Source organism: Streptomyces sp. NPDC055962, assembly GCF_042270185.1.
Taxonomy (GTDB): Bacteria; Actinomycetota; Actinomycetes; order Streptomycetales; family Streptomycetaceae; genus Streptomyces.
In genome coordinates this window covers 1-56,502 of sequence record NZ_JBHJYN010000018.1, presented here as the reverse complement: position 1 = coordinate 56,502, position 56,502 = coordinate 1, and the positions used below count along the sequence as shown (strand labels likewise).

50 protein-coding genes, 1 pseudogene and 1 riboswitch are annotated in these 56,502 nt (G+C 72.1%); of the genes and pseudogenes, 19 read left to right on the top strand and 32 right to left on the bottom strand.

What is annotated here, in order from left to right:
• Complete coding sequence (locus ACFC51_RS33275) at positions 1–984, bottom strand: GDP-L-fucose synthase family protein (RefSeq protein ID WP_376367652.1); 984 nt, start codon at positions 982–984, stop codon at positions 1–3.
• A gap of 114 nt (positions 985–1,098) precedes the next feature.
• Between ACFC51_RS33275 and gmd the strand changes: the two genes are divergently transcribed.
• From gmd to ACFC51_RS33250, 5 genes are read left to right on the top strand one after another with little or no spacing between them, the layout of a single operon-like run.
• Positions 1,099–2,112: a GDP-mannose 4,6-dehydratase gene (gene gmd, locus ACFC51_RS33270; protein WP_376367650.1), complete on the top strand. Its 1,014-nt coding sequence runs from the start codon at positions 1,099–1,101 to the stop codon at positions 2,110–2,112.
• Complete coding sequence (locus ACFC51_RS33265; RefSeq protein WP_376532497.1) at positions 2,109–4,889, top strand: LamG-like jellyroll fold domain-containing protein; 2,781 nt, start codon at positions 2,109–2,111, stop codon at positions 4,887–4,889. Before gmd ends, ACFC51_RS33265 begins: the two co-directional genes overlap by 4 nt.
• Positions 4,886–7,141, top strand: a complete 2,256-nt coding sequence (locus ACFC51_RS33260; protein ID WP_376367646.1) for a LamG-like jellyroll fold domain-containing protein — start codon at positions 4,886–4,888, stop codon at positions 7,139–7,141. Before ACFC51_RS33265 ends, ACFC51_RS33260 begins: the two co-directional genes overlap by 4 nt.
• Positions 7,138–7,839, top strand: a complete 702-nt coding sequence (locus tag ACFC51_RS33255) for a hypothetical protein (protein ID WP_376367644.1) — start codon at positions 7,138–7,140, stop codon at positions 7,837–7,839. The genes ACFC51_RS33260 and ACFC51_RS33255 overlap by 4 nt, the downstream gene beginning before the upstream one ends.
• Positions 7,836–8,663 (top strand): glycosyltransferase family 2 protein, encoded by an 828-nt coding sequence (locus tag ACFC51_RS33250; RefSeq protein WP_376367642.1) that lies wholly within the window; start codon positions 7,836–7,838, stop codon positions 8,661–8,663. Before ACFC51_RS33255 ends, ACFC51_RS33250 begins: the two co-directional genes overlap by 4 nt.
• A gap of 12 nt (positions 8,664–8,675) precedes the next feature.
• Here ACFC51_RS33250 and ACFC51_RS33245 read toward each other — a convergent pair whose 3' ends face one another.
• Positions 8,676–9,839, bottom strand: coding sequence for a glycosyltransferase (locus ACFC51_RS33245; protein ID WP_376532495.1), 1,164 nt, complete (start codon positions 9,837–9,839; stop codon positions 8,676–8,678).
• A gap of 110 nt (positions 9,840–9,949) precedes the next feature.
• On the opposite strand from ACFC51_RS33245, the gene ACFC51_RS33240 reads away from it, so the two are divergent.
• On the top strand, positions 9,950–11,491 hold the full coding sequence (locus tag ACFC51_RS33240) for a hypothetical protein (protein ID WP_376532493.1): 1,542 nt from the start codon (positions 9,950–9,952) through the stop codon (positions 11,489–11,491).
• Here ACFC51_RS33240 and ACFC51_RS33235 read toward each other — a convergent pair.
• The 3 genes from ACFC51_RS33235 to ACFC51_RS33225 are packed head-to-tail and all read right to left on the bottom strand — an operon-like array spanning position 11,460 to position 15,693.
• Positions 11,460–12,704, bottom strand: coding sequence for a hypothetical protein (locus ACFC51_RS33235; protein WP_376367636.1), 1,245 nt, complete (start codon positions 12,702–12,704; stop codon positions 11,460–11,462). The two genes, ACFC51_RS33240 and ACFC51_RS33235, sit on opposite strands and share 32 nt — an antisense overlap.
• Positions 12,701–14,389, bottom strand: coding sequence for a lipopolysaccharide biosynthesis protein (locus ACFC51_RS33230; RefSeq protein WP_376367634.1), 1,689 nt, complete (start codon positions 14,387–14,389; stop codon positions 12,701–12,703). The genes ACFC51_RS33235 and ACFC51_RS33230 overlap by 4 nt, the downstream gene beginning before the upstream one ends.
• Positions 14,386–15,693 (bottom strand): glycosyltransferase, encoded by a 1,308-nt coding sequence (locus ACFC51_RS33225; RefSeq protein WP_376532491.1) that lies wholly within the window; start codon positions 15,691–15,693, stop codon positions 14,386–14,388. Before ACFC51_RS33225 ends, ACFC51_RS33230 begins: the two co-directional genes overlap by 4 nt.
• A 118-nt stretch (positions 15,694–15,811) precedes the next feature.
• On the opposite strand from ACFC51_RS33225, the gene ACFC51_RS33220 reads away from it, so the two are divergent.
• The gene (locus ACFC51_RS33220; protein WP_356842454.1) at positions 15,812–16,261 is read left to right on the top strand and encodes an adenylyltransferase/cytidyltransferase family protein; all 450 of its coding nucleotides are present in this window, start codon (positions 15,812–15,814) and stop codon (positions 16,259–16,261) included.
• Here the strand turns inward: ACFC51_RS33220 and ACFC51_RS33215 are convergent.
• The 7 genes from ACFC51_RS33215 to ACFC51_RS33185 all read right to left on the bottom strand — a co-directional run bounded on the left by ACFC51_RS33215 (position 16,230) and on the right by ACFC51_RS33185 (position 23,660).
• Positions 16,230–16,961 carry a CDP-alcohol phosphatidyltransferase family protein gene (locus ACFC51_RS33215; RefSeq protein ID WP_376532489.1) on the bottom strand — a complete coding sequence of 244 codons (732 nt, stop codon included), beginning with the start codon at positions 16,959–16,961 and terminating at the stop codon, positions 16,230–16,232. The two genes, ACFC51_RS33220 and ACFC51_RS33215, sit on opposite strands and share 32 nt — an antisense overlap.
• 104 nt (positions 16,962–17,065) lie before the next feature.
• Positions 17,066–17,467: a monovalent cation/H(+) antiporter subunit G gene (mnhG, locus tag ACFC51_RS33210; RefSeq protein WP_376367628.1), complete on the bottom strand. Its 402-nt coding sequence runs from the start codon at positions 17,465–17,467 to the stop codon at positions 17,066–17,068.
• On the bottom strand, positions 17,464–17,790 hold the full coding sequence (locus ACFC51_RS33205; protein WP_376367626.1) for a monovalent cation/H+ antiporter complex subunit F: 327 nt from the start codon (positions 17,788–17,790) through the stop codon (positions 17,464–17,466). The genes mnhG and ACFC51_RS33205 overlap by 4 nt, the downstream gene beginning before the upstream one ends.
• A complete protein-coding gene (locus tag ACFC51_RS33200) occupies positions 17,787–18,419 on the bottom strand; it encodes a Na+/H+ antiporter subunit E (protein WP_376367624.1) in 633 nt (210 codons plus the stop codon). Before ACFC51_RS33200 ends, ACFC51_RS33205 begins: the two co-directional genes overlap by 4 nt.
• Positions 18,416–20,074 carry a Na+/H+ antiporter subunit D gene (locus tag ACFC51_RS33195; RefSeq protein ID WP_376367622.1) on the bottom strand — a complete coding sequence of 553 codons (1,659 nt, stop codon included), beginning with the start codon at positions 20,072–20,074 and terminating at the stop codon, positions 18,416–18,418. Before ACFC51_RS33195 ends, ACFC51_RS33200 begins: the two co-directional genes overlap by 4 nt.
• Positions 20,071–20,760 carry a Na(+)/H(+) antiporter subunit C gene (locus tag ACFC51_RS33190; protein WP_376532487.1) on the bottom strand — a complete coding sequence of 230 codons (690 nt, stop codon included), beginning with the start codon at positions 20,758–20,760 and terminating at the stop codon, positions 20,071–20,073. The genes ACFC51_RS33195 and ACFC51_RS33190 overlap by 4 nt, the downstream gene beginning before the upstream one ends.
• Positions 20,757–23,660: a Na+/H+ antiporter subunit A gene (locus ACFC51_RS33185; protein ID WP_376532485.1), complete on the bottom strand. Its 2,904-nt coding sequence runs from the start codon at positions 23,658–23,660 to the stop codon at positions 20,757–20,759. Before ACFC51_RS33185 ends, ACFC51_RS33190 begins: the two co-directional genes overlap by 4 nt.
• 736 nt (positions 23,661–24,396) lie before the next feature.
• On the opposite strand from ACFC51_RS33185, the gene ACFC51_RS33180 reads away from it, so the two are divergent.
• The 8 genes from ACFC51_RS33180 to ACFC51_RS33145 all read left to right on the top strand — a co-directional run bounded on the left by ACFC51_RS33180 (position 24,397) and on the right by ACFC51_RS33145 (position 32,164).
• Positions 24,397–27,264, top strand: a complete 2,868-nt coding sequence (locus ACFC51_RS33180; RefSeq protein WP_376532483.1) for a nitrate- and nitrite sensing domain-containing protein — start codon at positions 24,397–24,399, stop codon at positions 27,262–27,264.
• A complete protein-coding gene (locus tag ACFC51_RS33175; protein ID WP_376367615.1) occupies positions 27,261–27,698 on the top strand; it encodes a roadblock/LC7 domain-containing protein in 438 nt (145 codons plus the stop codon). The genes ACFC51_RS33180 and ACFC51_RS33175 overlap by 4 nt, the downstream gene beginning before the upstream one ends.
• Positions 27,695–28,102 (top strand): DUF742 domain-containing protein, encoded by a 408-nt coding sequence (locus ACFC51_RS33170; RefSeq protein WP_376367613.1) that lies wholly within the window; start codon positions 27,695–27,697, stop codon positions 28,100–28,102. The genes ACFC51_RS33175 and ACFC51_RS33170 overlap by 4 nt, the downstream gene beginning before the upstream one ends.
• 6 nt (positions 28,103–28,108) lie before the next feature.
• The gene (locus tag ACFC51_RS33165; RefSeq protein ID WP_376367611.1) at positions 28,109–28,678 is read left to right on the top strand and encodes an ATP/GTP-binding protein; all 570 of its coding nucleotides are present in this window, start codon (positions 28,109–28,111) and stop codon (positions 28,676–28,678) included.
• A 52-nt stretch (positions 28,679–28,730) separates the two neighbouring features.
• A complete protein-coding gene (locus ACFC51_RS33160) occupies positions 28,731–29,864 on the top strand; it encodes an FAD-dependent monooxygenase (protein WP_376532481.1) in 1,134 nt (377 codons plus the stop codon).
• Between the two features lie 141 nt (positions 29,865–30,005).
• On the top strand, positions 30,006–30,833 hold the full coding sequence (locus tag ACFC51_RS33155; protein WP_376532479.1) for a PaaX family transcriptional regulator C-terminal domain-containing protein: 828 nt from the start codon (positions 30,006–30,008) through the stop codon (positions 30,831–30,833).
• Between the two features lie 54 nt (positions 30,834–30,887).
• Positions 30,888–31,709, top strand: coding sequence for a GNAT family N-acetyltransferase (locus tag ACFC51_RS33150; protein WP_376532477.1), 822 nt, complete (start codon positions 30,888–30,890; stop codon positions 31,707–31,709).
• On the top strand, positions 31,706–32,164 hold the full coding sequence (locus ACFC51_RS33145) for a hypothetical protein (protein WP_376367603.1): 459 nt from the start codon (positions 31,706–31,708) through the stop codon (positions 32,162–32,164). Before ACFC51_RS33150 ends, ACFC51_RS33145 begins: the two co-directional genes overlap by 4 nt.
• 149 nt (positions 32,165–32,313) lie before the next feature.
• On the opposite strand, the pseudogene ACFC51_RS33140 reads toward ACFC51_RS33145, so the two are convergent.
• Positions 32,314–32,492 (bottom strand): annotated as a pseudogene (locus ACFC51_RS33140) (enoyl-CoA hydratase); the annotation flags it as partial.
• A 288-nt stretch (positions 32,493–32,780) separates the two neighbouring features.
• On the opposite strand from ACFC51_RS33140, the gene ACFC51_RS33135 reads away from it, so the two are divergent.
• Complete coding sequence (locus ACFC51_RS33135) at positions 32,781–33,239, top strand: ATP-binding protein (RefSeq protein WP_376367601.1); 459 nt, start codon at positions 32,781–32,783, stop codon at positions 33,237–33,239.
• Here ACFC51_RS33135 and ACFC51_RS33130 read toward each other — a convergent pair.
• The 3 genes from ACFC51_RS33130 to ACFC51_RS33120 form a co-directional block, all read right to left on the bottom strand.
• Positions 33,187–34,665, bottom strand: coding sequence for an amino acid permease (locus tag ACFC51_RS33130; RefSeq protein ID WP_376367599.1), 1,479 nt, complete (start codon positions 34,663–34,665; stop codon positions 33,187–33,189). The genes ACFC51_RS33135 and ACFC51_RS33130 overlap by 53 nt on opposite strands.
• Before the next feature lie 176 nt (positions 34,666–34,841).
• Positions 34,842–35,858 carry an ornithine carbamoyltransferase gene (gene argF, locus ACFC51_RS33125; protein WP_376367597.1) on the bottom strand — a complete coding sequence of 339 codons (1,017 nt, stop codon included), beginning with the start codon at positions 35,856–35,858 and terminating at the stop codon, positions 34,842–34,844.
• A 100-nt stretch (positions 35,859–35,958) separates the two neighbouring features.
• Positions 35,959–37,191, bottom strand: coding sequence for an arginine deiminase (locus ACFC51_RS33120; RefSeq protein ID WP_376367595.1), 1,233 nt, complete (start codon positions 37,189–37,191; stop codon positions 35,959–35,961).
• 231 nt (positions 37,192–37,422) lie between these two features.
• Between ACFC51_RS33120 and ACFC51_RS33115 the strand changes: the two genes are divergently transcribed.
• The gene (locus tag ACFC51_RS33115) at positions 37,423–37,758 is read left to right on the top strand and encodes a nuclear transport factor 2 family protein (RefSeq protein ID WP_376367593.1); all 336 of its coding nucleotides are present in this window, start codon (positions 37,423–37,425) and stop codon (positions 37,756–37,758) included.
• A gap of 261 nt (positions 37,759–38,019) precedes the next feature.
• Here ACFC51_RS33115 and ACFC51_RS33110 read toward each other — a convergent pair whose 3' ends face one another.
• The 14 genes from ACFC51_RS33110 to ACFC51_RS33045 all read right to left on the bottom strand — a co-directional run bounded on the left by ACFC51_RS33110 (position 38,020) and on the right by ACFC51_RS33045 (position 52,307).
• Complete coding sequence (locus ACFC51_RS33110) at positions 38,020–40,593, bottom strand: polynucleotide kinase-phosphatase (protein ID WP_376367591.1); 2,574 nt, start codon at positions 40,591–40,593, stop codon at positions 38,020–38,022.
• Positions 40,590–42,092: a 3' terminal RNA ribose 2'-O-methyltransferase Hen1 gene (locus ACFC51_RS33105; RefSeq protein ID WP_376532475.1), complete on the bottom strand. Its 1,503-nt coding sequence runs from the start codon at positions 42,090–42,092 to the stop codon at positions 40,590–40,592. The genes ACFC51_RS33110 and ACFC51_RS33105 overlap by 4 nt, the downstream gene beginning before the upstream one ends.
• 43 nt (positions 42,093–42,135) lie before the next feature.
• The gene (gene mmuM / locus ACFC51_RS33100; RefSeq protein ID WP_376367588.1) at positions 42,136–43,071 is read right to left on the bottom strand and encodes a homocysteine S-methyltransferase; all 936 of its coding nucleotides are present in this window, start codon (positions 43,069–43,071) and stop codon (positions 42,136–42,138) included.
• A gap of 277 nt (positions 43,072–43,348) precedes the next feature.
• A complete protein-coding gene (locus ACFC51_RS33095; RefSeq protein ID WP_376532473.1) occupies positions 43,349–44,272 on the bottom strand; it encodes an LLM class F420-dependent oxidoreductase in 924 nt (307 codons plus the stop codon).
• A gap of 93 nt (positions 44,273–44,365) precedes the next feature.
• Positions 44,366–44,902, bottom strand: coding sequence for a DUF6099 family protein (locus tag ACFC51_RS33090; protein WP_376367585.1), 537 nt, complete (start codon positions 44,900–44,902; stop codon positions 44,366–44,368).
• A gap of 135 nt (positions 44,903–45,037) precedes the next feature.
• Entirely contained in the window at positions 45,038–45,397 is a 360-nt protein-coding gene (locus ACFC51_RS33085; protein WP_376532471.1) for a nucleotide pyrophosphohydrolase, read from the bottom strand.
• Positions 45,394–46,566 (bottom strand): AAA family ATPase, encoded by a 1,173-nt coding sequence (locus ACFC51_RS33080; RefSeq protein WP_376532469.1) that lies wholly within the window; start codon positions 46,564–46,566, stop codon positions 45,394–45,396. The genes ACFC51_RS33085 and ACFC51_RS33080 overlap by 4 nt, the downstream gene beginning before the upstream one ends.
• Before the next feature lie 55 nt (positions 46,567–46,621).
• A complete protein-coding gene (locus tag ACFC51_RS33075) occupies positions 46,622–47,029 on the bottom strand; it encodes a cell division protein SepF (protein WP_376367579.1) in 408 nt (135 codons plus the stop codon).
• A 75-nt stretch (positions 47,030–47,104) separates the two neighbouring features.
• Positions 47,105–48,412 (bottom strand): cytochrome P450, encoded by a 1,308-nt coding sequence (locus tag ACFC51_RS33070; RefSeq protein WP_376367577.1) that lies wholly within the window; start codon positions 48,410–48,412, stop codon positions 47,105–47,107.
• Complete coding sequence (locus tag ACFC51_RS33065; protein WP_376532467.1) at positions 48,409–49,023, bottom strand: ATP/GTP-binding protein; 615 nt, start codon at positions 49,021–49,023, stop codon at positions 48,409–48,411. Before ACFC51_RS33065 ends, ACFC51_RS33070 begins: the two co-directional genes overlap by 4 nt.
• Entirely contained in the window at positions 49,001–49,354 is a 354-nt protein-coding gene (locus tag ACFC51_RS33060; protein WP_376367574.1) for a DUF742 domain-containing protein, read from the bottom strand. Before ACFC51_RS33060 ends, ACFC51_RS33065 begins: the two co-directional genes overlap by 23 nt.
• Positions 49,351–49,773 carry a roadblock/LC7 domain-containing protein gene (locus tag ACFC51_RS33055; protein WP_376532465.1) on the bottom strand — a complete coding sequence of 141 codons (423 nt, stop codon included), beginning with the start codon at positions 49,771–49,773 and terminating at the stop codon, positions 49,351–49,353. The genes ACFC51_RS33060 and ACFC51_RS33055 overlap by 4 nt, the downstream gene beginning before the upstream one ends.
• Positions 49,770–51,248: an ATP-binding protein gene (locus tag ACFC51_RS33050; protein ID WP_376532463.1), complete on the bottom strand. Its 1,479-nt coding sequence runs from the start codon at positions 51,246–51,248 to the stop codon at positions 49,770–49,772. Before ACFC51_RS33050 ends, ACFC51_RS33055 begins: the two co-directional genes overlap by 4 nt.
• Before the next feature lie 66 nt (positions 51,249–51,314).
• The gene (locus tag ACFC51_RS33045; protein WP_376532461.1) at positions 51,315–52,307 is read right to left on the bottom strand and encodes an MBL fold metallo-hydrolase; all 993 of its coding nucleotides are present in this window, start codon (positions 52,305–52,307) and stop codon (positions 51,315–51,317) included.
• Between the two features lie 406 nt (positions 52,308–52,713).
• Here ACFC51_RS33045 and ACFC51_RS33040 point away from each other — a divergent pair, with 406 nt between their 5' ends.
• On the top strand, positions 52,714–53,607 hold the full coding sequence (locus ACFC51_RS33040; RefSeq protein ID WP_376532459.1) for an SIS domain-containing protein: 894 nt from the start codon (positions 52,714–52,716) through the stop codon (positions 53,605–53,607).
• A 100-nt stretch (positions 53,608–53,707) separates the two neighbouring features.
• On the opposite strand, the gene ACFC51_RS33035 is transcribed toward ACFC51_RS33040, so the two are convergent.
• Both ACFC51_RS33035 and ACFC51_RS33030 read right to left on the bottom strand, forming a co-directional pair.
• On the bottom strand, positions 53,708–54,271 hold the full coding sequence (locus ACFC51_RS33035; protein ID WP_376532457.1) for a hypothetical protein: 564 nt from the start codon (positions 54,269–54,271) through the stop codon (positions 53,708–53,710).
• Between the two features lie 210 nt (positions 54,272–54,481).
• Positions 54,482–55,336 carry a transglycosylase SLT domain-containing protein gene (locus ACFC51_RS33030; RefSeq protein WP_376532455.1) on the bottom strand — a complete coding sequence of 285 codons (855 nt, stop codon included), beginning with the start codon at positions 55,334–55,336 and terminating at the stop codon, positions 54,482–54,484.
• A 4-nt stretch (positions 55,337–55,340) separates the two neighbouring features.
• Positions 55,341–55,526: riboswitch (cyclic di-AMP (ydaO/yuaA leader) on the bottom strand.
• Positions 55,527–55,883: 357 nt separating this feature from the next.
• On the opposite strand from ACFC51_RS33030, the gene ACFC51_RS33025 reads away from it, so the two are divergent.
• Positions 55,884–56,114 (top strand): hypothetical protein, encoded by a 231-nt coding sequence (locus ACFC51_RS33025; protein ID WP_376532453.1) that lies wholly within the window; start codon positions 55,884–55,886, stop codon positions 56,112–56,114.
• The last annotated feature ends 388 nt before the right edge of the window (positions 56,115–56,502 follow it).

The following is a 56,502-nucleotide window of genomic DNA, read 5'->3' as shown; positions in this document are numbered from 1 at the left end:
TCAGTCCCGGGGGGACTGCCGGCCGAGCCACCAGGCGTACGTGCGGGCGATGCCGTCCCGCAGGGGGATCTGCGGCTTGAAGCCGAGGGAGGACAGCCGGGAGACGTCCAGGAGCTTGCGCGGGGTGCCGTCGGGCTTCGAGGTGTCCCAGACGATGCGTCCCTGATACCCCGTCACGTCCTGCACGGTTGCGGCCAGTTCGCGGATCGTGAGGTCCTCGCCGCAGCCGACGTTGACCGGTTCCTCGCCGTCGTAGGTCTCCAGCAGCCGCGCACAGGCGGAGGCGAGGTCGTCGACGTGGAGGAACTCGCGGCGGGGGCTCCCGGATCCCCAGAGGGTGACCTCGTCCGCGCCGTCCCGCTTCGCCTCGTGGAAGCGGCGGATCAGGGCGGGCAGCACGTGCGAGGTCTCCAGGTCGAAGTTGTCCCCGGGGCCGTAGAGATTGGTGGGCATGGCGCTGATGTACGAGGCGCCGTACTGCCGGCGGTAGGACTGGATCTGCACGATGCCGGCGATCTTGGCGAGCGCGTAGGCCTCGTTGGTCGGCTCGAGCGGGCCGGTGAGCAGGGCGTCCTCGGGGATGGGCTGGGGGGCGTGCTTGGGATAGATGCACGAGGAGCCGAGGAACAGCAGCCGCTGGATCCCGGCGGCGTGCGCGCCCGCGATCACGGCGAGCTGGATGCGGAGGTTGTCCTCCAGGAACTGCACCGGGCTGGTGCTGTTGGCCATGATCCCGCCCACCTTGGCGGCGGCCAGCACGACCGCGTCCGGGCGGGCGTCCCGAAGGAACGCCTCGGTCGGCGCGGCCTCGCGCAGATCGAGCTCGTCCCGGCCGCGGGTGATCACCTCGTGGCCGTCGGCGGTGAGGCGGCGCACCAGCGCCGAGCCGACGAGGCCGCGGTGGCCCGCGACGAATATGCGGGCGCCGGGGCGCAGCAGGGGGCGGACGGATTCCTGGGGTGGGCCGGGGAGATCAGTCGTCATGGCTCGGATTCTGCCAGCAGCCCGGCGCCCGGGTGACTCTTTGTCTCATTCCGCTCATATCAAGCTATTTCGGTGAACCAATCGCCCCACGGGCGACCACAGAAGGGGGGAGTCATGGCGAAAACCGCACTCATCACCGGCGTGACCGGACAGGACGGTTCGTACCTGTCGGAGCTGCTGCTCGAGAAGGGGTACACGGTCCACGGGCTGATACGCCGTTCGTCGAGCTTCAACACGGAGCGGATCGACCACATCTACCAGGGGCCCGAGGAAGCGAATCGTTCCTTCGTGCTCCATCACGCCGACCTCTCCGACGGCGTCGCACTGGTGAACCTCCTGCGTGACGTACAGCCCGACGAGGTCTACAACCTCGGCGCCCAGTCCCATGTCCGGGTCTCCTTCGACGCCCCGCTGTACACGGGTGACGTCACGGGGCTCGGCGCGGTGCGGCTGCTGGAGGCCGTCCGGGCCAGCGGGATCGACACGCGGGTCTACCAGGCGTCGTCGTCCGAGATGTTCGGCGCGAGCCCGCCCCCGCAGAACGAGAAGACCCCGTTCCACCCGCGCAGCCCGTACAGCGTGGCCAAGGTCTACGCGTACTGGGCAACGGTCAACTACCGCGAGGCGTACGGAATGTTCGCCACGAACGGGATCCTCTTCAACCACGAGTCCCCGCGCCGCGGTGAGACCTTCGTGACCCGCAAGATCACCCGCGGGGTGGCGAGGATCAAGGCCGGTCTGCAGGACCGGCTGCATCTGGGCAACCTCGACGCCGTACGCGACTGGGGGTACGCCCCCGAGTACGTGGAGGCCATGTGGCGGATGCTCCAGTGCGACACCCCCGACGACTACGTGGTGGCCACCGGCGAGGGGGTCAGTGTCCGCCAGTTCCTGGAGTACGCCTTCGAGCACGCAGGCCTCGACTGGGCGGAGCACGTCCGCTACGACCCGAAGTACGAGCGTCCCAGCGAGGTCGACGCGCTGATCGGTGACGCGTCCAAGGCGGAGGAACTCCTCGGCTGGAAGCCGGAGGTGAAGTCGCGCGAGCTGGCACGGATCATGGTGGACGCGGACATCCGGCTGCTGGGCGACCAGCTCGCGGGCTCCGCGGTCCGGGTGGACCGATGAGCGGGCCCGGACGTCTCAGACGTATCCGGGCCGGATCCCTCACATCGGTGCTGGCACTCGCCGCAGGGCTGCTCGGCACCGCGTCCGCCACCGCTCCCCCCGCCGCCGCGCTCACCCCTCCGGTCGGCTTCACCGCCGACGCGCTGTCCACGTACCAGACCAACGGCATCGTCTGGGCCCTGGCCGAGGCGGGCGGGGTGGTCTACGCGGGCGGCACCTTCTCCGGCATCAGACCGGCCGGCTCCCCGGCCGGGAGCAGCACGACCGCCGCCGTGAACTTCGCCGCGTTCGACGCGGCCACCGGTGCGCCCACCGGCTGCTCGCTCTCCTTCACCCGCGGCGGCGGCACGGCCACGGTCCGGGCGCTCGCCGTATCGCCCGACACGTCCACGCTCTACGCCGGGGGTTACTTCAACTCCGTCAACGGGACGGCCGTCGACGGCCTGGCCGCGATCGACACCGCGACCTGCCGTACGCGCACCGGCTTCACACCGCGGTTCGGGGCGACGGTGCGCGCGCTCGACGTCGCGGCGGACGGCACCGTCTACGCGGGCGGCGACTTCCGGACCGTCAACGGCACGCCCCGGAACTTCTTCGGCGCGGTCACCGCCTCCGGCGTGCTGACCGGCTGGAATCCGGACGCGGACGAGCCGGGACGCGCCCTGAGGGTGACGCCGGACGGGGAGAGCGTCCTGATCGGCGGCGACTTCTTCACCGTCGGCGGCGCCGCGTCGCACGCGCTCGCGGTGACGGGCGCCTCCACCGGCGCCGTCACCCGCGCCTACGGCGCCTCCTTCATCCCGTCGTCCGCCGTCGTCAAGGACATCGTCACCGACGCGGAGTCCGACGGCTGGTACGCGGCGGGCGAGGGCGCGGGCGGCGCCTCCTTCGACGGGCGGCTCGCCATGGAGCTCGACGGCTTCGGGCAGCGCTGGCGGGACACCTGCCAGGGCGCGACCCAGGCGGTCCGGGTGCACAAGGGCGTGCTGTACGCGGGCAGCCATGTGCACGACTGCTCGTCCATGGGCGGCTTCCCCAACCAGGTCCGCAAGCATCTGACCGCGCAGTCCGTCGACGACCCCGCTCTGCTGGGCTGGCTCCCGGACACCAACGACGGCATCGGCGAACCCGTCGGGCCGCGGGCGCTGACCGTGGCCTCGCGCAGCGGCCGGGACTTCCTCTGGGTCGGCGGCGAGTTCACCACCGTCAACGGGGTCGGCCAGCAGTCGCTGACACGGTTCGCGGACACCCCGGACACCGGGGCGCCCGCCGTGCCGGTGGTGAGCGCGTCGGCTCCGCGGGCCGGTGAGGTCAGGGTCAGCTGGCGCAGCAGTCTGGACCTGGACGACAGCCTGCTGACGTACCGGGTCTACCGGGACGGCGGCTCGACGCCGGTGTACACGACGACGGGCTCCTCGCTGTTCTTCAGCAGGCCGCAGCTGACGTTCACCGACCGGGACGTCGTGGCGGGCCGGACGTACAGCTACCGGGTCACGGCGAGCGACGGTACGAACACCAGCGGGCCGTCCACCGCGGCTCCGGTGACCGCCGCGTCCTCCGCCTCGCCCTACCAGGAGAAGGTGCTGGCGGACGGGGCCGATCTGTACTGGCGCTACGACGAGGCCTCCGGCGCCTTCGCGGCCGACGCCTCGGAGAGCGGCAACGGCGGGGTGTACATGAACACGCCGTCCTACCGGACTGCTCCGTCCGCGGTGGCGGGCTCCGCCGCGCTCTCGCTGAACGGCACCGACGAGTACGTCCACAGCGACCGGCTGCACCACTACACCTCGCCGTCGCCGTACTCGGTCGAGACCTGGTTCCGCACCACGTCGACGACCGGCGGCCGGATCATCGGCCACGGCAACAACATCGGCACCGCGCGGGGCCACACGAGCAGCATCAGCGACAAGCTCGTGTACCTGACGGACGACGGCCGGCTCGCCTTCGGGGTCCAGAGCGGCAGCACCCGGCCCACCATCACCTCGGCCGGCTCCTACAACGACGGGGGCTGGCACCACGCGGTGGCCACGCAGGGGCCGTCCGGCATGGTGCTGTACGTCGACGGGGAGGCGGTCGGCACGAACGCGGCGACCGGGAACCGCTCGTACAACGGGTACTGGCGGGTGGGCGGCGACGCCATGAACAACGCCTGGCCGAACCGCCCCACGAGCGACTACTTCGCCGGTCAGGTCGACGAGACCGCGGTCTACCCGTCGGCGCTGACCGCCGCGCAGGTGGCCGGGCACCACGCGCTGGCCGGCACCCCGCCGGGGCCGGGCGGCAGCACCGTCTCCGTCGCCCCTGACGAGGACGCGTACGTCAACGGCGTGGCGGCGAACACGAACTACAACGACTCCCAGCTCGCCTCGCGCGGCACCACGGCCTACCTCGGCTATCTGCGCTTCACCCTGCCGTCCGCCCCGGCCGGCCAGGTGCTCAGGAGCGCGCGGCTCACCTTCCGGACCTCGTCGGACTCGACGGCGGGTTCGGCCGAGAACCACAGCATCGTGCCGGTCACCGGCACGTGGACCGAATCGGCGGTCACCTACAGCACCCGGCCGACGCTCTCCACGTCCGTGCTGGGGACCATCAGCGGCGCGACCTCGGTCTCCACCGACTACTCGGTGGAACTGAACGCGTCCGCACTGGGCGGGGCCCTCGGCTCCGCCACCTCACTCGCCCTGACCAGCAGCGGGACGGACAGTCTCCGCATCTGGTCGAGCGAGGCAACGGCGGCCTACCGGCCGCAGCTCGTCCTCACCTTCGGAGATGAATGATGAACGGAAGCACGGGGCGGAGATCTGGGGGGAGCGGCCGTCTGCGGGCCGCCTCCGCCGCACTCTGCCTGTTCGCCGGCGCCCTGACCGCGACAGCGGCCGGGGCCTCCCCGGCGGCGGCACTGACACCTCCGGTGTCCCTCACGGCCGACGACCTCACCACCTGGCAGACCAACGGCATCGTCTGGTCGATGGCCGCGACGGACGGGGTCGTCTACGCCGGCGGCACCTTTTCGACCATCCGGCCGCCCGACGCGGCGGCGGGGACCTCGGAGCAGCCCGCGGTCAATTTCGCGGCGTTCGACGCGGCGACGGGCGCACCCACGGGGTGCAGCCTGTCGTTCACGCTCTCCTCCGGGACGGCGACCGTACGGGCGCTCGCACTCTCCCCCGACGGGGACACCCTGTACGCGGGCGGCCAGTTCGGCGCGGTGAACGGGGTCGGTGTCAGCAACATCGTGGCCGTCGACACCGCGACCTGCACACCGCGCCAGGACTTCAAGATCTCCGTGTCGGCGACGGTGCGGGCGCTGGACGCGACCGCGGACACCGTCTATCTGGGCGGTGACTTCACCAGTGTGGGCGGCCAGACGAGGAACAGCTTCGCCGCCGTCACCACGGGTGCGGACCTCCTGCCGTGGACAGCGAACGCCGACGAGGTGGCCCGGGCGGTCCAGGTGACCCCCGACGGGCAGCACGTGGCGCTCGGCGGTGACTTCTTCACCGTCAACGGCACCACCTCGCACGCCCTGGCCGTGGTGGACGCCACCACGGGCGCGCTCACGAAGAGCTACCCGGGCTTCATCCCGAACACCTCGACGGTGCAGGACCTCACGACGGACGCGACCGGGCTCTACACCGCCAACGAGGGGACCGGCGGCGGGGTGTTCGACGGCCGGATCGCCATCGACCTCGACGACTACCAGCAGCGCTGGCGGGACACCTGCCTGGGTGCCACGCAGACCGTCCTGGTCCACTCGGGCGTGCTGTACAGCGGAAGCCACGCCCACGACTGCGCCAGCATGGGCGGCTTCCCGGACCAGCCTCGCAGGCACCTGCTGGCCCAGTCCGTCGACGACCCGACGCTCCTGCCCTGGTTCCCGGACACGAACGACGGCATCGGCGAGCCCGTCGGACCCCGGGTGATGACGCAGACCGACAAGGGCGGACGCCACTACCTCTGGGTCGGCGGGGAGTTCACCACTGTCAACGGCGGTGGACAGCAGGGTCTGACCCGGTTCGCCGACGGCCCGGACACCGGGGCCCCGTGGGTTCCCAACGTCAGCCTCTCGACGGTCTCTCCGGGGAAGATCGACGTCAACTGGCAGACCAGCTTCGACACCGACGACGGCGAGCTGACCTACCGGATCTACAAGGACGGCGCGACCACGCCCGTCCACACCGTCACCGGCTACTCGCTGTTCTGGGACCGGCCCCAGCTGAAGTGGACGGACACCGACGTGGCGGTGGGCGAGACGCACTCGTACCGCATCACCGCGAGCGACGGCACCAACACCAGCGCCAAGTCCCCCGCGCAGTCCGCGACCGTGGCCGCGTCGGCTCAGCCCTATCCGGCGCGCGTGCTGGCCGACGGCGCCTCGCTGTACTGGCGCTACGACGAGGGCACCTCCACCTTCGCGGCGGACACGACGGGCGGGATGAACAACGGCTTCCTGCGCAACGGGCCCGCCTACCGGCAGACCCCGGCCGCGATCGCCGGTGCCTCGACGGCCATCGGGTTCGACGGCGCGAGCGAGTACGCCTACAGCAACAAGCTCCACAGCCAGCCCACCCGCTTCTCAGTGGAGACCTGGATCAAGACCACCACCACCCGCGGCGGCAAGATCATCGGGTTCGGCAATCTGACCATGCAGAACAGCACCCGCTACGACAAGCAGGTGTACATGGCCGACAACGGGCGCCTCGTCTTCGGCGTCTACAGCGGCGGGACCCGGACGGTCACCACGACGGGGGCCTACAACGACGGCAACTGGCACCATGTCGTCGCCACCCAGGGCACCAGCGGCATGGCGCTGTACGTCGACGGGCAGCTGCGCGCGTCGAACTTCCTCTACAGCTCCAACGAGAACTACCCGGGGTACTGGCGGGTCGGCGGCGACAACCTGGCCAGCTGGCCGAACCGGCCGACGAGCAACTTCTTCGCCGGTCAGATCGACGAGACCGCCGTGTACCCGACCGCGCTGAGCTCCTCCACGGTCAGCGCGCACTACGCCCTGAGGACGGCTGAATGAGATATCCGTTCCTGGCCGGTGCCGCCGTCGCCCTGGCGACGGCGGTGCTGGCCGGCTGCGGGTCGTCCGGCGGGTCCGGCGACGGAGGCAAGGAGACCACCGCGGGCGGCACGCCGTCCGCCGCGGTCTCCCCCACGCCCTCCGTGGCCGGCCCGGCGGCCGGTTCACGGACACCGCAGCCCGAGAAGTCCAGCGCCGCACCGAAGGCACCCGCCGGGGACCTCACCCCGGCCACGGGCTCCTTCACGAAGAAGCAGAAGGAGTACCTGACCGACCGCGTCCCCAAGGGCATGGACCCGGCCGCGGTGCTCCAGACGGGACAGGAGACCTGCGACAGGCTCCGCTACCTGGTCAAGGCGGACCGGGACATCGCCGTCGGCGCGATCGTGGCCGACGAGGTCACCGACGCGGAGCCGGCCGTGGCCCATCTCTGCCCCCAGCACCAGGACCTGGTCGACGAGGCCGCGCTCGGGTACGCCGACGGCACGTACGAGGGCGCGAAGATCCGGCCGGGCCGGTACAGGGCCGTCTCGCCCACGAAGGCCTGCAGCTGGCAGGTCGCGGGGGCGAACGGCAAGTCCCTGGGGTCCGGTTCCTCGGCCACCGGCAAGCAGGTGGAGATCACCCTCCCGGAGTCCGCCCACACCTTCACCTCCACAGGCTGCTACGCCTGGCTGCCCCGAGGAGACAACGGATGAGCAAGCTGCCGATCGCCGTGGCGATCCCCACGAAGAACGAGGGCCTGAACATCGCCGAGGCGGTGAAGTCGGTCCTGGGCCACTTCGAGGCGGTCGTCGTGGTGGACTCCCACAGCACAGACGACACCGCGAAGATCGCCGAGGAGTGCGGGGCCGAAGTGGTCACGTACACCTGGGACGGCGGGCACCCCCGCAAGAAGCAGTGGTGCCTGGAGAACGTCCGCACGGACCTGGACTGGATCCTGCTGCTCGACGGTGACGAGCGGCTCAGCCCCGGGCTGCTGGCGGAGCTGCGGCGCGTCTTCGCCGACCCGGCCGCCCCTAAGCCGGCGGCGTACGACATACCGCTGGGCTACTGGTTCTCGGGGAAGCGGCTGCGGCACGGGTACACGATCCGCAAGCGGTCGCTGACGGACCGGACCCGGTGCCACTACCCGGAGGTCGGCGACCTCGCGGCACCCGGTATCGGGGAGGTCGAGGGGCACTACCAGCCGGTCGCCGCGACGGCGGAGGCGCTGAGCAACCCCATCGAGCACCAGGACCTCGACCCCGTCACCGCCTGGTTCGAGCGCCACAACCGGTACTCGGACTGGGAGGCGTGGCTGGAGCACCATCCCGACGTCAAGGAGCAGGTGCGGAAGGTGAAGTCCCGTCAGGGGCAGCTCTTCCACAAGGCGCCGTTCAAGCCGCTGGTGTCCTTCGCCTACATGTACGTCTACCGGCGGGGCTTCCTGGACGGGCGCGCGGGGCTGGACTTCGCGCTGGCCATGAGCTTCTACCGGTGGCAGATCGCCCTCAAGTCCCGCGAGCGCCCCGCCCGTTGAACGGGCGGGGCCTCACCCACGCCTTCGGCGGACCACGTCCTCGTAGGTCCGCCGGAGGGTGGCGGTGACGGCTTCGATGGTGAACTGGTCGTTGACCAGCTGCCAGGCGGCCTTGCCCGCCTGCTCGGCGGCCTCCGGCTCCAGCAGCTCCAGGATCGCGTCGGCGACCTTGCGGGCGTTGGCCGCGTCCTCGCCGACCCTGCTGTCGATGACCCGGCCCGCACCGGCCCCCGACACGTCCGGGCCCTGCCCGCAGGTGCGGGTGATGACCACGGGGGTGCCGACGGACATCGCCTCCAGGACCGAGACCGGGAACGGCTCCTCGATCGCCGGCAGCACGTACACGTCGGCCTCGCGCCCGGCGGCGAGGACCTCGTCGTGCTCCAGCGGGCCCACGTGGTCGAGGGAGTCCGTGACGCCCAGCTTCCGGGCCAGCGCGAGGGTGCCGGCCAGCGCGCCGGTGTCCGGGCCGGCCAGCACGAAGCGGGCGTCCGGGTGGCGGGCCAGGACGTGCGGCATCGCGGAGACGAAGTCCTCGGGCCGCTTGCGCTCCTGGATCCGCGCGAGGTACAGCACGGTCGGCGGGCGTCCGGCGTCGCGGGCGGGCTTGCGTTCCTGCGGGCGGACGCCGTTGACCAGCCGTACCGTACGGGTGAGCGGGACGGGGGCGGCGACGGCGTTCACATCGACCCGCTCCATCTCGGTGAGGTGGAGGACGGCGTCGGCCTCGCGCAGCACCCTGCGGACCCCGAGGACGTCGGTGAGCTGGGCGACCTTCTTCTCGGTGGGGTCGATCATGCCGTGGGTCTGGACGACCAGGGGTGTGCGGGTCGCGAGCGCGAGGAGCGCCGCCGGCAGCGTCACCAGGTCACGCATCAGATGGACGTGCACGAGATCGGCGCCGCGCATCATGCGGCGTGCGGTGCGCAGCAGCGAGGCGGAGGTGATGCCGCTCACCTCGAACATCGGGAGCAGGTGCCGCGCCTGGAAGAGGTGGACGGGCACCCCTTCCACGTGGCTGGGCAGTTCACCGCCGGGGAAGCCGTCACCGAGGGCCATGACACGTGCGTCGTCGCCGTTCGCCCGCTGGACCTTGGAGAGGTTGAACGCCACCCGGGTCGGACCGCCGAAGGCATGGTCCGGAGTGTGGAGCGTGACAACATGCAGGATTTTCACCAGAGTTCCCCTCAACTGCGGCTAATACTTCACAGACTAGTCATCGAGCCCCCTCACGTGGGCCGATTCGTTAGAGTGTTCAGCGGTTCACTGATCCCGGGGGGGGGCGCATGACGTCGGTGCACACATCGGCGCAGGAGCGGGCCGCCCGCGGGGTCGCGCGTCCGGAGTGGGCCGGTCCCGGGGGCGGCGTCCCGGAGCCGCCCGAGCAGCCGATCGCCTGGTCGATGCTGTCCCGGGCCCTGTCCGTGCCGCTCATCCTCGGCCTGGTGTGCTTCCTGCCCGCGGTGATCGCCGCCCAGCCCGGCAGCGGGGTCCGGGACACCGCGTACTGGCTCCAGTTGGTGCTGACCTGCTATGCGGGGGCCCGGCTGGCGACGATGATCCTGTCCACCCGGCGGCGGCTGCTCCAGGGCGTCTTCTGGATGTTCGTGTACATCGCCATGGGCGTCGCGCCGTTCGCCCAGGTGGTGATCGGGCAGACGCCGACGCCGATGGTGGGACCGCGCCAGGATCTGGTCACGGCCGTCGCGATGGTCCTGGTGGGGTGTGCCGCCTTCGACCTGGGGGCGCTGCTGGCCTCGCGGCGCCCGCTGCGGCGCCCCGCGCCCTCCACCCGGGGCACGGGCGCGGGACCGGCCGTGGCGCATCCGCTGCGGCTGCGGCTGCTGGTGCTGGTGGCGTTCGCGGCGAGCGCGTTCTACGTGCTGAAGCTGGGCGGGCCCTCGGTCTTCTTCTCCAGCCGGCAGGAGATCAACGAGACCGTCGCGGCGAGCGGTGTGGCCGCCGAGGGGTCCAATGTCGGCTCGGCGTTCGTCAAGGGCTTCGGCCAGGTCCCGGCACTGCTGGCGCTGCTCTTCTACGCCCGCCGTCTGGCGACCTCCTACCGGGCCCGGCGCACCCCGTCGACCGCGCTGGTGTGGGTGGCGCTGGTGGCACTGAACCTCGTGGTGAACAACCCGGTCTCCAACGCCCGTTACTGGTTCCTGACGGTGCTCATGGCCTTCGTGTTCACCGCGTTCCCGAGCAGTGCGGCGATCTACCGCGTGGTGCTGGCGACGGGAGTGGTGGGCGCACTGGTGGTGTTCCCGTACGCCGACAGGTTCCGGTACGACGACGAGGGGCAGCGGCCCGCGCAGTCGGCCTCGGTCTTCGAGCCTCTGGTGACCAAGGACTACGACCAGATGGTGATGTTCGCCAACACCATCTCGTGGGTCGACACCCGTGGCCACACCTACGGCCGCCAGCTGACGGGCTCCGCCCTCTTCTTCGTGCCGCGTGCGGTGTGGAGCGGGAAGCCGGAGGACACCGGGGTCCGGGTCGGGCAGTGGATGGGTCTGCGGATGACCAACCTCTCGGCCCCGCTGTGGACCGAGTTCTGGGTCGACTTCGGCGCCTCCGGGGTGATCGGCGGGCTCGCGCTGATCGGTTACGCGGTGGCGCGCACCGACCGCCGGTACGCGCTGGCCGTCACCCGGGCGGGCCCCGGACCCGGGAGCGTGCTGGCCATCGCCGCGCCGCTGCTCGCCGGATACACCTTCATCCTGCTGCGCGGCCCGCTCCTGCAGGCGGCGGGCAAACTGGCCATCGCTGCGCTGTGTCTGCTGCTGATCAGCACGTTCAAGGAGCGGCGGGCAGCGCGTCGCCGGTGACCTCGCCGTCGGGCGCCGGCTTCCGGCGCCGGATCCGGGCCACCCTGGTCCAGGTGGCGGCGGCCTTGCAGAGCGATCCGAGGAACAGCCCCCAGGCGGCCCCCGGGACTCCTCCGAGGGCGTAGCCCCCCGCCATGAACGCCACGGCGGTGAGCGAGAAGACCACCTGGATGCTCAGCGTCGTACGCGGGTCGAGCATGCGCAGGGCGAGCAGTCCGCAGGTGCCCACCGCCATCGCCGCGTACTGGCTGCCGGTCGCCGGGAGGAGGGCGGCGGCCGTCGGCCAGGTGTCGCCGAGCAGTTCGTGGCCCGCCTCGTCGGGGAGCAGGGCCAGCGCGGTCGCCCAGAGGGCGGCGGTGGCGGCGAGCACGGCCGCGAGTGCCGCGGTCGCCCGGACCCTGCGCCTCTCGTCACCGACGCGGCCGAGCAGCGGAGGGCCGAAGGAGGTGGCGGAGGTGAACAGCACGTTGAGCGGCCCGAACAGGGTCGTCGCCCCGCGCAGCGCGCCGACCAGCAGCGGGTTGCCCACGGCACCGAGGCCGAGGACGGAGAGCTGGCTGGTCGCGTTGCCGACGCCGAACTCGACGACGAAGCGCTTCCCGAGGTGGCCGCGCCCGAGCATCGGACGCAGCCGTGTCACGGCCCCGGCGGTCCTGCGGTGCAGCAGCACGGCGGACAGCAGGAGGGCCGGCAGGGCGGACAGCCCCCAGACCGCGATCAGCCGGGCGGGGCTCGCTCCGTACTGCTGGGCGGACAGGGCGCCGAGCACGCCGGCCAGTCTCACCACGTCGGAGGTCAGGGCGAGATGGGGCTGCTGGAGGGCGGAGAAGGCGTACCGAACGGCGTCCTGGCCGAGCACGACCGGCAGGACGAGGCCGAGCACCGTCAGGGCGCGTGCGGTGTCCCCCGGGACGAGCAGGCAGACGGCGGCCAGAGGCGCCCCGAGCGCGGCGGAGGCGGCCACGGTGAACACGGCGGCCGAGCGGCAGGCCCCCCGGAGCTCATCGGCGTCGCCGCGCCGCAGGACCAGGGGCTGTCCGCCGTACGCCCCGGAGACGCCCAGCAGCACCGTGAAGACGAGGTAGACCGCGGAGAAGCGGGCGAAGTCGGCCACGGTGGAGAGCCGGGCGGCGGCCACGAGCACCAGGATGTTGGTGAGCGCGGCCACGCCCTGGTCCGCGACCGAGCAGAGGATCGCGGTCCGGGCTCTCACCGGCGCGCCCCCGGCAGGGTGACGGAGCGCAGGCCCATCGTCTCGGCGGGGTCCCCGGTGACCTCCGGAGCGCCCTCCTCGACGGCCGGGCCCTGCGGGCCTCCGCCGCTGTGGCGCCGTGACGGCCGGGGCCGGCGGTCCGCGCGGAGCAGCCGGCCCCGGCCGGGGTGGAGCAGGGCTCCGAGCACGTGGCCGCCCGATGCCCCGATGATCTCGCGGATGCGCTCCAGGTCGCTGCGGTGCACCTCACGCGGGTCGCAGACGATCATGACGCCCTCGACCCGGTCCACGAGAGCGACGGCGTCGGCGTAGGAGAGCACCGGCGGGGCCAGGACGATGACGACGGCACCGGGGCGGTCGGCCTCGGCGACGATGCGCCCGACGGACGCGGAGGTCAGGGCGCGCGGCACGTTGTCCGCGGTGGCCCCGGCCACCAGGGCGAAGGCGCCGGAGCCGGGGACGTCCACGTTGGACCTGCCGCCCGCGGGCCAGCTGCGGTCGCCCTCGTCGGCCGCCCAGCGCGGCGGCCGCACCTCGTGGGCCGCCGGTCCCAGGTCGCGGGCCAGCGACGGGGTGCGCAGATCCGCCTCGACGAGCAGGACGTCACGACCCATCTCGGCGAACGCGGCGGCCAGGTTGACCGCGGCGGCGGCCGCCGCCGCGTTGTCCCCGCGCGGCGCGGTGACCAGGAGCCTGCGCCGCTCCGCGAAGGACGGGTCGTAGGCGAGCCGGAAGGCGACCGCGCGGTACTCCTCGGCCAGCCGCGAACCGCTGCGCCCGATCGCGAGCAGGGTGCCGGCGGCGGCGCGCTCCCTGGGCAGGGTGCCGAGCAGCGGGGCGCCGAGGGAGCGCACGAGCTCGCGCGGCGAGCGTACGGCGGGGTCGAAGACGAGCCGCACCCAGGACAGCAGCAGTCCGAGGGCGAGGCCCACGACGGCGCCGAGGCCCAGGAGCAACGGCAGTCCCGCTCCGGCCGGCTCGGTGGGGGCGACGGGCTTCTTGTTGAGGTAGCCGGGGGTCGTGTCGAGCGCCTTGAGCTCCGAGATCTTCCGGCTGAGCTCGGAGATGGAGACGATGATGTTGGCGCGGGCGCTGCTGACGTCGCCGGCGGCGTCGACCCCGGTTCCCTCCTCCAGGAGGTCGCGCTTCTCCTCCAGCGGTTCGAGCTGGGCGCGGTAGCCGTTCGCCATGTTGTCGATGCTCTCCTGGGTGCGCGCCTTGCGGTGCGCCAGGTACGCGTTGGCCAGAGCTTCGGCCCGGGAGCGGGCCTGCTCGGGCGTGGCCCCCGTGTAGGAGAAGCGCAGGGTGAGCGTGTTGGGCGGGTTGGTGACCTGGAGGCCGGTGAGCAGCTTCCTCGCGGCGACGTCGTCCCCCTTCTTGAGCAGGGTGCCGGCGGCCAGCTCGCCCACGGTGTCGCTGACCGCGGTCTGCCGCTCCGAGCCGATGTTGATGCCCTTGTCGGCCGAGGCCCCGGTGGCGAAGGGATCGGCGGTCGCGGAACGGACCTGGACCTCGCCGCTGGCGGTGTAGGTGTCGTCGCCGCTGAGGGCGAGGAACCCGCCGCCGAGCAGGCCCACCACGACACCCGAGGCGAGCAGGGCGCGGTAGCGCAGGAGCTGGCGGAACTGGTCGCGCAGCAGCGCCGGTTCGTCGTGGTCGTCCGCGGGCCGGATCGGATGTGTCATCGGCGTGCTCCCCCTTGTGTGTCCCCGGCTCGCGCGTCTCCCGCTCGCGCTGTCCCGGCTCGTGCGTCCCCGAGTGCCTCGGTGAGCAGGGCGTCGAAGCGGGCGAGTCCCGCCTCCCTGCTCAGGTGCAGTGCGACGTACCTCGGTCCGTGGGCCCCCAGCGCCTCGGCCGCCCCCGGATCGGCGGCCAGCGCGCGTACGGCGGTGAGGAGCGCGGCCGGGTCCTCGGGGGCCACCAGGACTCCCGCGCCCGAGCGGCGCACCTCGTCGGCGGTGCCGCCCTGGTCGGCCACGGAGGCGACCACGGGGCGTCCGGAGACGAAGTACGAGGTGAGTTTGGACGGCACGCTCATGTCGAGCACGGAGGCCCGCTGGGTCACCGCGAGCACGTCGGCGGCGGCCAGCACGTCGGTGAAGTCGTCCGCTCCCGCCGGCGGGAGGAAGTCGAGGTTGGGCAGCCCGGCGGCCCGGGCGCGCAGTCCGTCCCGCTGGTTGCCGTCGCCCATCAGGACGACCCTGATGTCCGGGGCCAGCCGCGCCAGGTCCACGAGGACGTCGAGCCCCTGCTTGAGGCCCATGTTCCCGGAGTGGAGCAGGACGGGGGTGTCCTCGGCCCAGCCGAGCCGCGCACGGGTGGCGGCGCGGTCGGCCGAAGGGCTCTGTACATGGGTCCAGTTGGGGACCACGCGGATGCGTCCGGGGTCCACGCCGAGGGCGGTGACGCCCTCCACGAAGCTTTCGTGGATGACACCGACGAGAGCGGCGCCGCGCAGTGCGTACCTCTCGGCCTTCGAGGCGACGGCCGCGGCCCTGCCTCCGCCGCGGATGCCGCTCTGCGCGGCGGCGGCGCCCATCAGGTCCTGGACGACGGGTATGTGGGGGACGCGGTGGCGGCGTGCCAGCCGCGCGGCGATCACGCCGCCCGCGAGGCTCGGCATCTGTGAGATCACCGCGTCGGGGCGTCCGGGCGGCGGGGCGAGCAGGCCGTGGACGAGCACGGAGGCCTCGAAAGCCCCCCTGCACAGAGCTGTCTGACGGGGCGGCACATAATGGCGCCGCCGGTGCACCCGCACGCCTTCGCGGCTCTCCAGCCTCCGCCACACCCCGCGATACCCCTCGTCGACCTGCCAGGCGGGGTAGTGCGGCATGCCCGTCAGGACCTCGGTCCTGGCCCCCGACGCCGCCCAGTGCTCGGCGAGCTGGGTGGCGTACGGCCCGATGCCCGTGAGCTCGGGGGCGTAGTTGGTGGAGACCACGAGAAGTCTGCGGTTCTCGAACGGCTTCTGATGCTCAGCAGCGGACAACGGATGATCGCCTTCCCCCCGGAACAGCCTCTTCCTTGAGCTTATCCGTTCACGGGTTGCACAAGTGTTCTTCACAGTAAGGTCGTTGCACCAGTTCCACCGTGGGGGGAGAGAACGGATGGTGCAGCACAGAGTCGGTTACGCGCCGGGGGTGTACGACCTGTTCCATGTCGGCCACCTGAACATCCTGCGGCACGCCCGCAGCCAGTGCGACTACCTGGTGGCCGGGGTCGTCTCCGACGAGATGGCCGCGCTGGCCAAGGGCCACAAGCCGGTGATCCCGCTGCCCGAGCGGCTGGAGATCGTGCGCAGCGTGCGCTACGTGGACGCCGCGTTCGTGGAGACCGTCCCGGACAAGGTCGAGACCTGGCAGCAGGTCCGCTTCGACGTCATCTTCAAGGGCGACGACTGGCGGGGCACGGAGAAGGGCGAGCGCCTGGAGCGGGACTTCGCCGAGGTCGGCGTGGAGGTCGTCTACTTCCCGTACACCGTGCACACGTCCAGCACCCAGCTGCGCCGGGCACTGGACGTGCTCGTCAGCCGGCCCGGAGCGCTTTCAGCTCCCTGAACCACTTGGCGAGGAACGCCACGAGGAACAGGGCGTGCACCGCCGCGAGGACGGCGTACCCGGCCCGGAAGGCGCCGGGTGCGCCGAGCAGCAGGAAGACCAGGCAGAACACCCCGTAGTCCGCGGGCAGCAGGGCGACGGCGCGAAGCCTTGACGCCGGGGCCGCGGGCCCCGCGGCCACCGGCGCCGCACGCGCCGCCGCCTTGCCGAGCTGCTCCCGCAGCAGGCCCGCGCAGAACGTGAGCACGGCGACGAAGAGGAAGCCGAGCGGCAGCAGGAGCCACCCCTCGTCCGGCAGCGCGCCGAACCGGTGGAACGCGATCAGCACCGCGCTGTGGACGAGGACCATCTTCGCGCAGTCCACGACGTGGTCGAGCCACTCCCCGTCCGGCCCGCCCCGCCCGGTCAGCCGGGCGAGCTGCCCGTCGGCCGAGTCGAAGGCGAAGCCGACGGCCAGCCCCGCGTACACGAGCACCCCCAGCCACCAGGAAGGCTCCACAAGTGCCACGGCGGCGACGGAGAGGAAGGTGAACGCGGCGCTGACCAGCGTGACCTGGTTGGGCGACAGGCCGGCGCGGTACGAGCCCGCCGCCAGCAGGCGCCCGGCCGGCCGGTTCACGTACCGCGAGTAGAGCGACACGCCCTTGGACGATTTCTGTGCGCCGCGCAGTTCGCGCAGCACCGTACCCGTACCCGACATACGCCCCCCCCAGCGCCCGGTGGTTCCCGGGCCGCATCATCGCAGACCCGGCGTGCCCACGTGACGGGTACGCGGCACTTCTCGGCCCGCCACGGACCCGGGGCTCAGTCCTGCCCGGTGCCGCGGTCCGGGGGCGGGCCCGGCCCCCGCTCCGGTTCCGGCTCGGTCAGCTGCGCGTCCAGGTCGTCGAAGAGCAGCTCGCCGCGCTCGATCTGGCCCGTCCGGTACGCCGACCGCGCCACCAGGTGGGCGGCCACCGGGCCGGTCATCAACTGGAAGAAGCCGATGAGGCCCAGCGTCGCCACGTCCATGCCCCCGCGCAGCCGCAGCGCGACCCCCGCCAGCACCAGCAGCAGTCCGAGGGTCTGCGGCTTGGTCGCCGCGTGGCTGCGCGACAGGACGTCGGGCAGCTTCAGCATCCCGACCACCCCGAGGAGGCTGATCGCCGCGCCGAGGAACACGAGCACCGCCCCGGCCGTGTCCGCGACCTGCAGCCAGACGTTCACCGCTGTCCGTCCTTCCCCGCAGAGGGCTTCCGGCGCGGCAGGGGCTTGTCGCGTACCGCGATGAAGCGCGCGATGCCCACCGATCCGGTGAATCCGAGGAACGCCAGCACCAGCATGATCGGGAAGTAGAACGAGTCACGTGCGAAAGCGGACTTGGCGCCCAGGCCCGCGATGATGACGGCGGCCAGGACGTCGAGGGAGATGGCCCGGTCCAGCATGGAGGGCCCCCGGCTGGTCCGGAAGAGAAGCAGCCCTCCGGCCACGACGACGAACACGACGGCCGCGGTCATCAGCACCCGGTCGACGGTCTCGGGCCCGCTCATGCCCCCTCCCCCGCGATGTCGGACCCGGCGACCGCCGGTGGCGGCCCGGAGACCCTGCCGATCTCGTCCTTCGTCCCGAACGCCCGTACCGTCAGCTCCTCCAGCTTCCAGACCGAGCGCCGGGCCGCCTCCAGCTCCTCGGGCCTGTCCGCGTCCAGGACGTGCAGGAAGAGGGTGGCGGTGGCCCTGCGCACCTCGATGACGGCGCCGCCCGGCACGTTCGACACGGTGACGGCGGTCGCGGCGAGCATGAGGTCGCTGCGGCAGCGCAGGGGGACGGCGATGACGGCGGGCCGGTGCGGACGGTCGGCGAAGATCTGCCGGGTGACCTTCACCCCCGAGGTGTACATGTCGTAGAGCAGGTAGCCGGCGAGCCGGATGATGCCCCAGGGGTGCAGCCGCAGCCCCAGGTCGACCTGGGGCAGCGGGAACGCCAGACAGACGGCGCAGGCGACGACCACGCCGGTGACGACGTTCGCCCAGGTCAGGGTGGACCACAGCAGGACCCAGATCAGGGTGAGCCAGGCGATCAGCGGGAGGTCGAGCACGCGGCGCCGGCGGCCGGCGAACTCCACGCTGTACGGGGGCAGGTCGGGGTTGCGGTGCGACAGGGTGATCAGGCGCCTCACGGGCCGAGCACCTCCTCGACGTAGGGGCGGCGCGCGATGAGCTCGGCGGCCGAGCGGTCGGTGAAGGCCGTCAGCGGACCGGCCAGGACGGTGAAGGCGAGCCCGAGCACCACGGCACCGGCCGTGGCGGCGGTCATGGCGAAGGGCGGGCGGATCGTGGTGGTGACGGTCCGCCCCTGGAGGGTCGCGGCCACGGTCTGTCCCGCGGGGCCTCCGGCCGGTACCGCCACCCCTTCGTCACCCGTCCCGGGAATGCGGTCGGGTCCGGTGTCGGCGTCGTCGTCGTCACTGTCGTCGGCGGCCTCCAGGACGGTGCCGTAGGCGGCCTGGCCCGGCGGCTCGGTACGCCAGAAGGCCAGGTTCCAGATCTTGGCCATCACGTACAGGGTGAGCAGGCTCGTCACCGTCGCCCCCGCGACGAGGATCCAGGCCCAGACGCTGCCGTCCGCGACCCCGGCCCGCATGAGGCCGAGCTTTCCGATGAAGCCGGAGAGCGGGGGGATCCCCGCGAAGTTCATCGCGGGGACGAAGAACAGCACCGCGAGCAGCGGGGCGGATCGGGCCAGTCCGCCGAGCCGGGTGAGCTCGTTGGTGCCGCCCCGGCGTTCGATGAGCCCCGCGACGAGGAAGAGGGTGGTCTGGACGGTGATGTGGTGGGCGACGTAGAAGATCGCACCTCCGTACGCCTCGCGCGTGGCGAGGCCGATGCCGAAGACCATGTACCCGATGTGGCTGATGAGGGTGAACGAGAACAGCCGTTTCAGGTCGGTCTGGGCGACCGCTCCGAGGATGCCCACGATCATCGAGGCGAGGGCGACGGCCATGAGCAGGTCGCCGAGCCGGTTCCCGGGGAAGAGGAGGGTCTCGACCCGCAGCATGCAGTAGATGCCGACCTTCGTCAGCAGTCCGGCGAAGACGGCTGTGACGGGTGCGGGTGCGGTCGGGTAGGAGTCGGGGAGCCAGGCCGCCAGGGGGAAGACGGCGGCCTTGATGGCGAAGACGGTGAGCAGCAGCGCCTGGATCAGGGTCTGGACGCCGAGGGGGAGTTCGGGCAGCCGGAGGGCGAGCTGGGCGAAGTTGGCGGTGCCGGCAGCGGCGTAGGTCATGGCGATCGCCGTCAGGAACAGCATCGAGGAGAACAGCGAGATGATCACGTACGTGGATCCGGCCCGGATCCGGGGACCGGTCCCGCCGAGCGTGAGCAGGACGAAGCTGGCGACCAGCATGATCTCGAAGCCGACGTAGAGATTGACGAGGTCGCCGGCGATGAAGGTGAGGGAGACCCCGGAGACCAGGATGAGGTAGGCGGGGTGGAAGACGGCGACGGGCGTCTCCTTGTCCCGGTCCGCCATGCCCTGGCCGAGCGAGTAGACCAGGACGCAGAGGGTGACGGCCGAGGAGACGGTCAGCATCAGCCCGGAGAGCCGGTCGGCGACCAGCGTGATGCCGAGCGGCGGCGCGAAGTCCCCGAGGTGGACGGAGAGGGGGCCCTGCCGGTCCGCGGCGATCATCAGCGCCACGGAGAGACCGAGGACGGCCGTGAGGACGGCGACGCTGATGAAGCGCTGGAAGCGCGCGAGCCGGGTACCGAAGGCGAGGCTCAGCCCGGTGGCGCAGAGGGGCAGCAGGACCGGCAGCGGGACGAGGGCGTTCATCCGGCGGCTCCCCTGTCGGGGCCGCCGGAGGACCCGGGGCCGCCGGAGGACCCCGGGCCCCCGGGACTTCCCGGGCCCCCGGGGGCGGGGCCGGACGGCTCCGGGCCGTTGCTGTCGGGGCGTTGGTTCACGTAGTCCTCCGGATCGGCGCCCAGCACGTCGTGCCACAGGTCACCACTGGCATCGCGCCCACGGGCCTGAAGGGCGCGGTCGGCACGCAGCCGGCCGCGCAGCCGGCGGTGTTCCTGGCGGTAGCGTGCGCGGTCCTTCCGCGAACGGCCGGACTCCGCCCGGTACTCCTCGCGGAGCTCGGCCCGCTCCCCCAGCACCTCGGCGCGCAGGTAGATGCGGCGGTCCTCCAGGTCGTCGTGGACCTCGTCCGTGCCGGTCAGCTGGTAGCTGCGGTAGGCCATGGCGAGCAGGAACGCCGTGGTCGCCAGCGTGATGACGATGGCGGTGAGGGCGATGGCCTGCGGCAGCGGGTCGGTGATCCGGCGCAGCGGCGCACCGTAGAGCAGCGGTGCCGCGCCCGCGGACCCGGTCGACGACAGGACCAGCAGGTTGATGCCGTTGCCCGCGATCACCGCGCCGAGCAGGATGCGGGTGAGGGGCCGGGTGAGCATGAGGATGCCGCCGACCGCGCAGAGGACCACCGCTGTGACGAGGAGCGAGACGCTCATGATCATCGGTTCGGCCCTCCGGCCCCGGTGTCCGACGCGGGGGCCAGCGCGCCCGCCGCCCGTTCGATCTGCCGGTCGACCTTGGCCCCCAGCGCGCGGACGATGTCCAGAACCACTCCCAGGACCAGCAGGTAGACACCGAAGTCGAAGAGCACCGAAGTGCTCAGGTGGTAGTCACCGAACACGGGCAGGTGCCCGTGGTAGGTCCAGGCGTGCAGCACCGTCCCTTCCGCGAGACCGCCCAGGGCGACCCCGGTGGAGACGAACAGGCCGAGACCGGTGAAGAGCCCGGGCTGAAGCGGCGCCGCCTCGGCGAGCTCGAATCTGCCGCCCGCCAGGTACCGGGTGATGAGGGCGAGTCCCGCGACGAGCCCGGCCACGAACCCGCCGCCCGGCATGTTCTCCGCGCAGAACAGCAGGTACAGGGAGAGCACCAGGATGGGGTGGAAGAGCAGCCGCCCCACCACCTCGAAGACGACGGAACGGTGTTCGGGCGCGAGGGTCGATCCTGCGGCCAGCCAGCTGCGCTCGGGCGCGGTGTCGTCGCCCTGCGGCAGGCCGGTCAGCCGCCGGCCCGAGAGCGTCCACGCGGTCTCCCCCCGCAGTTCGTCCCTGTCGAAGGACGTCTCGCTGCGGCGGTGCAGGTAGATGAGACTGGTCACCCCGATGGCAGCCGCCGCGAGCACGGCGGACTCCCCCATCGTGTCCCAGGCACGCAGGTCGACCAGGATGGTGGCCACCACGTCCTTGAGGCCGTGATGGGCGACCTCCTCGACCATCGCGGCGCCCGCGGGCTCGGCGATGCGGGCCGCGCCGGCCGCCCACACGGCCACGCCGACCGTCGCCGCGGCGCCCAGCGCCACCGGGATGCGCACCAGCCGCCGCCATGTGCCGATCGGCTCCTCGAAGCGCACCGGCATCCGGCGCAGGACCAGCACGAACACGATCATCGAGACGGTCTCGACGCAGAACTGGGTGAGCGCCAGGTCGGGGGCTCCCTGCACGACGAAGAGCAGCGCCGTCCCGTAGCCGGTCAGTCCTGCCAGGACGACGGCCTTCATCCGGCGGCTGACGGTCAGGCAGGAGAGGGCGGCCGCGCAGGTGAGCACGGCCACGGCGCCCTGGAGCGGGGTGTCCCACACCCGGGGCGCGACGGCGCCCTGCCAGGGACGGTCGGTGAAGAGGACGGCCAGCTGGCCGGCCAGCATCACCGCCATGGTGATGGCCAGGTAGACGGAGAGGGATCCGCGCTGGACGAAGCCGGTGACCTGGAGGGCGAGGCGCTCCAGGCCGAGCAGGAGGTGGCCGAAGACGCTGTCCGCCGTGGGCCAGGCGATCCGCCGGGAGAGCCGGGTGACCGTCGTGCGTCCGGCGAAGAGCACGGCGCCGCCCGCCCAGGTGACCGCGGAGAGCAGCAGGACCGTCCCGAAGCCGTGCCAGAGCGCGAGGTGGTAGGCGTGGGCGGGGGCCGGGAAGACGTCGGCGTACGCGGCGAAGAGCGGGTCCGTCCACCCGACACCGGGGCCGAGCACCAGCCCGGCGAGGGCCAGCACGGCGGGCGGGCCCACGAGGCCGGCGCCCGCCCGGTGGGCGGGGGTGTCGGCGACCCCGGCCTTGCGGGCGAACGCCCCCCACACGAAGCGGAGGGTGTACGCCACGGTCAGCACCGAGCCGGCGACGAGGACGGCCAGCGCCCAGCGGTCCGCGGTTCCGCCGCGCAGCAGCGCGTCGAAGGCGGCCTCCTTCGCGGCGAATCCGAGGAACGGCGGAACGGCGGCCATGGACGCGGCGGAGAGCACCGCGACCGCGCAGAGGAGCGGCATGGTGCGGCCGAGGCCGGAGAGTGCGCGCAGATCACGGGTGCCGGCCGCGTGGTCGACGATTCCGACGACGAGGAACAGCGCGGCCTTGAACAGGGCGTGTCCCAGGATCATCGCGGCGGCGGCGAGCGCGGCGTCACGGTTGCCCGCCCCGGCGAGCACGGTGAGGAAGCCGAGCTGGCTGACGGTGCCGTAGGCGAGGACGAGCTTCAGATCGTTCAGGCGCAGGGCCCGCCAGGCACCGAGGAGCATGGTCGCCGCCCCCAGCACCAGGACGACGGGACGCCAGACCGGGACGTCGGCGAAGCCGGGGGCGAGCCGGGCCACGAGGTAGACCCCGGCCTTGACCATGGCCGCGGCGTGCAGGTAGGCGCTGACGGGGGTGGGTGCGGCCATGGCGTTCGGGAGCCAGAGGCTGAACGGCCAGATCGCCGACTTGGACAGCGCCCCGCACAGCACGAGGACCACAGCCACGGAGACGGCGACGGTGGCCTCCGGCGGATCCTCGACGATCGCGGAGATCCGGTAGGTGCCAGCAGCCTGACCGAGGATCAGGAAGCCGACCAGCATGGCGAGGCCGCCCAGGGTGGTGACCGTCAGGGCCTGGAGTGCGGAGCGCCGGTTCTGTTTGCGCGTGCTGGTGTGGCCGATCAGCAGGTAGGAGAAGACCGTGGTCAGCTCCCAGAACACGTAGAGGGTGATCAGGTCGTCCGCGAGGACGAGGGCCAGCATCGCCCCGGCGAAGGCCAGCAGGTTCCCGGCGAAGGAGGCCAGTTGGGGCGAATCGTCGGTGAAGTAGGACGCGCAGTACAACAGGACGAGCATGCCGACGCCGGCCGCGAGCAGCACCATCAGCTCGGCGAGCGCGTCCAGGCGCAGGGCCACCGACACGTCGTACGTGCCGATCCACTCCCAGGACCAGGTGACGGCCTTCCCGTCCGCGGCACCCGCCCATCGGGTGGCGGCCCACACCGTGGCAGCGGCGGGCGGCAGGGCGAGTACGACGAAGGCGAGCCTGCCGAGCCGTCGCACCAGCGGGCCCGCGCAGGCCGCCAGGACGAAATGGCTGACGATGAGCGCGATCACGAGGAAAGGTCCGGAGCAAAGGCCACCGAATACAGATATATCGCCCGGCCCGGTTCACCCGTCCGGCGCGCCGCGCGACGGAGGGTCCGCTGGTCACGGTGCGCGTCGGTGGGGGTCGGTTCTCGTCCCGCTGTGGTCACAGAACGGCGCCTGCCCTGTTCGCCCCCGGTCACACGGCATGACGTGGGACTCGTGCCGTCCGGCCGCGCCAGGCACCCCCTCCGGGCGGAGCACCCGGTCCGCGGCCAGCGGCAGATGGACCGGCACGTCAGGCATCTCGTCAGGCATGCCGCTGCCCGCCCCGGCGGCGCGAAGGCGGCAGCGGGCGCCGCCGGACACCGTGATCCCGTCGCCCTCGGATGACCTGTTCACACCGTGCGGATCGACGCCGTGCGGATCGACGCGGCGCGGATCGACGCGGCGCGGAGGGGGTGCGTCCGTCACCGTCGTCGCCTCCTCGGGCCCCCGGAACGTATACGTCACCTCCAGCCTCACTCCGGAGCGTGCGGGCCGCTACCCGGGCACGGCAGACATCACCGACACATCGGCAGGCACACGTGCACATTCTGTGGGCGCGCCGTGTTGCACATGTGAGGCCACTTTCTCTTCTTTTTTGCACTGTGACTAATATCCATGTGTCCAAGTTCTCAACGTATTTGACCAGTCACCGGCTGGCATCATCGTCAAGGAGCATCCCCTGCGCACGCGCGCGTCACGGCGGACCGACTCGGCACCCATGTCGTTGCGGACAGCCCTACTCGTACTGGCGATCGTCCCCGGAGTCGCACTGGCCGCCCTGTGGGCCGTCACCAGTGGACAGACCTTCCTGGACTTCCAACGCCAGGCAGCCCAGGGACTCTTGGCCGAACAAGCGGGCCAACCGTCCAACATCGTGTACTACAACCTGCAGGAGGAGCGCCGGCTCAGCGCCGAGGCGCTGGCACGGCCCGAAGACTCCGGTAAGGCGCTGAAGCAGCAGCGCACGCTCACCGACGAGGCGATCACGACCTTCCAGTCTCTCTCGGACGTGAGCGCGGACGACGCGCCCGAAGAGGTGCGGAACGCCGTCGGCAGGGCACGGGAGGCCATCAACCAGCTGCCGGCCCAGCGCAGCCTCGTCGACGAGGGCGACAGCGACCAGCAGGCGGTGGTCTACGGCTACTACACCGATCTGATCGCCGTGGATCTCGAACTGTTCTCGGCCCTCAGCCATGTGGACAACGGCGAGGTGACCACGATGGGGCAGCCCCTCGTGGACCTCTTCTGGACCAAGGAGATGATCTCCCGCTCGGACGCGATCCTCGCCCGCGGCTGGCCCTCCGGCAAGCTCAGCACGGAGGACCTCCAGGAGGTCCGCAACGCCGTCTCCGGTCAGTCCTTCCAGGCCGCGACCAAGGTGGTCCCGTACCTCCCCGAGGACGAGCAGGCCCAGTGGAAGCAACTCACCGACAGCGCCGCCTGGGCGGCCAAGACGAAGACCGAGGAGCAGATCCTGCGGCCGACGTCCGCCGACCGGTCCGGCTTCGTGGAGCTGGACGCCGAGGAGAAGACCTGGCGCAAGGCCATGGACGGGGTCACCCCGCAGCTCGTCGACCTGCTGGAGAAGCGCACCGACGCGGTCATGGTGACGGGCAAGGGCACCGTCATGTCCCTGCTCCTCAAGATGGTCCTCACCTCGGTGATCGGCCTGCTCGCCGTCGTCGCCGTCGTCTGGACCACCTGGCGCCTCACCCGCAACCTGCGCCGGCGCATCTCCGGACTGCAGGAGCGGGCCGAGGAGCTCGAGAGGGCCCTGCCGGACGTCGTCGAACGGCTGGCACAGGGGGAGAAGATCGACGTCGAGGCCGAGGCCCGCGCGATCGACACCCGGAACGAGGACGGCGACGAGCTCACCCGGCTCGGCGGCGCCCTCAACCAGGCCCGCACCAGCGCGCTGCAGGCCGCCGTCAGACAGGCCGACCAGCACCGGGGCTTCGAGCGGCTGCTGCAGCGCATCGCGCGCCGTACGCAGCAGCTGATCGGCCAGCAGCTGAAGAAGCTGGACGAGCTGGAGCGCAAGCACGAGGATCCCGAAGTGCTCGACGGTCTGTTCGACCTCGACCACCTGACGGCACGTCTGCGCCGCTACGAGGAGAACCTGGTGATCCTCGCCGGCGGTTCGCCCCACCGCCGCTGGCGCAAACCCGTACCGCTGCTGGACGTCATGCGTTCCGCGCAGGGTGAGGTGCAGGACTACCGACGGGTGGTGCTGGACCTGGACGGTGCCCCCTGGCTGGCCGAGCGGGCCGTCGGCCCGGTCTCCCACGTGCTGGCCGAGCTGATCGAGAACGCGCTGACCTTCTCCAGGCCGCCGAGCCCGGTCGAGGTCCGCGCGGCGAAGGTGAGCCGGGGCCTGGCCATCGAGGTCGAGGACCGCGGGCTGGGCATGGACGAGCAACAGCTCGCCGACGCCAACGAACTGATGAGCCGTCCGCCCAGGATGGACGTACTGGCCCACTCGGAGGACATCCGGCTCGGCCTCTACGTGATCTCCCGCCTCGCGGACCAGCACGGGCTGCGGGTCGAGTTCCGGCCCTCCGCCTTCGGCGGCACCCGCGTGGTCGTCCTGGTCCCGGACGAGCTGACCGTGCCCGAACCCGGGGTACGCCCGGCCGGTGCGCCGTCGGCCGCCCCCGCACCGACGGCGGAGCACTCCTCCGCGGCCCCCGGCGCACTGCCGACGCGGGTGCAGGGGCGGGCGATGGCGGGGGTCACGGCCCTGGCCGACCACGCCGCCAGGTCGCGTCCCGCCGAGGGGGAGCAACAGGACCCCGGGCAGACGTACTCCGGCTCCGCGGAACCGTTCCCGGTGCCCGGTCAGCCCCTTCCGCCGGAGAGCCCGCCCTACCAGGGCGAGGGCGCGTACCCCGACGCGCACACCCCGTACCCCGACACGGACCAGCCGTACACCTCCGGCGACTCCGTGTACCAGGGACCCGGGCCGGCCTACACCTCCGGTGACGCCGCACACCCGGGATCCGGGCAGCCGTACACCGACGGCCCGTACCCGGGATCCGGGCAGCCGTACACGGAACCCGGCGGGCCGTACCCCGGCGCCGGCGCCCCCTACGCCGGCGCCGAACAGCCCTGGACCGGCCAGGAGCAGCCGTACATGACGGCCGCGGGCCAGTACCCCGTGCCCGGCCACTCCTACGCGGAGCCGGCCGAGGAGGCGTACACGGCGCCCGAGCCGTCCCGTCCGCAGCCCTACCCGGCGGAGGGTGACACCACCGGCCCGCAGCCCTACGGCACGCCCGCGCGGGACGTCGTTCCCGCGGGTCCGTCGGAGCTGCGTGCCCTCACGCCGGCCGGCGGGGAGCCCCCGCTCCCCCGCCGCGTACGCCAGGCCAGCCTGGTGGACGAACTGCGGGTGGACCCTGCCGCCCGCACCACTGCGCCCAAGCCCCCGAGCTGGGACGAGAACCCGCTGCTGCGCCCCGTCCCCCGGCGGGCCGGTGCGGCGATCGGGGCATTCCAGCGGCGCTCCCGCGCGGCACGGGCGGCGGAGGAGCCACCGGGCCCCGCCCCCGCCGCACCCTCCCCTACGAGAGAAGAACGGTCATGACTCGCACAACGGCCACCCTCCAGGATCTGGACTGGCTGCTCGACGGTCTGGTGGACTCGGTCGCCGAGACCCTGAACGCCGTACTGCTGTCCGACGACGGACTGGTGGTGAGCCACTCGCGCTCCGTCGACCGCGCCGACGCCGAACGGCTCGCGGCGATATGCACCGGCCAGCAGAGCCTCGCCCGCGGGGTCGGCCAGCTGTTCGACGGCGGTTCGGTGCACCAGGTCATCGTCGAACTCGCCGATCTCTGGCTCTTCATCATCGCCGCCGGCCAGGGCACCCACCTCGCCGTCGTCGCCTCCCAGGAGGTCGACGCCGAGGTGATGTCGCTGGCGATGCACAACCTCGTCCAGCAGGTGGGCCAGAAGCTCACCGCTCCGGCGCGCGGAGACTTCGACGCCTTCGGTACCGGGGACGGGCAGCGGGTGTGAGCCCCTACTGGGACGACGAGGAGACCGAGGAGGACGGTGCGGGCACGATGGTGCGCCCGTACACCATCACCCGCGGCCGGACCGCTCCCGAGCGGGACGACTTCAGCCTCATCACCGTGCTCACCACCGCCGAACAACCGGTGGACGAGCACGGTACGCCCCTGCGGGCGGGCCGGCTCCAGCCGGAGCACCGCATGATCCTGGACCGCTGCCGCCGGCCGGCCGCGGTCGCCGAGGTGTCCGCCGGTCTCGACCTGCCGGTCTCGGTGACCAAGATCCTCCTGGCGGACCTGGTCGCCCAGGGCCTGCTGCTCGCCCGCGCGCCGTTGACGGTGGCCCGGGCGTCCGGCGGGGCCGACATGGGCCTGCTGGCCGCCCTACGTGACGGACTCCGGAGACTCTGAACAGATATGACAAGCAGTCAGACGGCGCCTGCCGCCGTCAAGATCCTGATAGCCGGCGGCTTCGGCGTCGGAAAGACCACGCTGGTGGGTGCTGTCAGCGAGGTGGCGCCCCTGCGCACCGAGGAGTTCCTCACCCAGGCGAGCGTCGGCGTCGACAGCCTGGCCGGCGTCAGCCGGAAGAACACCACGACCGTGGCGCTGGACTTCGGCCGCATCACGGTCAGCCCCGAGCTGGTGGCCTACCTGTTCGGCACGCCCGGCCAGGAACGCTTCTGGTTCATGTGGAACGACCTGGTCAACGGAGCACTCGGCGGAGTGGTGATCGCCGACACCCGCCGGCTGGAGACGAGTTTCGCCTCGATCGACTTCTTCGAGAGCCGGGACATCCCCTTCGTGGTGGCGATCAACTGCTTCCACGGCCACAACACCCGCACCACGGACGAGATCAGGGCCGCCCTGGACCTGGATCCGCACGTGCCCCTGCTGGTCGGGGACGTCCGGGAACGGCCCTTCGGCCGCGATGTGCTGCTGGCCCTGGTCGACCACCTGATGAGCCTGCCGGCGGCCGTCGGCTGACCGGCCCCCTTTCCGCTTCCCCTTCCTTCTTTCTCGCCTGGAGAGATCTGAGATGGCAACACCCCTGCGTGTACTGGTACACGGCGGAGGCATCGGCGGGCTCACCCTCGCCGTCGCGCTCGCCCGGAGCGGGCACACGGTCGAGGTCGTCGAGCTCCGTGACGAGCTGGACGCCCTGGGCGTCGGCATCATCCAGCCGTCCAACGCCCTTCACGTCATGCGCGAGCTCGGCGTCCTCGACGCCTGCCTGGCGGCCGGCTTCGCGTGGGAGGTGCTGACCGTCTGCGACCCGGCCGGCGCCCCGCTCGCCAAGATCCCGCAGCCGCGGATGGACGAGGCCCCGGCCGGCAACGGCATACCGCGCCCCGCCCTGGCGAGGATCCTCGGCGACGCCACCGCGGCCGCCGGAGTCCCGATCCGTTTCGGTACGACGATCAGCGGGCTGACCGACGACGGTTCCGGTGTCGAGGTGTCCCTGTCCGACGGTTCGTCCGCCCGCTGGGACCTCGTCGTCGGTTTCGACGGCATCGGCTCGCCGCTGCGGACCCGGCTGTACGGCGACCGTTTCACCCCCGAGTACACGGGCTTCGCCAACTGGCGCGTCACCGTGCCCCGTCTGCCCGAGGTCCAGGGTGTCGTGGTGAGTGCGGGCCGGACGTCCACCAAGGCGCTGCTCACGCCGATCACGGACGAGCTGATGTACCTGGCCGCCGTGACGGCCGAGGAGCCGGACTTCCGGCCGGACCCCGCGCGGGCGCACGAGCAGCTCGCGGAGCGCCTCGCGGCGTTCGGCGGGCCCGTCGCCGAGGCGCTGGCCACGGTCACCGCGGCGGACGGCGTCGTCTACTCGCGCATCTCGCAGGTCACGGTCGACGCGCCCTGGCACGCGGGCCGGGTCGTCATCGCCGGTGACGCCGCGCACGCGAGCACCCCGAACCTCGCCCAGGGTGCGGCGATGGCGGTGGAGGACGCGCTGGTCCTGGCCCGCGCGCTGGACGCCGAGGACGACGTCCCGGCGGCGCTCACCGCGTGGGAGGAGCGGCGCCGCTCCCGGGCGATGTTCGTGCAGAACCTCTCGCGCGCCCTCCTCAAGGAGGAGACCGGCAGCCCGACGACGCCCGAGGAGGACGAGCTGCTGAAGGTCGGGATGGCGGGCGCCGCCCACGTCCTGGTCGAGCCGTACTAGGACGCATCATGCGGGAGGGGCGGGGCGGCCGGGATGGTTCCCGGGCTCCCCGCCCCTCTTCCCTGCCCGCTCAGTCCAGGACCGCGACCGGGAAGCTCCAGCGCTTCCTGCTGCGCGGCGCCACCGCTCTGGAGTGACCCCGTGGCCGAGCACACCCCCCGTTCCCTGATCGTGAGCCTGTACGGCGCGTACGGCCGTCGCCCCGGCAACGCCCCGCTGGAGGTGTCCGAGCTGATCCGGCTGCTGCACGCGGTCGGGGTCGACGCCCCGTCGGTGCGCTCGTCCGTCTCCCGTCTCAAGCGCCGCGGGCTGCTCGTCGCCGCCCGTACGGCGGACGGAGCCGCCGGATACGCCCTGTCGGCCGACGCCCGTCAGCTGCTGGACGACGGTGACCGGCGGATCTACCGGCGCCCGGCGCCCATGCCCGGGGACGGCTGGGTGCTCGCCGTGTTCTCCGTGCCGGAGGCCGAGCGTCACAAGCGCCACCTGCTGCGCTCCCGTCTCGCCCGGCTCGGCTTCGGCACGGCGGCGCCCGGGGTCTGGATCGCGCCCGCCGGGCTGTACGAGGAGACGCGGCACACGCTGGGGCGCCTCGAACTCGCCCCCTACGTCGACCTGTTCCGGGGTGAGCACCTCGGATTCGCCGCCACGGCGGAGGCGGTGGCGCGCTGGTGGGACCTCGACGCGATCGCCCGGCTGCACCTCGAATTCCTGGCACAGCAGGAGCCCGTACTGCGGTCCTGGGAGGCACGGCCGGACGGCGCGGACCCGGAGCCGGAGCCGGAGGAGGCCTACCGCGACTACCTCCGCGCCCTGGACTCCTGGCGGCAGCTGCCGTACGCGGACCCGGGCCTGCCCGGCGAACTGCTGCCGAAGGACTGGCCGGGGGGCCGCTCGGCGGAGGTGTTCGGGCTGCTCCACACCCGACTGCGGGACGAGGGTGCCCTGTTCGTCAGGAACAGCCCCTGATCCGGGCACCGAAATCGGGGTGACCCGGGGCCGGGTGACCCGACAGGATGAGGCATGACCTGGACCTTCACCGATGACGTGGAAGCCTTCCTGGACGCGGCGGGAGCGTCCCTGTCCGCCCGGCCGGCCGCGAACACCCTGCTGCTGACGGTCACCGCCACCCTGCGGGACAGCGGGCCGCAGGCCTACGGCTCGGCACCGCCGGTGCTGGGATGGTGGCGCGGGGCGGACGGGGAGGTGGCCGGGACCCTGGTGCGCACACCGCCCTTCGTGCCGATCCTGGGCACGGCTTCGGCCGAAGCGGTCGACGCGCTGGCAGACGCGCTGCCCCTGCCGGGCATCAACGCGGACCGCGACAGCGCTCGCACCCTGGCCGCCCGCTGGCCCCGCCACCGGGTCGACGAGGAGCACCGGCTGTACAGGCTGGGCACGCTGCTGCCACCTTCCCCCGCGCCGGCCGGTGGCCCACGGACCGCGACCACCGCCGACCGTGCGGTGCTCGTCGAGTGGCTGAGGGCGTTCGGCCGGGAGACCGGCCAGTCGGGCGACCGGGCGGAGCGGATCGTGGACGAGCGCACGGTCCACGGCGGCCTGACCTTCTGGGAGACCGACGGTGTCCCGGTGTCGCTGGCGGGCGTCTCGCGCAGGGTCGCGGGCACGGTGCGGGTGGCGAACGTCTACACACCGCCGGAGCACCGGGGCCGCGGTTACGCGGCAGCGCTGACGGCGGAGGTGAGCCGTGCGGCACGGGAGGAGGGGGCCCGGGAGGTCCTGCTCTTCACGGACCTCGCGAATCCCACGAGCAACGGCGTGTACGGGCGCATCGGCTACGAGGCCGTCTCCGACCGCCTGCTGATCACCGCGGAGCCGGAGTGAGCGCCGGGGCCGGGGAGAGTCCGGCGGAGCAGCGCTGGCTGATCGCCGCGAACGTGGTGCGGTGGCGGCGCTACGGCGACGGCGGCCAGGAGCTGCGGCCCGGCACCAAGTCGTACCGGGGCGGCTCGAAGGTGTACGTGATCGAGAGCTACGCCGGTTCGGGGCACGAGCAGCTGACCACGGTCGGGCGCGGGCGCCACACCGGCACGTACATCACCATCGGCATGGCGACGCGCAACCTGCACACGTTCCGGGCCGTGCCGGTCCACAGCCCGACCGTGCTGCGGCTGTGCGAGGAGGCGGACGTGGGCGGCTGCTGGACGACCCGTGAAGACGCCGAGGAGCTCGCCGTCCGGCTGGAGAGGCTGGCCGTCGAGTACCGCACCGGCCACTGGGCCGCCGCGCACCCGGTTCCCTGCCGGTGCCACGAGTGCCTCACGTTCAGCCCAGTGTGAGCCGGGGCTTCGGGGCGTCGGTGCGGCCCGTCGGTGGAGGGCGGCTGCCCGCGCGGTACGGGAGCGACCAAGAGGCTCCCGGCCCGGCGTAGCCCTGCTCGGCCGCCGCGTGAAGCGTCCAGTGCGGGTGGTGGAGGTGGGGACCGGTGGGCCCGGACGGAGCGTTCGCGGGAGAGCTCGGCCAGGAGGTCCGGCAGATCGGCGTAGGCGCCGAAGGTGAGGGCGTTGAGCTTCTCGGGACGGGCGAGCGTCACGGTCGCGACGCCGTCCTCAGTCGTCAGGCGCAGATGCTGCCAGCGCTCCGCGCGGAGCCGGTGAACGGGCTCATGGAAGGGTCCCCTCCAGCCGTCGGGCTGCTGCTGATGCGTTTCGAAGTTATCACTCATCTGTGACTTCCGTCATGAGTGCGCAATAGTGCGGGGTGGGGCCGGTGTGGCGAAGGTCCCCTTTGTGCCGGTCGGCAGCCTCTATGTCTGTGGCGTCGCGCTTCGTATGGTTGAGCGCAGGAAGTCCTGGTACAGAAGCCCGTACCGTCCGGCGACGGAGGACGCGGCCCCGGAACCCCCGGGGCGGAAGTCCCCGCCGGATGTCTCGCTCCCGAACGGAAACGCCCGCCGTGCCCTCCGACGTCCCCGCACCGCCGCCCCGCTCCTGGCGCATCGCCCTGCCGCACTCGACGGCAGCGGTGCCGATCGCCCGCGCCCTCGTCCGTACGGCGCTGGCGGACCTCGACGCGCCCGCGGACAGCGACACCGCCGAGCTGCTGACGGCGGAGCTGGTCGCCAACGCCGTGGAGCACACCGACGGCTCGGGACCCATCGAGCTGGTGGTCGAGCTCCTGGCGTCCGGCTGCCAGGTGGAGGTCCACGACCACGACCCGGGCCCGCCCGGGGATCTGTCCCGTCTGCTGCCCGGCGTGGCGCCGGATCCGTGGCAGGAGCACGGGCGCGGGCTGCTCCTCATCCGCGCCCTCAGCTCCGCCTGCGGCCACCGCCCCACCGAGCACGGCAAGGCGGTCTGGTTCACCCTCCGGTCGGCAGCGACTCCGCCCGGTCCCCCGGCTCCCCGGGGCTGACGAGCCGGGAGCGGCTGCGGCTGTACCCCGCGTACACGAGAGCGCCCACGGCGAGGAAGACGGCGAACTGCACCCAGGTCGTCCAGCCCGTGCCGTACATCAGGTACAGGCAGAAGCCGACGCCCAGGATCGGGCTCAGCGGATAGAGCGGCACCCGGAAGGAGCGCTTCAGCTCCGGATTGCGGCGGCGCAGGGTGATGACGGCGATGTTGACCACGGCCATGGTCGCGAGCGTGCCGATGGTCGTCAGGTTCACGACGACATCGAGGGAGGAGAACGCGGCCGGTACCGCGAAGACGACCGCCACGATCCAGGTGTTGGCGACCGGCGTGCGGGTCTTCGGTGACACCCGCTCGAAGACCCTCGGGACCAGCCCGTCACGGGACATCGACATCAGGATCCGGGTCTGGCCGTACATCACCGCAAGGACGACGGACGCGATGGCGACCACGGCGCCGAAGGCGATGATCCCGCCGCCGACGCCCGATTCGGTGACTTGGTCGACGACCAGCGAGAGCGCGGCCGGCTTGTCCCCCACGGCGTCCGCACCCAGCGCGCCGATGGCACCGAGGGCGACGGCGCAGTAGAGCAGCGTGACGACGCCGATGCAGACCATGATCGCGATCGGGATGTTCCTGCGGGGGTTCCTGACCTCTTCACCGGCGGTGGTGATGGCGTCGAACCCGATGTACGAGAAGAACGCCACCGAGGCCCCGGCAGTGATCCCCGCCATGCCCTGGGGGGCGAAGGGCGAGAGGTGACCGTCCTCGAACGCGGTGAAGGCGATCGCGCAGAACGCGGCGAGGATGCCGATCTTGAGGACCGCCATCGCGGCCGTGGCCCCCGCGCTCTCCCGGATGCCGCGCACCAGCAGGGTGGCCGCCATCATGACCACGACGACCGCCGGCAGGTTGATCACTCCGCCGTCGCCGGGACCGGAGGAGAGCACCTCGGGCAGGCTCCAGCCGATCAGGCTGTCGAGTAGTTCGTTGACGTACTGGCTCCAGCCGACAGCGACGGCCGAGACGGACACCCCGTACTCCAGCAGCAGGCACCAGCCGACCAGGAACGCGACGCGCTCCCCGAGGGTGGCGTAGGCGAAGGAGTACGAGCTGCCGGAGACCGGGATGGCCCCGCCGAGCTCGGCGAAGGAGAAGGCGGTGAAGATGCAGGTGACGGCGGCGAGGGCGAACGAGACCACCACGGCGGGGCCCGCCTCGGCGACACTGTCGGAGAGCCCGACGAAGATCCCGGTGCCGACGATCGCCCCGACGCCGAAGCAGACGAGCTGGAACAGCCCCATGCTGCGCCGCAGGCCGTGGCCTTCCAGGTCGGCTCCGGACTCGGCGAGCAGCAGATCGGGGCTCTTGATGCGGGCCCCGGACCTGCGCGCAGGGCTGTTCGGGGTGGGGGAGGCGGGACTCATGGGGGGACGGGTCTCTTCTCTGGCGGTGCGGGGGACGGAGCCCGTGGGGAGGCTCCACCTGGCCATGTGCTCCGGACCGGGCCCATGAGAAAGGGGTTCGGGCGTGCGAGCCCGAACCCCACCAAGTAGCACCATCGTAGCCACTTGCGCGCATCTTCACCCAATCGGGTGCATGTTCATGCGCTCACCGCGTCGCCCGCCAGCGTCGCCACCAGTACCGCCTTGATCGTGTGCATCCGGTTCTCGGCCTCGTCGAAGACGACGGAGTGCGTGGACTCGAAGACCTCGTCGGTGACCTCCAGCTCCGAGATCCCGTGCCGCTCGTGGATGCCCCTGGCCACCTTCGTGCCGAGGTCGTGGTAGGCCGGGAGGCAGTGCATGAACTTCACGTCGGCGTTGCCCGTGGCGCGCAGCACGTCCATGGTCACGGCGTACGGCGCGAGGGCGGCGATGCGCTCGTCCCAGACCTCGACGGGCTCACCCATGGAGACCCAGACGTCGGTGACGACGAAGTCGGCTCCCCGGACACCCTCGGTCACGTCCTCGGTGAGGGTGATGCGCGCCCCGCTGGACTCGGCCAGCTTGTGGGCCCGGTCCACGACGTCCTGCGCCGGCCAGTAGGCGGCGGGGGCGACGAGCCGGACGTCCATGCCGAGCAGGGCCCCGGTGATCAGGTAGGAGTTGCCCATGTTGAAGCGGGCGTCGCCCAGGTAGGCGAAGGTGATCTCCTCCAGGGGCTTCGGACTGTGCTCCGTCATCGTGAGGACGTCGGCGAGCATCTGGGTGGGGTGCCAGTCGTCGGTGAGCCCGTTGAAGACGGGCACACCGCCGTAGGCCGCCAGCTCCTCGACCGCCTGCTGGCTGTCGCCCCGGTACTCGATGCCGTCGAACATCCGGCCGAGCACCCGCGCGGTGTCCTTCACCGACTCCTTGTGCCCCATCTGCGAGCCGGAGGGGTCGAGGTACGTCGTGGAGGCGCCCTGGTCGGCGGCGGCCACCTCGAACGCGCAGCGGGTGCGGGTCGAGGTCTTCTCGAAGATCAGCGCGATGTTCTTGCCGCACAGCCTCCGGACCTCGCCGCCCGCCTTCTTGGCGGCCTTGAGCTCGGCGGAGAGAGCGATCAGGCCGCGGAACTCCTCGGCCGTGAAGTCCAGCTCCTTGAGGAAATGGCGGCCTGTGAGGTCTATGGCCATGGTCACTGCTCCTGGGTCGGGCTGAGGCGTGCGGACGGCTTCCCTGGAAGTCTATACGAGACACCGTATTGCTATACAGCCTGTCACCGGTCCCTGTCCCTCACACGGGATCGCGCACCACGGGGCAGCTCATGCAGCGCGGGCCTCCCCGGCCCCGTCCCAGCTCACTGCCCCGGATCTCGATGACCTCGATGCCCTCCTTGCGCAGATACGTGTTGGTGGTGGCGTTGCGCTCGTACGCGACGACGACCCCGGGCTCCACGGCCAGCACGTTGCACCCGTCGTCCCACTGCTCCCGCTCGGCCGCGTGCACGTCCTGGGTGGCGGTGAGGACCCGGATCGCGTCCAGGCCGAGCGCGGCGGCGATGGCCCGGTGCATGTGCTCGGGCGGGTGGTCGGTGACCTTCAGTTCACGTGGTCCGGTGCCCGGCTCGATCGTGTAGGAGCGGAGCATCCCGAGCCCGGCGTACTGGGTGAAGGTGTCACCGTCGATCATCGTCATCACCGTGTCGAGGTGCATGAACGCCCGGCGCTTGGGCATGTCCAGCGCCACGATCGTCCGGGCCGAACCCGCGTCGAAGAGCCCTCTGGCCAGCATCTCCACGGCCTGCGGGGTGGTGCGCTCACTCATTCCGATCAGGACGGCGCCCCGGCCGATGACGAGGACGTCGCCGCCCTCGATGGTGGACGGGTAGTCGTCCTGGCCCTCCGACCAGTGGTGGAAGACGCCGGCCTCGGGGCCGGTGAACAGGGGATGGTGCCGGTAGATCGCCTCGAAGTGCACGGTCTCCCGCTGTCTGGCAGGCCAGCGCATCGCGTTGATGGACACGCCGTCGTAGATCCAGGCCGAGGTGTCCCGGGTGAAGATGTGGTTGGGCAGGGGGCTGAGCAGGAAGTCGTCCAGATCCATGACGTGGAAGCGCACGGACGTCGGTTCGGCGTGCCGCTCCAGGAACTCCCGCTTCGTCATCCCGCCGACGAGGGCCTCGGTCAGCTCCGCGGCGGACAGCTCCTCGAACACGCCGCGCAGATGTTCGGTGGCGAGCGGCCCGTATTCCTTCTCCGCGAACACCCGGTCCAGGACGAGCCGCCGCGCCACCGGAATGTCGAGGGCCTCCCGGAGCAGGTCCCCGAAGAGATGGACCTCCACCCCCCGGTCACGCAGCACGTCGGCGAACCCGTCGTGCTCCTCCCTCGCGCGGCGCACCCACAGCACGTCGTCGAAGAGAAGAGCGTCCTTGTTGCTGGGGGTGAGCCGCTTCAGCTCCAGATCGGGGCGGTGCAGGATGACGCGGCGCAGCCGCCCGGCCTCGGAATCGACATGGAATCCCATGCCTTCATCCTCACCGCGCGAGGCACCGTTCACCCTGCGAACCGCCACCCGGTTCCGGGGCGGGCGGGGAAAGGGCGCCGGCGGGGCCCGTTCCCGGCGCCCGGCGTAGGTCCGCGTCCGGCGGTGTCCACCACGGGAGCGGTGTCCGCCGGCACCGGCGTGCCGACCGGGCCGCCAGGGGGCGCCGCGACCGAGACTGGGGCCCCTCCCCCACCTCGAAGGAGCCTCCTCATGTCAGCCAGCCCGCCCCTGCCCCCGGTGGTCAGTGCCTTCCTGGACGCCGCGAACGCCCATGACACGGCCGCCTGGCTGCGGACCTTCGCTCCGGACGGCGCCGTGGACGACTGGGGACGCGTGTTCACCGGGTACGAGGAGGTGCACGGCTGGAGCGACGCGGAGTTCATCGGCGCGCGCGTCACCCTCGACGTCACCGAGGTGTCGGCGGGGCCCGGGGACGAGGACGTCACCGTCCTGGCGCAGGTCGGCGGTGACGGCTTCAACGGCCCCTCCCACTTCACGTTCACCGTGCGGGACGGTCTCATCGGCCTGATGCGTATCACCGCCTGACCGCGACAGGGCCGCCGTGCCGTGCCCCGGGCGGGCGAACCGCCCGGGGGCACGACGGGCACGGTACGGCGCGCCCGGGGCACGGCGCGCACGGCCCTCCGGCGGCGCTCGGGGCCCGGCGGCACGGTACGGCGCGGCCGTGCGGCACGGTCCGCCGGCGCTCGGGCACCGCGGACCCAGCGGACACGGCCCCGGCCGAGGCCGGGCCGTGGTCCTCCGGCAGCGGGGCCGTGGTCCTCCGCCAGCGGGCCGTGGCCCCTCCTACAGCCGGGGGTCGACCGGCTCCGACTCCAGCGCCAGTACCGCGAAGACCGCCTCGTGGATCCGCCAGAGCGGCTCCCCGCCGGCCAGCCGGTCGAGCGCCTCCAGACCGAGGGCGTACTCCCGCAGGGCCAGCGACCGCTTGTGGCCGAGGAACCGGGACCGCAGGCGCTCCAGGTTCTCCGGCCGTGTGTACTCGGGACCGTAGATGATCCGCAGGTACTCCCGGCCGCGCACCTTGATGCCGGGCTGGACGAGCCTGCCCTTCGCGTCCCGGACCAGGGCCCCGAGCGGCTTGACGACCATGCCCTCGCCTCCGCGGCCGGTCATCTCCAGCCACCAGTCGATGCCTGAGCGCACGGAGGCCTCGTCACCCGTGTCGACGACGAGACGCCGCGTGACCTGGAGGAGTCCGGTCGGGTCGTGCTCGACGAGCCTGTCCAGCCAGGCCAGCTGCTCGTCGTGCGCCACGGATGCGAGCGAACGGCCCTGCACGGCAAGGATCTGGAACGGCGCCAGCCGGACACCGTCGAGCCCTTCGGTGCTCCAGCAGTAGCGGCGGTAGGCCTCCGTGAAGGCGGCGGCGTCCGTCGCGCGTTCCCGCTGGCGGCCGGCGAGGTCGCCGACGTCGACTCCGCGGGCGAGCGCCGACGCCAGGGCGCCCTCCGCCACGGGCAGGACCGCGCCCGCGGCGGCGCCCACCGCCGCGTACTGCGAGCGGAGCAGGCCCGCGGCCTTGAGGGACCAGGGCATCAGCTCGGCGTCGAGCAGCACCCAGTCCGTGTCCCACTCGTCCCAGAGCCCGGCGGCGGTGACCGCCGTGCGCAGCCGGCCGAGGACGACCTCGGTGAGTGCCGTGTCGTCCAGGAACGGCCGCCCGGTACGGGTGTACAGGGCGCCTGTGGGACCCCCCTCACCGCCGGGGGCGTGGGAGGCGCCCCCGACGCCGAAGCGCTCCCGGGCCGTCCCGGCGTCGCGGCAGACGAGAGCCACGGCGCGCGAGCCCATGTGCTTCTCCTCGCAGACGACCTTGTCCACGCCGTCCACGCGGTACTGCGCGAAGGCCTCGGCCGGATGCTCCAGGAAACCCTCCTCGTGGGAGGTGGCGGTCGGCGCCATCGTCGGCGGCAGATAGGCCAGCAGCCGGGGGTCGACGGCGAAGCGGCTCATGACTTCCAGCGCCGCCGCCGCGTTCTCCTCGCGCACCGCGACCCGGCCCATGTGCCGGGTCTCCACGATGCGGCGGCCCTGCACGTCGGCGAGGTCGAGCGGCCGGCCCTCCCGCCCTCCCGGGGCCTCGGAGGTCAGCGGCTTCACCGGCTCGTACCAGACGCGCTCGGCCGGCACGTCGACGATCTCCCGCTCCGGCCAGCGCAGGGCGGTCATCTTCCCCCCGAAGACGGCGCCGGTGTCCAGGCAGAGCGTGTTGTTCACCCAGGAGGCCACAGGCACCGGAGTGTGCCCGTAGACCACCGCGGCACTGCCCCGGTAGTCCTCGGCCCACGGGTGGCGCACGGGCAGGCCGAACTCGTCGGTCTCACCGGTCGTCTCCCCGTACAGGGCGTGCGAGCGGACCCGCCCCGAGGTGCGGCCGTGGTACTTCTCGGGCAGCCCCGCGTGGCAGACGACCAGCTTGCCCTCGTCGAGGACGTAGTGGCTGACCAGTCCGTCGATGAACTCCGCGACCTGCTCGCGGAACTCGGGGTGTTCGGCGTCCTCCCGCTCCAGCTGCTCCACGGTCTCGGCGAGCCCGTGGCTGTGCTGGACCTTGCGTCCCTTGAGATAACGGCCGAGCTTGTTCTCGTGGTTGCCGGGGACGCACAGCGCGTTCCCCGACGTCACCATGGACATGACGCGGCGCAGCACACCGGGGCTGTCGGGGCCGCGGTCGACGAGGTCACCGACGAACACAGCGGTGCGTCCCTCGGGGTGCGCGCCGTCCTCGTATCCCAGCCGACCGAGCAGGGTCTCCAGCTCGGAGCTGCATCCGTGGATGTCTCCGATGATGTCGAAGGGACCGGTGAGGTGCCGGAGGTCGTTGTAGCGGCGCTCGATGACGATCTCGGCGGTGTCGGCCTCCTCCTCGGTGCGCAGGATGTGCACCTTGCGGAAGCCTTCGCGCTCCAGTCCGCGCAAGGAGCGGCGCAGCTCGCGGCGGTGGCGCTGCACGACGTGCCGGGGCATGGCGGAGCGGTCGGGTCGGGTGGCGTTGCGCGCCTGGCAGACCTCTTCCGGCAGGTCGAGCACGACGGCGATGGGCAGCACGTCGTGCTCCCGGGCCAGCCGGACGAGCTGCTTGCGGCTCTCGGGCTGCACGTTGGTGGCGTCCACGACGGTGAGACGGCCGGCCGCGAGGCGCTTGCCCGCGATGTAGTGGAGCACGTCGAAGGCGTCGCGGCTGGCGCTCTGGTCGTTCTCGTCGTCGGCGACGAGGCCACGGCAGAAGTCGGACGAGATGATCTCGGTCGGCTTGAAGTTCTTGCGGGCGAAGGTGGACTTGCCCGATCCGCTGGCGCCGACGAGGACGACGAGGGAAAGGTCGGTCACCGGCAGGGTGCGCGAGGTACCGGTCATGCGGCTTCCGCCTCCTTCGTGGTCGTCCCGTCGGCCGTTTTCGTGGTCGTCCCGTCGGCCGTGGTCATCGTGAACACGGCCATCTGTGTGGGAGGTCCCACCTCGGGGTCCTCCGGTCCCACGGGGACGAACTCCGCCGTGTAGCCGTGGCGTCCGGCGACCTGGCCCGCCCAGTCCCGGAACTGCTCCCGGGTCCATTCGAAGCGGTGGTCGCTGTGGCGTACATGCCCGGCCGGGAGGGTCTCCCAGCGGACGTTGTACTCGACGTTGGGCGTCGTCACCAGCACGGTCCGCGGTCGCGCGGAGCCGAACACCGCGTACTCGAGGGCGGGGAGCCGGTCCAGGTCGAGGTGCTCGATCACCTCGCTCAGGACGGCGGCGTCGTATCCCTTCAGCTGCTTGTCCGTGTAGGTGAGCGCGCCCTGGCGGAGGGTGATCCGCCCGGCCTGCCGCTCGCCCATCCGGTCCAGCTTCAGCCGGCGCGCGGCGACGGTCAGCGCCCGTACCGACACGTCGACCCCGACGATCTCCGTGAAGCGCGCGTCCTTGAGGAGGGCCTGCACCAACTGGCCCTGGCCGCAGCCGAGGTCGAGCACACGGCTCGCCCCGGCGGTGCGCAGCGCCTCCAGGATCGCCGAGCGGCGCCGCTCGGCGAGCGGGAGCGGCTTCTCCTCCGTGTCCGTGGTCTCGTCCGCCGCGTTGTCGACGCTCTCCACCTCGAGGTCGTCCGACTCGGCGAGCCGGACCAGCTCGAGCTGCTCCGCCGCCTGTCGTGTGAGCCCGAGGCGACGGGAGAGATAGCGGCTGGTGATCAGCTTCCGCTCGGGGTGGCCCGCCAGCCAGCCCTCCCCGGCCCGCAGGAGCTTGTCGACCTCGTCGGGCGCGACCCAGTAGTGCTTGGCGTCGTCGAGCACCGGCAGCAGCACGTACAGCTGGCGCAGCGCGTCCGCGAGCCGCAGCTCTCCCTCGAGCACGAGCCGTACGTAGCGCGAGTCGCCCCACTCCGGGAACCGCTCGTCCAGGGGGACGGCCTCGGCCTCGACCCGTGTCCAGCCGAGCGGGAGGAACAGCTTCCGCACCAGTTCCGCGCCGCCGCGTGCAGGCAGCGCGGGGACCTCGAGGCGGAGCGGCAGCGCTTCCCGGGCGCGCTCGGGCATCGCCCGGCAATCCCCCTTCAGCGCGGACTTGAACACCGTCGTCATCGCGACCGAGAGCAGTGACGACGCCGCGTACGGCCGGTCGTTGACGTACTGCGCGAGCGCCGCGTCGGGAGCTCCGCCCCGGCCCTTGCCCTTGCCGCGCCTCACCAGCGCGACGGGATCCACCTCCAGCAGCAGCGCTGCTGTACAGCGGTCCGCGGACGCCTCGGGGTAGAAGACGTGCGCGGTGCCGTGCGAGGTGGAGAACGTCTGCGCCTTCTCCGGATGCTTGTGCAGCAGATAGCCCAGATCGGTGGCGGGACGCTCAGAGGTGCCGGTCGTGCTGATAGTCAGGAACACACGTCCGAGTATGGTGCGACGACCCGTCTCCCACCAGGCATTTTCATGCTGCCGGCGGCTCCAGACGGTCGGCCAGCGCCGCGATGCCGGACGGGCCGACCCGGCAGCAGCCGCCGACCAGCCGCGCGCCGGCCAGCTGCCAGTCCCGCACCCTGCCCGGCTCGAAGGTTCCCCTCCCGGTCCAGTCCCGGCCCTCGGCATCCCACTCCTCCCCGCTGTTCGGATAGACGACGACCGGCTTCCCGGTGGCCGCGGCCGCCACCTCCACCGCCCGGTCCGCGTCCGCCGGATCGCAGCAGTTGACCCCGACGGCCACCACCTGATCGATGCCCGCCACGAGCCCGAACGCCTCCGCCAGGGGCTGCCCCGCCCTGGTGCGGTCACCCGCCACGCTGTACGAGAGCCACACCGGCACCGGGAGTTCCTGGACCACTTCCAGCAGCGCCTCGGCCTCGACGATGTCCGGCACCGTCTCCAGAGCGAGGACGTCGGGGCCCGCCGCGGCGAGCGTCTCCGCCCGGGGCCTGTGGAAGCGCACCAGCTCGCGGACGGTGAGTCCGTACCGGCCCCGGTACTCGCTGCCGTCCGCGAGCATCGCCCCGTACGGGCCGACGGAGGCGGCGACCCAGAGCTCGCGCCCCGTCACCGCGCCCGCCCGGCGCGCCGACTCCACGCTGCCGGCCATCAGCTCCGCGGCCCGCGCCCTGCCGATCCCGTGCCGCGCGAAGCCCTCGAACGACGCCTGGTAGCTGGCGGTGATGAGCACCTGCGCACCCGCCCGTGCGTAGGCCACGTGGGCGGCTTCGATCTGCTGGGGCGCATCGGTCAGCAGACGGGCCGACCACAGGGAGTCGGACAGATCGCAGCCCTGCGCCTCCAACTGGTTGGAGAGACCCCCGTCCAGCAGGACGGTCCCCTCGGCGAGCGCCTCACCGAGGCTACGGCCCGGCGGGGCGGCCGGTGTCCGGGCGGTGTGCACAACTGCTCCCTTGCTGTCGGCCGGTGGCCTCGGGTCCGCTCGACGGTCCCGTCTGCCCGGCTGCTCACAGTCCACGGACGCGTGACGGCGGACGCGTGACGGCGCACCTCTGTCGGTGGACGCGTGTCGGCGCACCTCTGTCGGTGGACGCGTGTCGGCGCACGTCTGTCGGCGCCACGCGCATCCGCGCATGTCTGTCGGCGCACGCGGATCCGCCGGTCGACGGCGCCTGCCCGTCGGACCCGTGGATCCGTCCGGCGGACCCGCGTGCCTGCTCTCAGCCCAGCTGTGCCTGGACCTGCGACGAGATCAGTTCCAGATGCTCAAGATCGTCCAGGTCCAGGACCTGGAGGTAGATCCGCGAGGAGCCGATGGCGGCATAGCGGCCGATCTTGTCGACCACCTCGGCGGGTGAGCCCGCCAGGCCGTTCGCCTTGATCTCCTCGACCTCCCGTCCGATGGCGGACGCACGCCGGGCCACCTCCGCGTCGTTCTTCCCGACACACACCACCAAGGCGTTGGAGTACACCAGGTCGTCAGGGGCCCGGCCGGCCGCCACGGCCGCGTCCCTGACCCGGCTGAACTGCTTCTCGCTGTCCTCCAGCGAAGCGAAGGGGATGTTGAACTCGTCCGCGTACCGGGCGGCCAGCCGAGGCGTGCGGACCGCGCCGTGGCCGCCGATCAGGACCGGCACCTTCGCCTGGGCGGGCTTCGGCAGGGCCGGTGAGTCCGTGAGCTGGTAGTAGGTGCCGTCGTAGCTGAACGTCTTCCCGGGCTCGGTCTCCCACAGCCCCGTGACGATCGCCAGTTGCTCCTCCAGCCGGCCGAACTTCTCCTTGGGGAACGGAATGCCGTACGCCTTGTGCTCCTCCTCGAACCAGCCCGCGCCCAGGCCCAGCTCGACCCGGCCACCGGACATCTGGTCGACCTGGGCGACCTGGATCGCCAGCACGCCGGGCAGCCGGAAGGTGCCCGCCGTCATCAGCGTGCCGAGACGGATCCGCTTCGTCTCCCGGGCCAGCCCGGCAAGAGTGATCCACGCGTCGGTCGGGCCGGGCAGACCGTCCCCCGGCCCCATGCGCAGGTAGTGGTCCGACCGGTAGAAGGCGTCGAAGCCGAGGTCCTCGGTGGCCTTGGCCACGGTGAGCAGGGTGTCGTAGCTCGCCCCTTGCTGGGGCTCGGTGAAGATTCGAAGATCCATGCCTCCATCCTGCACCTTCGAAACCGCCGCGCCCCGTCTTCCCTGCCCTCGCCGCCCGCCCGCCTGCCCGCCCCGGCGCCGCGGCGGGCGGGCTCACGGCTGTCCGGCGACGAAGCCGGCCGGTCCCGTGATCACGCCGTACGGGCCGTCACGCTCCCGGTCCGGCTCCTGTTCCCGCTCCCGGTCGCGCTCCTGTTCCGCGAGCCGTCTGAGCATGCCGTGGACCCGGTCCACGGATTCGTCGACGGCGTCTATCGCCTCGATGCACTGCCAGTAGAGCCCCTCCTCCTCCGTGCCGCAGGCAACACCCACCAGGGCGATGCCCGCCTCACCGAGCAGCAGGGCGAGCGCCGCCAACGCCCGTGGCACATGGGCCACTTCGGTGAGCTGAGCGGCCCGCACCCCGCCGGCCGGGACCAGCGGGTGGTCGAACACCGCACTGCCCAGGGCGCAGGTCTCGCTGAGCCCGCGCGCCTCCGTCCGTAATTCCGCCGGCCCGCACCTGGCCAGCTGCCCGCCGACCGCCCGGGCGAGTGCCTGGGCCTGCCATGCCTCCGCCATGACGGCCGGCACCCCCCGACTCCCCGCCAGCGCGCCCCGCCCAGCCGCGATCAGTCGCTCCGCTTCCACGCGATTCCCCCGTCGCCGAGACCACCCGTACAGAAACCCGCTCACCTCTTCATTACCCACAGTGAGCTGCGTGGCACATGAAAGCCAGAGGAAATCGGAAATCTGTGGACAGGAAGTGGATTGCGGATAAGTCGATCACTCCGAAGAGTGACGGCCCGTCGGCTCATCCCCGCCCGGCACGGGAAAACGCGTCTCGTTCCGGTCGATCTTGGCCGCGAGCGCCTCCAGCACGTCGATGCCCAGCACCTCGCAGAACTGCAGCAGATAGGCCAGGACGTCCGCGACCTCGTCCCTGACGCGGAATGCTGTGCCGGGATCCTCCATCACCCGCGCTGACTGCTCCGGCGTCAGCCACTGGAAGATCTCCAGGAGTTCGGACGCCTCCACACTGAGCGCGACGGTGAGGTTCTTGGGCGTGTGGTACGGCTCCCAGGCCCGGGATGCCGCGAAGTCGGCCAGGCGCCGCTGCAGTTGGGCTACATCCAGTTCGGTCACGGTGTCAGGTCTACCACCGTCGTGCCGGCCGCCCCGCGGACGGCCGCCGCGGTCGCCTCACCGACCGTGCCCAGCAGCCGCATGTGCCCGTCCGCGCAGATCGACGCCGCCAGCGCCAGCAGTTCCCCGGCCTGCCGGGCGTCGAGGCTCCGGTCGAGCCCGTCGGCCAGGACGGTGAGCGCCTGCATGGCCGAGGGGACCTCCGCCGCCGGGTCCACCACCAGGACATGAGGTCCCGTCAGCAGGACGAGGGCGAAGGCCAGGAACCGGAGCTCGCCGTCGCCGAGGCGGCCGATGGGGGTGCCGCGCCCGGGGGCCCGGCCGGTCACGGCGCGCACGGTGCCGTCCTCCAGGCGCTCGACGGTGAGACCGGTCACCCGTCCCGCGCACCCCGAGTCCGCCGTGGCGACCAGCCGGGCGTGCCGCTGCGCGCACTGGCTGCGGGTGCGGTACAGGACCTCGGCAAGGTTGTCGCAGGACGAGGTGAGGCGCCCCTCCCCCACCGGGACCGCCTTGCGCATCCGCCGCGGCTGCGGGTCGCAGACGAAGGCCGATCGCAGAGCCACCACCACCTGCTCGGCGGCGGCCATGACCCTGAGCTGTCCGTCGGTCGTCCCCGCGACCCGCAGCGGCAGCAGCGCCGTGCCGAGCCGGTCGTCGGGGAAGGGGGCGCGTGTCACCGGCACGGCCCCCGCGGTGTGCCAGGCCGCCTGGACGAAGGGACGCCGGGGGTCCAGCAGCGCGGTGGTGAGCAGGGTCTCGCGCTCGTCCGTCAGCCGCTCGCCGACGATGCGGAGCACGGGCTCGGCCTGCACGGCGAGATCCAGCCTCACCGGGCCGGCCGGGCCCTCCACCGTGCAGCCGAGCCTGAATCCGCGGCGGCCCTGCGCGTCGGCGCCCGCCCGCTCCGGCACCCAGGCCGCCGGGTCGGGGAAGACGTCCTCCAGCGGGTCACCGGCAGCCAGCCGCGCGAGCGCCTCGTACCCGCGCAGGGCGGTCGTCTTCCCGCTGCCGCTGCCTCCGGCGAGCAGCGTGAGCGGCCCGAGCGGGATGACGGTGCGGCGGTGCGAGGCGAAGGCGCCGAGCCGGAGTTCACCGACGAAGGGCCGGGCGGGGCGGGCCGCGACGGACGGCGGCGGGGCCGTACTCCCCGAGGAGATCACAGTCATGAGCGGACCGTACGCACGCCCCGGAGCGGCGAACCGTTCCGCCCGCACGACCTTCCTACGATTGAGGTACGCCCGCCGCGGTGACCCCCTCGACCTCCATGCCGACCGGTGCGAGCAGGAAGACGTTGCGGTCCACCCGGTGCATCCCGCTGCCGAGCCCGAAGACCACGCCGCTGCTGAAGTCCAGGATCCGCTTGGCCACATCGGTCTCCGCCCCGGTCAGGTCCAGCAGGACCGGGATCTGCGCCACCAGGTACTCGGCCACCTCGCGCGCGTCGGCGAAGACCTGGACCCTCAGCACGACGAGACGCCGTTGCTCGGCCGACTCCTGCTGGTCCGGGACCGTCCGGTGGTCGACGCGGGACGGCCATTCGTTGCGGCCCCTCAGGGGTACGACCTGGGCGAGACCTTCCCACTGCTCGTCGGTGGCGTCGTACCTGTCGTACCTGTCGTACCTGCTCACAGAACCACCCCGTCCGTATGCCGGTTGGCTGTGCGCCGGCTGCGCTCGCTGTTCATCGGGCAATTCTCTCGTCCCTCACCCGTTCGGCGTACCACCGACACGGGTCGGAACGTGATCCGACGTGTCCGGCGCTCCCGCCCCGTCCGGTTCGGGGAGCGTGTCGAGGGGGGTGAAACGGACCGGGAGATGCGCCGGGGCCCGGTGGAAAGGGCCCGGCCGCCAGACCAGCGCGCCGGGTTCGACGGCGAGTTCCAGGTCGCAGAGCTGGCTGGTGAGCTGCTCGATCGCGGTCATCGCCATCAGCAGGGCCGGCTGCTTGGCCGGGCAGCGGTGCGGGCCCGTCGACCACGCCAGGTGCGCGCCGTCACCGGAGCGCACGGCGGGGTCCTGGACGGCGGGCAGCGACTGCGTGTTGGCTGCGGCGAAGGAGACCAGCACCAACTGCCCGGCACGCAGCGGGATCCCGTGGAACTCGGTGTCGTGGCGCGGGAAGTGCGCCCCCATGTTGGCCAGCGGCGGATCGCGCCAGAGCACGTCGTCCACCGCCTCGCGCGCGGTCATGGCACCGCCGTGCAGGGAGCCCCCGTATCCGGTGTCGCTGAGCATGCGCAGCAGCGCGTTGCCGATCAGGTTGGTCGTGGGGTCGTGGCCGGCGCTCATGATGAGCGTGATCTGACGCACGGCCTCGTCGTCGTCGAGGCCCGCGGGGTGCTCCAGCAGGTACGAGGTGAGGTCGCGGCGGGGCCTGCGCCGCCGCGCGGCGACCAGCGCGGTGACGACGCCGACGAGGTCGTCGTAGGCGGCGGTCGCGTCCGCCGCGGGGTCCATCATCCCGGCGGTGCCGCGGACCACCCGCTCGGTGTCCTCGGAGGCCACGCCGAAGGAGGCGGTGAAGACGTGCAGGGGGAGCCTGCGGGCGTACTGGGCGATGAGGTCGCCGCTGCCGGTGGCCGAGAACGCGGCGATGAGCCGCTGCGCGACCCGGGCGACCTCCGCGCGCAGCAGGTGGGGCTCGATCAGGGCCAGGGTGTCGTTGATGGCGTCACGGTACCGGGCGTGCACCGCGCCGTCGGTGAAGAGGGCGGTGGGCCGGTGGCCGAGCACGGGCAGGACCGGGGAGTCGGCGGGGATGCCCGCCTGCCACGTACGCGGGTCCTTGGTGAAGGTCTCGGTGTCGCGCAGCAGGTCGACGGCCGCGTGGTAGTCGGTGACCAGCAGGGCGTCGACGTCCGGGGCGATGCGCACCCTGGCCAGCGGCCCCTGGGCGCGCAGCCTGCGGTAGTGGCCGTGCGGATCGGCAGCGAATCCGGCGCCGTACAGGGCGAGCGGTTCGAGGGGGGAGGGGGAGGTGCCGGACGAAGTGCCCGGGTGAGCAGGGGTCATGACGGTTCCTGGGACGCGGGCAGGCAGCTCAGCGCGTGCTCGGCGAGGGCGATCAGGGCTTCGATGCCGCCCTGGCGTTCACGGGCGTCGCACTGCACCAGCGGGGTACGGGCGTCGAGGTCGAGGTGCTTGCGCAGGACCTCGTCCGCGTGGGCGGGGGCGTCGGGAAAGCGGTTGACGGCGACCGCGTACGGCAGCCCCTGCTCCTCCACCATGTCCATGACGGCGAAGGAGTCCTCGAGCCGGCGCGTGTCGACCATGACGAGGGCGCCGAGCGCACCGCGCGCGATGTCCTCCCAGAGGGGGAGGAAGCGCTCCTGGCCGGGGGTGCCGAACATGTAGAGCACCAGGTCGTCCTGGACGGTCAGCCTGCCGAAGTCGACCGCCACCGTGGTCGTGGTCTTGTCCGGAAGCCCGGCGGTGTCGTCGAGTCCCTCGCTGGACTGCGTCATCGCCTCCTCCGTGTGCAGGGTCGGGATCTCCGACAGCGTACGGATCAGGGTCGTCTTGCCCACGCCGAAGGGACCCGTGACGACGAGCTTCATCAGGGTCTCGGCGGCGCTCGGCAGATAGCCGACGCCGCCCCGGTCAGTGGAGGGAACGGAGTCCAACGAGCAGCCTCTCGACGAGCGACCGGTCGATCTCACCGGCACGGGGGATCGGTGGTCGAGCGTGCAGATGTCCGGCGGCCACGAGGTCCGTGGCCAGGAAGACCGTCGCGCTGACCGGCAGTTCCAGGTGGGCGGCGCACTCGACGACGGTGAGGGCTCCGGGTTCCAGGAGCTCGCACAGCCTGCGCTGCTCCGCACCGGTGTCCGGCGGCAGCGCCGCATCCGTACGGATGAGCACGGCGAGCCGGTCGAGCGCGGGGCCGGTGGGCGCGGAACGGCCACCGGTGACCAGATAGGCGGGGATCAGGCGGCGCCCTGGGCCGGGGGTCATGGCCGGGTGGCAGCGTCCGGTTGGCGGGTGGGGGCGTGCATGGCCCTGGTCAGCGCGGTGACCTGGACCTGCATCTGGTACGCGATGTTCCCGAGGTGTGCGTCGGGGGCCGCGAACAGGGCCAGCGTGGTGTTCCTGCCCGCCGGTACGACGATGGCGAAGCCCAGATCGGACTCCACGACGGTCTGCGCGAGGCGCGGCGACTCGGCCTCGGTGAACGCCGTGGTGAAGGCGCGGGCGGATGCGTGCAGGGTGGCCGTCATCGCCGCGACGCGCTCGGCGGACGCGCGGTCCAGGCCGGGTGACGCGCCCTCGACGAGCCCGTCGCCGGTGGCGACCAGGGCGTGTTGCACTCCGGGCAGCTCCAGCAGGGGGGTCAGCACCCAGGCGAGATCACCGGCGGTGGGGGTGGTGCTCACGTCTCGTCGTCTCCTTGGTCGTCCGATGGGGATGCTGAGGGTGCCTCCGCCGGGGGCTCGGGCGCCTTCCTGCCACTGAGGGTGCCCTGCTGGAGTGCGGTCCAGGCCGCTCCGGCGCCTTCCGGTGTACGGAGCAGGGGCTCCTCCACCGGCAGCCGGCGGGCCGTCGGCTCCTGCGGGGAGGCCGCCTTGCGGGACCGGCGCCGCCGGGTGGGCAGCTCCGCCGTGTCCGCCCCGGTGCCGGCCGCGGCGGGAGCCTCACCAGGGTCGGAGGCCGTCCCGGGTGCGGAGGGCCCGGCGGGCGCCGTGGGCGCGGCAGGGGAAGCCGGCGCGGCGGCCGGCTCCGGGAGGGCGGCCGGCTGCGGGGCGGTGGTGTGTTCCGGGGCTGAAGCCTCGTGGGGCTCGGCGGCTGTCCCCCGTGCGTGCACCGGCTTCGGCGCGAGCACGGACAGCGTGCGGTCGTCGTCCATCACGGTCAGCAGATGGGCCGGGATGCGCAGCATCGCGCGCATCCCCCCGTACGGGGACGACTCGATGTGGCAGCTGAAGCCGTAGCGCGCGATGAGCCTCCCCACGACGGCGAAGCCGGTCTGCGGCGGATCCCCCAGCTCGGTGAGGAGCACCTCGGAGGGGCCCGCCAGGAGGGTGCGGGCGCGCTTCAGCGCGTCGTCGTCCATGCCGATGCCGGCGTCGTCGACGAGGATCAGTGCACCCCGGCCGGGCGTCTGCTGGACGGTCACCGGCACTTCGGTGTCCGGGTGGGAGTACGCCGTCGCGTTGGCCAGCAGCTCGGCGAGCGCGATGGCGAGGGGCTCGGCGGCGCGGGCGACCAGGGCGAGCCGCTCCTGGCGCAGATGGTTGGCGACCTTGACCCGCTCGTATCCGGCGACCCGGGACTGGGCGCCGAGCACGACCTCGACGAGGGAGGAGTTCTGCCGGGCGAGTCCGGGCCACGCGTCGCAGAGCACGGCCGTGGCCTGGGTGCGGCGCAGGGCCAGTTCGTTGCGGAAGTCGAGCTGCAGGATCCGCGGGTCGTCGTACTCGTGCTGGAGCTCCTGCAGGAGGTGCTGCGACTGGTTGAGCAGCGACTGGATCTTGGCGGAGGTGCCGCGCATGGCCGACCGTGCCGCCGCGTCGACGCGTCCGCGTTCCTCCAGCACCGCCGTGCGCGCGGCCTGTACGGCCTCGGTGAGCAGACGGGCGGCGTCGCCCTCGATGTCCGCGGCCTCGCGCAGGCCGGGCACGGGAGCCGCCCGGTGGGAGAGCGCGGTGGCCGCGGCGGGTATCCGCTTCCGGGCCAGCTGGCGGATCTCCTCGGTGAGGGCGAGGGTGCGGGCCTCCGCTGCCCTCGCCTGACGTTCGGCCAGCTCCGCGCGCGCCGAGGCCCCGTAGGCCTCCCGCCGGGCCTGGTACATGCGCGCCGACGTCCATACGGCCACCACGACGGCGGCCAGGGTCAGGATCCATACCACCACGGCGTCACCGCGTCTCTGTCGTCGGGGACGGCCGGCGGCCCGCGCCGTCGCCGTTCCGGCCGGCCGTCATGCCGGCGTGCCGGTACACGCCGCGCCGGCCTCGTGGGCGACGGCGGCCACCTCGGCCATCACCTGGAGGACGCCGGGGAGTTCGGACCCGTCGAGGTGGCGGTACTCGCTCCCGATGGTCACCACGAGCCGTTCGGGCAGGCCGAGCGCCGGATAGCGGCCCTCGGCGATCACCCGGCGCGCGGCCTCGGCGGCGGGGACCCCCGCCGAGTGAAGGGCGTGGGCGCGTTCCCGTACGTACGCGAGGTAGCCCATGTGCTCCCGCACCCCGGCCGGGTCGAGCACGGGTCCGTGACCGGGCACGATGACCTCGGCACCGGTGGCCAGGACCCGTTCGCAGGCGTCGATCACATTGCTCAGGGGGCCCGCCCAGTGCACCGGGTGGTCCCCGGGCTGCTCAGGGGAGGAGGAGAAGATGACGTCACCGCTGAACACGGTGCGCTGCGTGGGGAGGTACACCATGAGGTCGCCTCCCGTGTGCGCGGGCGGGAGGGACGACACCTGGACCGCGTACTCCCCCAGGGTCAGTTCGAGCTCCCCGGTGAAGTAGGTCGTCGGCCGCACGGCCTCGGTCTCCGACCAGTCGAAGCCTCCGAAGTGCCGGCCGAGGTAGGCGCCGAGAGGGGTGGAGGGATCACTTCCGGCCACCAGCGCGTGCTGCTGCTGCGGGGTGGGGTCGTAGTGGATGTGCTCCCGGGCCTCCCGGGTCACGATGATCTCCGCGTCCGGGAGCACTCCGGCGCCCCAGAAGTGGTCGCCGTTGGCGTGGGTGACGACGACCCGGTCGATTCCGGCCCCGTCCGGCAGCCGTTTCCGGCTCTCCGCGAGGAACTGACCGGCCAGCACCGGGTCGTAGGGGGTGTCGATCCACAGCCCGCCGCGCGGCGAGACGAGCAGGCCGCAGTTGGCCAGGCCCCATCCCCGCTTCGGCGGCAGCCAGGCGTACAGGCCCCTGCCGAGGTCAACGACGTCCCCACCCGTGATCGACATGGGGCGATTATGCCGACCACGATCCGGCCGCGCGTTCGAACTCGGCCAATGGTCCGGTCCGATGACGTGAAATCACCCCTCCTGTGGATCGTCCATCTCCCGACGGTGACCGTCCGAGGTCACCGCAGACCGGCCGCACGAGGGATTTTCCGCCCGAGGCGCACGATATCGACCAGTGGTCGCGTACCGCCGAGCGGTTACCCACAGCGTCACGGCAGAACCGGATTGAGCCGACTACCCACCGAGCATGGCCGAAAACAGACCCCAACCTGCTCATGAAGAGAGGAGTCACTTGCTTGTTCTTGCTCTATTGACCCAGCTAACATGCAACATTGAACAAGCGGGCGTCGTTTTCGCCCAGCCCCACCCATCAGGTGCGAGTCAGCAGCGGAAGCGGAGTACGGACATGTCCTATGTCGAGACCGAGACAGCCGGCCAGCCGGAGTGCTGGCGCCGCGCCGCGGAGGTCGCTGCCGACCGGAAGGCGGCGCTGCCCGCCACCGGTGAGCGCATAGCCGTCGTCGGCTGCGGAACGTCGTACTACATGGCCCAGGCCTACGCCTCGCTCCGGGAGTCCTCCGGGCAGGGCGAGTCGGATGCGTACGCCGCCTCGGAGTTCCCCTTCGGGCGTGCGTACGACCGGGTGGTGACGCTGACCCGCTCGGGAACCACGACCGAGGTGCTGGACCTGCTGACCCGGCTGCGGGGCACCGCCCGTACCGTCGCGGTGACCGCCGATCCGCGGACCCCGGTGATGGACGCGGCCGACGAGGTGGTGGTCCTCGATTTCGCCGACGAACGGTCCGTGGTCCAGACGCGTTTCGCGACCACCGCCCTGACCCTGTTCCGGGCCCATCTCGGGCTGCACACCGAGGACGCCGTGCGGGACGCGGAGACCGCGCTGGCGGAGCCGCTGCCCGAGGGGCTGCTGGAGTGCACCCAGTTCAGCTTCCTGGGGCGCGGCTGGACGGTCGGGCTCGCCAACGAGGCGGCGCTGAAGATGAAGGAGGCGTCGCTCTCCTGGACGGAGTCGTACCCGGCGATGGAGTACCGCCACGGTCCCATCAGCATCGCCACGGCCGGGACCGCGACCTGGATGTTCGGCGCCGCCCCGGAGGGGCTCCGGGAGCAGGTGCTGGCGACCGGGGCCCGCTGGGTGGAGAGCGGGCTGGACCCGCTGGCCGATCTGGTCCGGGTCCAGCGGCTGGCGATCGCCCGTGCGGCGGCCCGGGGGCTCGATCCCGACCTGCCGCGCCACCTGACCCGGTCCGTGGTGCTCGGCGCGGCGGCCGGAGCCTGAACCTCCGGCCCGCCCGCCCTCGGTGCCGCGCCCGGCCTCCGTCACGGCATGCCGCGCACCGGGCCGGCGAACGGCCCGGTGTGCGGCCCCGGACGTGGGGTCAGGCTTCTTCGAAGTAGGCGTCGAGCACCTCGTCGAGTTCCGCCGTCCACCCCTTGAGCTCGCTCCGTGCCCCGGCCTCGACCTCGGCGTTGAACCACCGGAGGCTCGACAGGTGGACCGTCACGGTGAACCGGCGCCCGAAGCGGCCGGTCCTGACCTCGACCGCGCCGATCTCGGACCAGTCGAACTCCGCTTCCTGGTCGTCGAGCCGGAACCGGACGCCCTCGGCGTCCACCCTGATCGATCCCCGTCGGTCACTGACCTCGAAGACGGGCGCGTCCTTGCTCCCCGCGTCCGCGGCGTCCTCGCTCCCGGCGGCCTCGCTCACCGCCTCGTCGTCCGGGACCACGGCGTCGGCAGCCGTGGACTCGTCCGCGGCCTCCTCGGCCACGCCCTCGACGGGGGCGTCCGCGACGTCGTCCTCCGGGGAATCCCCGGGCTCCGCCTCCTCCGGTTCCGCCTCCGTCCGCGCGGGGGCAGGGGCCGTCAGGCCGGGGATGTACGCCGGGTCTGTCCCCGCGGCGAACTCGGGCTTGTCGTTCGAATCTATGCGCTGCTCCACGGCGGGCAGTATGGACGACGAACCTGTACGAGACCAGTCACCCGGCCCCCGCCCGGCCTGTCGCGCGGGTCCCGGCCGCCGCAGTGGCGGAGCGGCGCGGGCCCCCGGGCACGACTGAAGGGTGGTACGGGTTCCGCCGAACCCGTACCACCCTTCATGGCCGGCCCTCTGTCACACGCCGTGCGTCAGTGGCCCTGTGCCCCTGGAGCCTCAGTAGGCGCCGAAGACGTTGTCGATCGAGCCGTACCGGTCCGCGGCGTAGTTGCACGCGGCCGTGATGTTGGCGACCGGGTCGTAGCTGTCCATCGACGTACCGGGCACGTGGTAGGCCTGGAAGGTCGGGTCGATGACCTGGAGCAGGCCCTTCGACGGGACGCCGTTGATCGCGTTGATGTCCCAGTTGTTGATGGCCTTCGGGTCACCGGCGGACTCACGGATGATGTTGCGGTGGATGCCCTCGTAGGTGCCGGGGATGCCGTGCTCGGCCATGACGGCCAGCGACTCCTTGATCCAGCCGTCGAGGTCGTTCGTGTACGAGACCGGCGCGGCCGCGGGAGCGGCTTCGGCGGCGGGAGCACCCTCGGCGGCGAGCGTGCTGGTGCGCTCCGAGCGGTCGGCGCGGTCGGCGCTCTTCTCGGCACGGTCGGAAGTCTTGGATTCGGCCTTGTCGGCCTTGTCCGCGGACTTGTTCTCACCCTTGACGACAAGGGTGATCTTCAGGCCGGGGTGAATCAGGTCCGGGTTTCCGCCGACGACCTTCTTGTTGCCCTCGTACAGGGCCTTCCAGCCGCCGCTCACGGAATGCTCGCGAGCGATCTTGGCGAGGGTGTCGCCGACGACGACGGAATAGGTGGCGGACTTGGACTTCTGCGCGGCAATTCCCTTGCCGGGCACAGCAGTCGACGTCGCGACCTTTTCCACGGCGGCGGGCTGGGCCGGGGCGGCGAAGGCGCCGGTGGCACCGATCAGGGGCAGGGCCAGGGCGGCTCCACCCGTGCTCACGGCGATGATGCCGCGGGTGAGCGAAGTGGTCCTGGAACGACGGTGCTTACCGTTTTCGGGCATGCTGAATTCCTCTCCGTCGCCTGCGAAGTGAGCTGTCGGGTTCGGGCTGGAGATGCCCGGCCGCATGGGAATGCGACTTCACCCCGAGCCGCTCCGGAAACCGGATCGGCGCTTACTTGGGTCCCCCGCTCCTGCCGTACGAGAAGTGGTCGGGTAACCGGACGGCGGCAGGATTCGGCGTTCCGCCCGGAGTGATGGTGACCGTAGGCGAGAAATAGGGAAAGGAACAAGCCTGGCGGAGTGATCACAATTCATTCGCAAGATCAATTCACGGGAATTCATGTAATCCACCCCACACCCCGCCGCCCCGTTCTCTTGCCGCAGAAGGGAACCGGCGGGCGCACACCCGCATCCGGGGCGGCGGAGGTGACCCTGGTCACTGAGTCCGTTTCGGGCGTTTTGCTCCTGCACGTAGGGTCCCAGGTCACACGAAATGGCCTTTTATGGATTACGGGATTAATTTCGAAAACTATTTCAAAACGGGCATATGACTCACACATGGTGCCTGCAGGCGTACCCGGAGCGTCCGCGTGGAACCGATCCGCCTATGACCGAGAGCCCCTACGCACCTGTCCCCCGGATCACCGTCCTGCCGGTCCAGCCGGGGGACCCGCCCTTCCGTGTCGTGGAGATCGACGGCGAGGTGGTCGGGACGGCGACCGCCATGACGGACGTCCTGAGCGCCGCCGCCACGGCCGGAATCACCGTCCACGACCTCGACGACCCGGCCTCCGTGCGGTGGGTGGGTGGCGGAAAACTCCACTGGAGGCCGCACTGAGCGGAACGGGAAGGCGGAGGCGGGGTGCCTGGGGCGTACGGCCCGATGCGGGAACCGTCCCTCGGCGTCACGGCTCGCTGTCCGGTGCTCCGCGGCCACATACCCGGCTGCGCGGCGCTCCCGCACCTCAGCGCCGCGCCACTCTGCGCGGGCCGGCAGGGCCTGCGGCTTCCCCGTGCCGGGGGCGCTCCCCTGCGGGACGTGGCTCGGGCGCGCCGTGGCATCAGGTCCCGGTCCCTGACGAGCCCGCTCCCCTTCGTCCCACGGCGGAAGGGGGCCGCGGCGGGGTGAGGGGGAGCGGACGGGAGCCGGGGGCGGGACGACTGACGGCAAGGAGCCCGGGGCGGGGGGGGGGGGGCCGCGCCCCCCCCCCCCCGCCGGGCGGGGT

Excerpts from the sequence above, each read along its gene's own strand:
- ACFC51_RS33275 (WP_376367652.1), bottom strand. The coding sequence starts at position 984 with ATGACGACTGATCTCCCCGGCCCACCCCAGGAATCCGTCCGCCCCCTG.
- gmd (WP_376367650.1), top strand. The coding sequence starts at position 1,099 with ATGGCGAAAACCGCACTCATCACCGGCGTGACCGGACAGGACGGTTCG.
- ACFC51_RS33265 (WP_376532497.1), top strand. The coding sequence starts at position 2,109 with ATGAGCGGGCCCGGACGTCTCAGACGTATCCGGGCCGGATCCCTCACA.
- ACFC51_RS33260 (WP_376367646.1), top strand. The coding sequence starts at position 4,886 with ATGATGAACGGAAGCACGGGGCGGAGATCTGGGGGGAGCGGCCGTCTG.
- ACFC51_RS33255 (WP_376367644.1), top strand. The coding sequence starts at position 7,138 with ATGAGATATCCGTTCCTGGCCGGTGCCGCCGTCGCCCTGGCGACGGCG.
- ACFC51_RS33250 (WP_376367642.1), top strand. The coding sequence starts at position 7,836 with ATGAGCAAGCTGCCGATCGCCGTGGCGATCCCCACGAAGAACGAGGGC.
- ACFC51_RS33240 (WP_376532493.1), top strand. The coding sequence starts at position 9,950 with ATGACGTCGGTGCACACATCGGCGCAGGAGCGGGCCGCCCGCGGGGTC.
- ACFC51_RS33230 (WP_376367634.1), bottom strand. The coding sequence starts at position 14,389 with ATGACACATCCGATCCGGCCCGCGGACGACCACGACGAACCGGCGCTG.
- ACFC51_RS33220 (WP_356842454.1), top strand. The coding sequence starts at position 15,812 with ATGGTGCAGCACAGAGTCGGTTACGCGCCGGGGGTGTACGACCTGTTC.
- ACFC51_RS33215 (WP_376532489.1), bottom strand. The coding sequence starts at position 16,961 with ATGTCGGGTACGGGTACGGTGCTGCGCGAACTGCGCGGCGCACAGAAA.
- ACFC51_RS33205 (WP_376367626.1), bottom strand. The coding sequence starts at position 17,790 with ATGAGCGGGCCCGAGACCGTCGACCGGGTGCTGATGACCGCGGCCGTC.
- ACFC51_RS33195 (WP_376367622.1), bottom strand. The coding sequence starts at position 20,074 with ATGAACGCCCTCGTCCCGCTGCCGGTCCTGCTGCCCCTCTGCGCCACC.
- ACFC51_RS33190 (WP_376532487.1), bottom strand. The coding sequence starts at position 20,760 with ATGATCATGAGCGTCTCGCTCCTCGTCACAGCGGTGGTCCTCTGCGCG.
- ACFC51_RS33180 (WP_376532483.1), top strand. The coding sequence starts at position 24,397 with ATGTCGTTGCGGACAGCCCTACTCGTACTGGCGATCGTCCCCGGAGTC.
- ACFC51_RS33175 (WP_376367615.1), top strand. The coding sequence starts at position 27,261 with ATGACTCGCACAACGGCCACCCTCCAGGATCTGGACTGGCTGCTCGAC.
- ACFC51_RS33165 (WP_376367611.1), top strand. The coding sequence starts at position 28,109 with ATGACAAGCAGTCAGACGGCGCCTGCCGCCGTCAAGATCCTGATAGCC.
- ACFC51_RS33160 (WP_376532481.1), top strand. The coding sequence starts at position 28,731 with ATGGCAACACCCCTGCGTGTACTGGTACACGGCGGAGGCATCGGCGGG.
- ACFC51_RS33150 (WP_376532477.1), top strand. The coding sequence starts at position 30,888 with ATGACCTGGACCTTCACCGATGACGTGGAAGCCTTCCTGGACGCGGCG.
- ACFC51_RS33130 (WP_376367599.1), bottom strand. The coding sequence starts at position 34,665 with ATGAGTCCCGCCTCCCCCACCCCGAACAGCCCTGCGCGCAGGTCCGGG.
- argF (WP_376367597.1), bottom strand. The coding sequence starts at position 35,858 with ATGGCCATAGACCTCACAGGCCGCCATTTCCTCAAGGAGCTGGACTTC.
- ACFC51_RS33120 (WP_376367595.1), bottom strand. The coding sequence starts at position 37,191 with ATGGGATTCCATGTCGATTCCGAGGCCGGGCGGCTGCGCCGCGTCATC.
- ACFC51_RS33115 (WP_376367593.1), top strand. The coding sequence starts at position 37,423 with ATGTCAGCCAGCCCGCCCCTGCCCCCGGTGGTCAGTGCCTTCCTGGAC.
- ACFC51_RS33110 (WP_376367591.1), bottom strand. The coding sequence starts at position 40,593 with ATGACCGGTACCTCGCGCACCCTGCCGGTGACCGACCTTTCCCTCGTC.
- ACFC51_RS33095 (WP_376532473.1), bottom strand. The coding sequence starts at position 44,272 with ATGGATCTTCGAATCTTCACCGAGCCCCAGCAAGGGGCGAGCTACGAC.
- ACFC51_RS33080 (WP_376532469.1), bottom strand. The coding sequence starts at position 46,566 with ATGACTGTGATCTCCTCGGGGAGTACGGCCCCGCCGCCGTCCGTCGCG.
- ACFC51_RS33070 (WP_376367577.1), bottom strand. The coding sequence starts at position 48,412 with ATGACCCCTGCTCACCCGGGCACTTCGTCCGGCACCTCCCCCTCCCCC.
- ACFC51_RS33060 (WP_376367574.1), bottom strand. The coding sequence starts at position 49,354 with ATGACCCCCGGCCCAGGGCGCCGCCTGATCCCCGCCTATCTGGTCACC.
- ACFC51_RS33045 (WP_376532461.1), bottom strand. The coding sequence starts at position 52,307 with ATGTCGATCACGGGTGGGGACGTCGTTGACCTCGGCAGGGGCCTGTAC.
- ACFC51_RS33040 (WP_376532459.1), top strand. The coding sequence starts at position 52,714 with ATGTCCTATGTCGAGACCGAGACAGCCGGCCAGCCGGAGTGCTGGCGC.
- ACFC51_RS33030 (WP_376532455.1), bottom strand. The coding sequence starts at position 55,336 with ATGCCCGAAAACGGTAAGCACCGTCGTTCCAGGACCACTTCGCTCACC.
- ACFC51_RS33025 (WP_376532453.1), top strand. The coding sequence starts at position 55,884 with ATGACCGAGAGCCCCTACGCACCTGTCCCCCGGATCACCGTCCTGCCG.